Annotated in this window: 58 protein-coding genes and 1 tRNA gene (2 of these 59 cut by a window edge); 25 read left to right on the top strand and 34 right to left on the bottom strand. The window is 64.7% G+C overall.

Translation table 11 applies throughout. From position 1 onward, the window contains the following. The 7 genes in view from ACRARG_RS16510 to ACRARG_RS16480 are tightly spaced (at most 49 nt apart) and all read right to left on the bottom strand, a layout consistent with a single transcriptional unit that may run on beyond the window. Window positions 1–618 carry the start of a motility associated factor glycosyltransferase family protein gene (locus ACRARG_RS16510; protein WP_432691144.1) on the bottom strand. The gene continues 1,347 nt to the left of window position 1, outside the view, so only the first 618 of its 1,965 coding nucleotides appear in the window; its start codon is at window positions 616–618; its stop codon lies off the left edge, out of view. A gap of 31 nt (window positions 619–649) precedes the next feature. Continuing rightward, on the bottom strand, window positions 650–1,570 hold the full coding sequence (locus tag ACRARG_RS16505) for a phosphoglycerate dehydrogenase (protein ID WP_432691143.1): 921 nt from the start codon (window positions 1,568–1,570) through the stop codon (window positions 650–652). A gap of 6 nt (window positions 1,571–1,576) precedes the next feature. Beyond that, a complete protein-coding gene (locus tag ACRARG_RS16500; RefSeq protein ID WP_432691141.1) occupies window positions 1,577–2,242 on the bottom strand; it encodes an acylneuraminate cytidylyltransferase family protein in 666 nt (221 codons plus the stop codon). Continuing rightward, complete coding sequence (locus ACRARG_RS16495) at window positions 2,239–3,009, bottom strand: inositol monophosphatase family protein (RefSeq protein WP_432691140.1); 771 nt, start codon at window positions 3,007–3,009, stop codon at window positions 2,239–2,241. The genes ACRARG_RS16500 and ACRARG_RS16495 overlap by 4 nt, the downstream gene beginning before the upstream one ends. Before the next feature lie 49 nt (window positions 3,010–3,058). After that, window positions 3,059–3,685 carry a D-sedoheptulose-7-phosphate isomerase gene (locus ACRARG_RS16490; protein ID WP_432691138.1) on the bottom strand — a complete coding sequence of 209 codons (627 nt, stop codon included), beginning with the start codon at window positions 3,683–3,685 and terminating at the stop codon, window positions 3,059–3,061. 18 nt (window positions 3,686–3,703) lie between these two features. Beyond that, a complete protein-coding gene (locus ACRARG_RS16485; protein ID WP_432691136.1) occupies window positions 3,704–4,693 on the bottom strand; it encodes a class I SAM-dependent methyltransferase in 990 nt (329 codons plus the stop codon). 4 nt (window positions 4,694–4,697) lie between these two features. Beyond that, window positions 4,698–5,729 (bottom strand): Gfo/Idh/MocA family protein, encoded by a 1,032-nt coding sequence (locus ACRARG_RS16480; protein WP_432691134.1) that lies wholly within the window; start codon window positions 5,727–5,729, stop codon window positions 4,698–4,700. A 156-nt stretch (window positions 5,730–5,885) separates the two neighbouring features. Here ACRARG_RS16480 and ACRARG_RS16475 point away from each other — a divergent pair, with 156 nt between their 5' ends. Further along, window positions 5,886–6,611, top strand: coding sequence for a hypothetical protein (locus ACRARG_RS16475; RefSeq protein ID WP_432691132.1), 726 nt, complete (start codon window positions 5,886–5,888; stop codon window positions 6,609–6,611). Between the two features lie 31 nt (window positions 6,612–6,642). Here ACRARG_RS16475 and ACRARG_RS16470 read toward each other — a convergent pair whose 3' ends face one another. Then, a complete protein-coding gene (locus ACRARG_RS16470; protein WP_432691130.1) occupies window positions 6,643–7,212 on the bottom strand; it encodes a cytochrome b in 570 nt (189 codons plus the stop codon). Window positions 7,213–7,315: 103 nt separating this feature from the next. On the opposite strand from ACRARG_RS16470, the gene ACRARG_RS16465 reads away from it, so the two are divergent. The 9 genes from ACRARG_RS16465 (at window position 7,316) to ACRARG_RS16425 (ending at window position 18,222) form a co-directional block, all read left to right on the top strand. Continuing rightward, window positions 7,316–8,065: a CDP-alcohol phosphatidyltransferase family protein gene (locus tag ACRARG_RS16465; protein ID WP_432691128.1), complete on the top strand. Its 750-nt coding sequence runs from the start codon at window positions 7,316–7,318 to the stop codon at window positions 8,063–8,065. Beyond that, a complete protein-coding gene (locus ACRARG_RS16460) occupies window positions 8,062–9,711 on the top strand; it encodes an LTA synthase family protein (RefSeq protein WP_432691126.1) in 1,650 nt (549 codons plus the stop codon). Before ACRARG_RS16465 ends, ACRARG_RS16460 begins: the two co-directional genes overlap by 4 nt. After that, entirely contained in the window at window positions 9,708–10,811 is a 1,104-nt protein-coding gene (locus ACRARG_RS16455) for a lysylphosphatidylglycerol synthase transmembrane domain-containing protein (RefSeq protein WP_432691124.1), read from the top strand. Before ACRARG_RS16460 ends, ACRARG_RS16455 begins: the two co-directional genes overlap by 4 nt. Further along, window positions 10,808–11,803, top strand: a complete 996-nt coding sequence (locus ACRARG_RS16450; protein ID WP_432691122.1) for an ABC transporter substrate-binding protein — start codon at window positions 10,808–10,810, stop codon at window positions 11,801–11,803. Before ACRARG_RS16455 ends, ACRARG_RS16450 begins: the two co-directional genes overlap by 4 nt. After that, entirely contained in the window at window positions 11,793–12,614 is an 822-nt protein-coding gene (locus ACRARG_RS16445; protein ID WP_432691120.1) for an ABC transporter ATP-binding protein, read from the top strand. The genes ACRARG_RS16450 and ACRARG_RS16445 overlap by 11 nt, the downstream gene beginning before the upstream one ends. Next, window positions 12,611–14,179, top strand: a complete 1,569-nt coding sequence (locus tag ACRARG_RS16440; RefSeq protein ID WP_432691119.1) for an ABC transporter permease — start codon at window positions 12,611–12,613, stop codon at window positions 14,177–14,179. Before ACRARG_RS16445 ends, ACRARG_RS16440 begins: the two co-directional genes overlap by 4 nt. Next, entirely contained in the window at window positions 14,176–15,219 is a 1,044-nt protein-coding gene (locus ACRARG_RS16435; protein WP_432691117.1) for a glycosyltransferase family 4 protein, read from the top strand. The genes ACRARG_RS16440 and ACRARG_RS16435 overlap by 4 nt, the downstream gene beginning before the upstream one ends. 314 nt (window positions 15,220–15,533) lie before the next feature. Continuing rightward, the gene (locus ACRARG_RS16430) at window positions 15,534–16,511 is read left to right on the top strand and encodes an ABC transporter substrate-binding protein (RefSeq protein ID WP_432691115.1); all 978 of its coding nucleotides are present in this window, start codon (window positions 15,534–15,536) and stop codon (window positions 16,509–16,511) included. After that, complete coding sequence (locus ACRARG_RS16425) at window positions 16,504–18,222, top strand: ABC transporter permease (protein ID WP_432691113.1); 1,719 nt, start codon at window positions 16,504–16,506, stop codon at window positions 18,220–18,222. Before ACRARG_RS16430 ends, ACRARG_RS16425 begins: the two co-directional genes overlap by 8 nt. Here the strand turns inward: ACRARG_RS16425 and ACRARG_RS16420 are convergent. Beyond that, window positions 18,203–19,240, bottom strand: coding sequence for an ABC transporter ATP-binding protein (locus tag ACRARG_RS16420; protein ID WP_432691111.1), 1,038 nt, complete (start codon window positions 19,238–19,240; stop codon window positions 18,203–18,205). The two genes, ACRARG_RS16425 and ACRARG_RS16420, sit on opposite strands and share 20 nt — an antisense overlap. A 211-nt stretch (window positions 19,241–19,451) precedes the next feature. Next, window positions 19,452–19,541 (bottom strand) — tRNA-Ser (locus ACRARG_RS16415). A 227-nt stretch (window positions 19,542–19,768) separates the two neighbouring features. On the opposite strand from ACRARG_RS16415, the gene ACRARG_RS16410 reads away from it, so the two are divergent. The 8 genes from ACRARG_RS16410 to ACRARG_RS16375 all read left to right on the top strand — a co-directional run bounded on the left by ACRARG_RS16410 (window position 19,769) and on the right by ACRARG_RS16375 (window position 27,338). After that, complete coding sequence (locus ACRARG_RS16410; RefSeq protein WP_432691110.1) at window positions 19,769–20,875, top strand: SPOR domain-containing protein; 1,107 nt, start codon at window positions 19,769–19,771, stop codon at window positions 20,873–20,875. Window positions 20,876–20,936: 61 nt separating this feature from the next. Further along, complete coding sequence (locus ACRARG_RS16405) at window positions 20,937–22,130, top strand: D-alanyl-D-alanine carboxypeptidase family protein (protein WP_432691385.1); 1,194 nt, start codon at window positions 20,937–20,939, stop codon at window positions 22,128–22,130. Further along, window positions 22,130–22,780: a dTMP kinase gene (tmk, locus tag ACRARG_RS16400; RefSeq protein WP_432691384.1), complete on the top strand. Its 651-nt coding sequence runs from the start codon at window positions 22,130–22,132 to the stop codon at window positions 22,778–22,780. Before ACRARG_RS16405 ends, tmk begins: the two co-directional genes overlap by 1 nt. Next, entirely contained in the window at window positions 22,777–23,925 is a 1,149-nt protein-coding gene (locus ACRARG_RS16395; RefSeq protein WP_432691108.1) for a DNA polymerase III subunit delta', read from the top strand. Before tmk ends, ACRARG_RS16395 begins: the two co-directional genes overlap by 4 nt. A 12-nt stretch (window positions 23,926–23,937) precedes the next feature. Further along, window positions 23,938–24,750 carry a TatD family hydrolase gene (locus tag ACRARG_RS16390; protein WP_432691106.1) on the top strand — a complete coding sequence of 271 codons (813 nt, stop codon included), beginning with the start codon at window positions 23,938–23,940 and terminating at the stop codon, window positions 24,748–24,750. Further along, window positions 24,750–25,550, top strand: a complete 801-nt coding sequence (locus ACRARG_RS16385) for an MBL fold metallo-hydrolase (protein ID WP_432691104.1) — start codon at window positions 24,750–24,752, stop codon at window positions 25,548–25,550. Before ACRARG_RS16390 ends, ACRARG_RS16385 begins: the two co-directional genes overlap by 1 nt. Continuing rightward, a complete protein-coding gene (locus tag ACRARG_RS16380) occupies window positions 25,547–26,482 on the top strand; it encodes an AEC family transporter (protein ID WP_432691102.1) in 936 nt (311 codons plus the stop codon). Before ACRARG_RS16385 ends, ACRARG_RS16380 begins: the two co-directional genes overlap by 4 nt. Window positions 26,483–26,546: 64 nt before the next feature. Then, on the top strand, window positions 26,547–27,338 hold the full coding sequence (locus tag ACRARG_RS16375) for an enoyl-CoA hydratase-related protein (protein WP_432691100.1): 792 nt from the start codon (window positions 26,547–26,549) through the stop codon (window positions 27,336–27,338). A gap of 107 nt (window positions 27,339–27,445) precedes the next feature. Here the strand turns inward: ACRARG_RS16375 and ACRARG_RS16370 are convergent, their stop codons facing one another. Together ACRARG_RS16370 and ACRARG_RS16365 are read right to left on the bottom strand one after the other, a co-directional pair. After that, window positions 27,446–27,673 (bottom strand): hypothetical protein, encoded by a 228-nt coding sequence (locus tag ACRARG_RS16370; RefSeq protein WP_432691099.1) that lies wholly within the window; start codon window positions 27,671–27,673, stop codon window positions 27,446–27,448. Window positions 27,674–27,798: 125 nt separating this feature from the next. Next, window positions 27,799–28,086, bottom strand: a complete 288-nt coding sequence (locus ACRARG_RS16365) for a phasin family protein (RefSeq protein ID WP_432691097.1) — start codon at window positions 28,084–28,086, stop codon at window positions 27,799–27,801. A gap of 134 nt (window positions 28,087–28,220) precedes the next feature. On the opposite strand from ACRARG_RS16365, the gene ACRARG_RS16360 reads away from it, so the two are divergent. From ACRARG_RS16360 to ACRARG_RS16350, 3 genes are all read left to right on the top strand, one after another. Next, the gene (locus tag ACRARG_RS16360) at window positions 28,221–28,589 is read left to right on the top strand and encodes an S-adenosylmethionine decarboxylase (protein ID WP_432691095.1); all 369 of its coding nucleotides are present in this window, start codon (window positions 28,221–28,223) and stop codon (window positions 28,587–28,589) included. Window positions 28,590–28,698: 109 nt separating this feature from the next. Further along, on the top strand, window positions 28,699–29,469 hold the full coding sequence (locus ACRARG_RS16355; RefSeq protein ID WP_432691094.1) for a hypothetical protein: 771 nt from the start codon (window positions 28,699–28,701) through the stop codon (window positions 29,467–29,469). Beyond that, on the top strand, window positions 29,466–31,397 hold the full coding sequence (locus ACRARG_RS16350; RefSeq protein WP_432691092.1) for a sulfotransferase: 1,932 nt from the start codon (window positions 29,466–29,468) through the stop codon (window positions 31,395–31,397). The genes ACRARG_RS16355 and ACRARG_RS16350 overlap by 4 nt, the downstream gene beginning before the upstream one ends. 50 nt (window positions 31,398–31,447) lie before the next feature. Here ACRARG_RS16350 and ACRARG_RS16345 read toward each other — a convergent pair whose 3' ends face one another. Further along, on the bottom strand, window positions 31,448–34,396 hold the full coding sequence (locus ACRARG_RS16345) for a Hint domain-containing protein (RefSeq protein WP_432691091.1): 2,949 nt from the start codon (window positions 34,394–34,396) through the stop codon (window positions 31,448–31,450). A 325-nt stretch (window positions 34,397–34,721) separates the two neighbouring features. On the opposite strand from ACRARG_RS16345, the gene ACRARG_RS16340 reads away from it, so the two are divergent. The 3 genes from ACRARG_RS16340 (at window position 34,722) to ACRARG_RS16330 (ending at window position 37,690) form a co-directional block, all read left to right on the top strand. Beyond that, window positions 34,722–35,336: a TetR/AcrR family transcriptional regulator gene (locus ACRARG_RS16340; protein ID WP_432691089.1), complete on the top strand. Its 615-nt coding sequence runs from the start codon at window positions 34,722–34,724 to the stop codon at window positions 35,334–35,336. A gap of 100 nt (window positions 35,337–35,436) precedes the next feature. Further along, window positions 35,437–36,402, top strand: coding sequence for an NAD-dependent epimerase/dehydratase family protein (locus ACRARG_RS16335; RefSeq protein ID WP_432691088.1), 966 nt, complete (start codon window positions 35,437–35,439; stop codon window positions 36,400–36,402). Window position 36,403: 1 nt separating this feature from the next. Continuing rightward, window positions 36,404–37,690, top strand: a complete 1,287-nt coding sequence (locus ACRARG_RS16330) for a flavin-containing monooxygenase (protein ID WP_432691087.1) — start codon at window positions 36,404–36,406, stop codon at window positions 37,688–37,690. Window positions 37,691–37,805: 115 nt separating this feature from the next. On the opposite strand, the gene ACRARG_RS16325 is transcribed toward ACRARG_RS16330, so the two are convergent. From ACRARG_RS16325 to ACRARG_RS16265, 13 genes are all read right to left on the bottom strand, one after another. Further along, window positions 37,806–38,387, bottom strand: coding sequence for a GNAT family N-acetyltransferase (locus ACRARG_RS16325; RefSeq protein WP_432691085.1), 582 nt, complete (start codon window positions 38,385–38,387; stop codon window positions 37,806–37,808). Next, entirely contained in the window at window positions 38,384–38,776 is a 393-nt protein-coding gene (locus tag ACRARG_RS16320; RefSeq protein WP_432691083.1) for a ketosteroid isomerase-related protein, read from the bottom strand. Before ACRARG_RS16320 ends, ACRARG_RS16325 begins: the two co-directional genes overlap by 4 nt. Before the next feature lie 20 nt (window positions 38,777–38,796). Then, window positions 38,797–39,258, bottom strand: coding sequence for an arsenate-mycothiol transferase ArsC (locus tag ACRARG_RS16315; RefSeq protein ID WP_432691081.1), 462 nt, complete (start codon window positions 39,256–39,258; stop codon window positions 38,797–38,799). 4 nt (window positions 39,259–39,262) lie between these two features. Continuing rightward, window positions 39,263–39,742 (bottom strand): UPF0262 family protein, encoded by a 480-nt coding sequence (locus tag ACRARG_RS16310; protein WP_432691080.1) that lies wholly within the window; start codon window positions 39,740–39,742, stop codon window positions 39,263–39,265. A 123-nt stretch (window positions 39,743–39,865) separates the two neighbouring features. Beyond that, window positions 39,866–41,173 (bottom strand): histidinol dehydrogenase, encoded by a 1,308-nt coding sequence (hisD, locus tag ACRARG_RS16305; protein WP_432691078.1) that lies wholly within the window; start codon window positions 41,171–41,173, stop codon window positions 39,866–39,868. A 51-nt stretch (window positions 41,174–41,224) separates the two neighbouring features. Continuing rightward, window positions 41,225–41,431: a DNA gyrase inhibitor YacG gene (locus ACRARG_RS16300; protein ID WP_432691077.1), complete on the bottom strand. Its 207-nt coding sequence runs from the start codon at window positions 41,429–41,431 to the stop codon at window positions 41,225–41,227. Further along, a complete protein-coding gene (locus ACRARG_RS16295) occupies window positions 41,428–42,492 on the bottom strand; it encodes a ribonuclease E/G (protein ID WP_432691075.1) in 1,065 nt (354 codons plus the stop codon). The genes ACRARG_RS16300 and ACRARG_RS16295 overlap by 4 nt, the downstream gene beginning before the upstream one ends. Beyond that, window positions 42,489–43,064, bottom strand: coding sequence for a Maf family protein (locus tag ACRARG_RS16290; protein WP_432691074.1), 576 nt, complete (start codon window positions 43,062–43,064; stop codon window positions 42,489–42,491). Before ACRARG_RS16290 ends, ACRARG_RS16295 begins: the two co-directional genes overlap by 4 nt. Window positions 43,065–43,086: 22 nt before the next feature. After that, window positions 43,087–43,305, bottom strand: a complete 219-nt coding sequence (gene infA / locus ACRARG_RS16285; protein ID WP_005978431.1) for a translation initiation factor IF-1 — start codon at window positions 43,303–43,305, stop codon at window positions 43,087–43,089. 160 nt (window positions 43,306–43,465) lie between these two features. Further along, window positions 43,466–44,419 carry an aldo/keto reductase gene (locus tag ACRARG_RS16280; RefSeq protein ID WP_432691072.1) on the bottom strand — a complete coding sequence of 318 codons (954 nt, stop codon included), beginning with the start codon at window positions 44,417–44,419 and terminating at the stop codon, window positions 43,466–43,468. Window positions 44,420–44,459: 40 nt separating this feature from the next. Beyond that, entirely contained in the window at window positions 44,460–44,906 is a 447-nt protein-coding gene (locus ACRARG_RS16275; RefSeq protein WP_432691070.1) for a DoxX family protein, read from the bottom strand. A gap of 109 nt (window positions 44,907–45,015) precedes the next feature. Further along, entirely contained in the window at window positions 45,016–45,582 is a 567-nt protein-coding gene (locus ACRARG_RS16270) for a VOC family protein (RefSeq protein ID WP_432691069.1), read from the bottom strand. Beyond that, complete coding sequence (locus ACRARG_RS16265) at window positions 45,579–46,634, bottom strand: SDR family oxidoreductase (RefSeq protein WP_432691067.1); 1,056 nt, start codon at window positions 46,632–46,634, stop codon at window positions 45,579–45,581. The genes ACRARG_RS16270 and ACRARG_RS16265 overlap by 4 nt, the downstream gene beginning before the upstream one ends. A 102-nt stretch (window positions 46,635–46,736) precedes the next feature. Between ACRARG_RS16265 and ACRARG_RS16260 the strand changes: the two genes are divergently transcribed. Further along, on the top strand, window positions 46,737–47,636 hold the full coding sequence (locus ACRARG_RS16260; protein ID WP_432691066.1) for a LysR family transcriptional regulator: 900 nt from the start codon (window positions 46,737–46,739) through the stop codon (window positions 47,634–47,636). Between the two features lie 60 nt (window positions 47,637–47,696). On the opposite strand, the gene ACRARG_RS16255 is transcribed toward ACRARG_RS16260, so the two are convergent. The 8 genes from ACRARG_RS16255 to ACRARG_RS16220 form a co-directional block, all read right to left on the bottom strand. Beyond that, complete coding sequence (locus ACRARG_RS16255; RefSeq protein WP_432691064.1) at window positions 47,697–48,269, bottom strand: ferric reductase-like transmembrane domain-containing protein; 573 nt, start codon at window positions 48,267–48,269, stop codon at window positions 47,697–47,699. A gap of 85 nt (window positions 48,270–48,354) precedes the next feature. After that, the gene (locus ACRARG_RS16250) at window positions 48,355–48,849 is read right to left on the bottom strand and encodes a peptidase associated/transthyretin-like domain-containing protein (RefSeq protein ID WP_432691063.1); all 495 of its coding nucleotides are present in this window, start codon (window positions 48,847–48,849) and stop codon (window positions 48,355–48,357) included. A gap of 163 nt (window positions 48,850–49,012) precedes the next feature. Next, window positions 49,013–52,120: an efflux RND transporter permease subunit gene (locus ACRARG_RS16245; protein ID WP_432691061.1), complete on the bottom strand. Its 3,108-nt coding sequence runs from the start codon at window positions 52,118–52,120 to the stop codon at window positions 49,013–49,015. A gap of 3 nt (window positions 52,121–52,123) precedes the next feature. Beyond that, window positions 52,124–53,368, bottom strand: a complete 1,245-nt coding sequence (locus tag ACRARG_RS16240) for an efflux RND transporter periplasmic adaptor subunit (RefSeq protein WP_432691059.1) — start codon at window positions 53,366–53,368, stop codon at window positions 52,124–52,126. A 1-nt stretch (window position 53,369) separates the two neighbouring features. Next, window positions 53,370–53,867 carry a GbsR/MarR family transcriptional regulator gene (locus ACRARG_RS16235; RefSeq protein WP_432691058.1) on the bottom strand — a complete coding sequence of 166 codons (498 nt, stop codon included), beginning with the start codon at window positions 53,865–53,867 and terminating at the stop codon, window positions 53,370–53,372. A 90-nt stretch (window positions 53,868–53,957) separates the two neighbouring features. Beyond that, window positions 53,958–54,827 carry a carbon-nitrogen hydrolase family protein gene (locus ACRARG_RS16230; RefSeq protein ID WP_432691056.1) on the bottom strand — a complete coding sequence of 290 codons (870 nt, stop codon included), beginning with the start codon at window positions 54,825–54,827 and terminating at the stop codon, window positions 53,958–53,960. Continuing rightward, window positions 54,827–55,435, bottom strand: coding sequence for an inner membrane-spanning protein YciB (locus tag ACRARG_RS16225; RefSeq protein ID WP_432691055.1), 609 nt, complete (start codon window positions 55,433–55,435; stop codon window positions 54,827–54,829). Before ACRARG_RS16225 ends, ACRARG_RS16230 begins: the two co-directional genes overlap by 1 nt. Window positions 55,436–55,450: 15 nt before the next feature. After that, window positions 55,451–55,553 carry the 3' portion of an EamA family transporter gene (locus ACRARG_RS16220; protein ID WP_432691053.1) on the bottom strand. The gene runs 803 nt beyond the window's last position, so 103 of the gene's 906 nt are visible here — the last part of the coding sequence; its start codon lies beyond the right edge, outside the window — the gene reads right to left on this strand; the stop codon is at window positions 55,451–55,453.

Here is a 55,553-nt window from a genome sequence, read left to right as displayed (position 1 = left end):
GCACTGCGCCCCCCGGCCCGGGTCCAGCACCGCGACATGGGTCAGGCCGCGCCCGCGGCACTGGCCGTAGAGCGCGTGATAGATGGCCAGGCCGGTGCCAGACAGGCCGGGGGTTTCGGGCCGGACGAGACGGGTCAGGCCATCGGGGAGGTCGGGTTCGGCCTCGGCGGGGCGGTCCGTCAGCAGCACCAGTTCCAGCGCATTCGTGATGGCGAATTCGCGGTACAGCTCGGCTCTTGCGTCAGTTAGGGCCGCGGCAAGTTGCGGGTCTTGTCTTGCATCCACTGCGACGGCCAGCCTGGCGATCGGATCTTCGGGGCGCTGGTTCGTCCCGATATAGAGATCGAAGCGGCTGTCGGGCGCGGCGGTGATCTCAACCTCCACCCGTCCGTCCAGATCGGCACAGTGCAGCGGCGGCGTATATGCGGAGCCTTCGGCATCGCGGTGCAGCGTGCAGATATCGGTCGCCTTGCCGTCCGTCGCTATGTGGACAAACCGGGCGGAAGCTTCGCCCGAGGTCAAAAACAATTCCGCGCCAAAGGAGTCGAGCGTTGTGGCGGCCCGCCATGCGCTGACATCAAAGATTGCGGACCCGGACGGCGTGCGGAGGTCCTGCAATCTGTATCGGATGCCGCGCCCTAACATCGGTTCAGCCTGTCATGTGGCGGAACAGGTTATCCAGCGTGTTCGCATGCACATATTCAATCGCTTCGACCGTGCTGTTGGCATTGTGGCTGGACAGCGCGACATTTTCAAAACTGCGCAGCGGGCTTTCTGCCGGCAGCGGTTCGACCTCGAAGACATCAAGCGCGGCGGCGGCCACCTTGCCGGAGTGCAGCGCCTCGATCAGGGCAGACTCGTCGATCAGCCCGCCGCGGGCGACATTGCACAGGATGACTCCGTCTTTCATCCCGGCAAGGCTTTGTGCGTTGATCAGATGGTAATTCTCTGCGGTCTGGTTGCAGCACAGGGTGATGACATCCGCCGTCTTCATCAGGCTGTCGAGCGGCACCATGGCGGTCCCGTCGGGGGCGTCAGACATATGCGGGTCATGGGCGATGACCGTCATGCCCAAGCCGCGGGCCCGCTGGCCGACGCCCTGACCGATCGCGCCATAGCCGATCACGCCCATGGTCCGGCCTGCCATGCCCGGGAAACGCCCCTTGGGCCAGCCGCCTTCCCGGATCGTGCGATCGGTCCGCGCCAGGCGCCGGGTGGCAACCAGCAGCAGTCCAACGGCGTATTCGCTGACTGCGTCGCGGAACGCGCCGGGGCTGTTGCAGACGGGAACGCCCAGGTCTTTCGCGGCCGCCAGATCAATGGAGTCGATGCCGGTGCCCCATTTGGAAATGACCTTCAGACGCGGCAGACTCGCTTCGATGACCTGTCGCGTGATCCGGTCATCGCCCGCCAGCCAGCCGTCGATCTCTCCGGCAAAGGAGAGGCACTGCGCCTCGTCCATGAACTGGTTCACCTCGGGCCAGATCGGGTCGACGCCACGCGCCTTGAGAAGCGCGTCGAACCGGTCGCGTTCGTTGATCATCATGATATTGGAAACGAGAACTTTCATCGCGGATTACTTTCGCAGAACCGTCAGCAGGGCTTCGGCAATATCGAGATCGGTCTGGGTCTTGATCACATGACCCGAGATCGCGCTGACCGGATAGAATTCGATCCGACCGTTGTAGGTTCCGATGCGTCCGGCCTCGACCGCATCGATATAGGGCTTGGCCCGCCATCCGGTGATCGACCAGGTGACCCGCTGCACCGGCTTCAGATCCTGTGAATTGGTCTTTTCCGCGAAGGTAAAGTTGACCGGCTGGTTCTGATAGGCGACCTCGATCTGATCCTCGATACAGGACAGCATCACCTCTGCGTCGGAGGCGACAAAGGCTGTGGTGAAGTCGCGGACCTCTTCCATAGTGAGCAGTGGCGCAATGGAATGCACCTGTACCATGGCATCACAGTCGACCTGTTTCAGGAAATCATAGACGAATTGTTCCGAGGTCGAGACCGAGTCGCCCAGTTGTTCCGGCCGCTGGTAAAACTTCGCGCCATAAGCTTCCGCGTACTGAGCAAATTCGGCGTTTTCGGAATTGACGTAGACCTCGTCGAAACAGCCCGATTGAACGCATTTTTCGATGGCATGCGTGATCAGTGGCTGCCCGGCCAGAGGCGCCAGGTTCTTTTTCTTGAGCCGCTGGCTGCCCATTCGCGCGGGGATCATTGCAACTGTTTTCACGGGTGGTCCTCGTTCTGATGGCTGACGGATCCGGCCAGGCGGCCGGCCAGGTCGGAAAATTGTCCGGCGGGCGCGCAGAGGCTGTATTGATCCGCAGCAGGCGGCGGGGCGGCGGCCCCTGTGTAATGGCCATACTGAAGTCCGGCCTCGCGTGCAATCAGCGCCCCGGCCAGATCATCCCAGGCCTTGGCTTCGCGGCTGGCGACAAAGGACAGGTGACCGGCGGCGGCATAACACAGGTGCAGGCTCTGACAGCCGAGGTTGCGCAGCTTGGCCGATTGCAGGATTTCGGAAAGCGACGCGGGATCGCGCTCTGCCAAGTCGCGCAGCAGGCCGGAGCTCATGACCGCAAGCGAGGCCTGATGATCCCGCCGCACAACCGGCGCACCGTTCAGAAAGGCACCGGCGCCTTTATGTGCGGAAAACGTCTGCCCCCGGACGACGTCATGCACGGCCGCCAGCACGGGAACGCCATCGCGGAGAAGCGCAACAGCAATGGCGTAGTTCGGGAACCCGGCGACAAAATTGACGGTGCCGTCCAGCGGGTCGACCAGCCAATGGTCCCCCGCACCGCCCAGCGCGGCGCCCGTGAACCCTTCTTCGCCGGTCACGGCAGAGCCCGGGCACATCGCCGCCAGATCTGCAGACAGCCTGGCCTGCAGGGACAGGTCGAGGCTGGTCACGAAATCAAGCCCACTGTCGCCTTTCGACTGAACCTCTGCCGAGGTGGCGAACATCTCCGCCGCGAGGTCGGGGAGATAGCGCAAAAGTTTTGTGTGCAGCGCGGAAAGGTCTGGCCGGCCTGTGTCCGTCATTTCAGAATTTCACGTTGCCGATCAGCGAAGTGTCCATGTTCGTCATGCGCAGGTACTGCGTCAGAATATGGATGAAGCTCATATGAATGTCCTCGATGACCCCGTAATTCTGCGCATCCACATGAGCATTGAGATCGGCCAGGGTACGGGAGCGACCGCCGGAAAACCCGGTGAAGGAAATCGACGTCATGCCCTGCGCGCGCGCCGTCTCGATCGCCCGGACGACGTTCTGGCTGTCGCCGGAGGAGCTGACGGTCCAGAGCAGGTCGCCCGGCCGGCCCATCGATTCCAGCTGATAGGCAAACACTTCGTCATAGGAGATGTCATTGGCGAGCGCCGAATTCATTTCCGTATGCGCGGCCAGCGACATCACCCGCGGCTTCAACCCGGTATCGGTGCGGACGCATTTCAGAAAGTCACACAGCGAATGGTTGGCGATGCCTGCCGAGCCGCCGTTGCCGCAGATAAAAATGAAACGATCCCCGTCGATTGCGGTTTTCACGGCGGCCGCGATCCGGTCAAGAGCAGAGAGATCGCAATGCTGAGCCGCCTCAGCAAGGCGCGTGAAATACGCGCCGGCAAATGCGTCGCAGGTGTCGAATGGGGTCGCGGGAAAAAGATCGGTCATTGGTATACGCCAGGGCTTTCAGGTTTGGATGACAAAGCGCAGAAGACTGGACCGCAGGCTGCGCTGGAGAAGGATCTGCAGGTCTGTCAGGCGATCCTTGTCGGCATCGCGGAAAAAGCCCGACCAGAACGGCACATTGTCGTTGTTGGCTTGCAGAAAATACTGCCGGAGAATGATCGCGTCACGGCGCCCGGGGGTCGATTTCTCCAGAACCTCATAGCCGAGGCGTCGTGCCAGAGTTTCAAGACCCGCGATCGAGAAGACGGTCAGCCGGTCCAGCGGTATGAAACTGGGCGAGGCAGAGCCCAGAAGCTCATATTCAAGCCCGTCAGCGCAGGAGCTGGCGATGAAAACCAGCGTGCCCGGCCGCGCGGCCTGCCTGATCCGGTCCAGAAGCCGGTCCGGGCTGGCGACGCGGTCCATCTCGGCCTGGATCAGGATCGCGTCGGGCCGGAACGTGTCGACGGCCTCGGCCAGATCGTCGAACCCCTCGCCCGTCTCTGCGGCCAGAGGAAGGTGCTGCCAGCGGCGATTGTGGCTCAGCTTGGCTACGACATCTTCCCATCGCGGCGCGTGTGTTGTGAACCGGTAATCGAGGACCCTGTCGATTCCGCGCCCGAGATGACCGGCTGTCAGGCTCACCCAGTTCAGCGTCGATATGAATTCGAAACTATGGTCCTCGGCCTCGTCCCCGGCGGGCGTCGTGCCAGGCTGCGCCTGCGGCAGCTGGAGGCGCAGCGCATCCAGCCGTTGCTGTGCCGGCACCCGCGCCGCGTAGATCGTGTTGCAGGCGGCACAGCGCTGGAACGGTATAAAGGCCTGTCCGAACGTCTGGCTCTGGGCAACGGGCGACCCGCATGCGGGGCAGTCGCGGTCGTGCCACTGCGTGCTGCTGTCCAGCAGCAGCTCCAGCAAGGCATTGTTGCGCAGATGGCGGTAGCGTTCTGTCTTGCCGCCGGACACGTCGGACACATCCGGCAGATGATCGAGAAAGACGGGTGTCTGCATCGGACTATGCCTCGACAGCCGGGCGCATGTCGGCCCAGTCGGGGTCGGCGGCGTAAATCGCTTCGACCAGCTGCATCACCTCAAGCGCCTGTTGCGAGGTTCCGGCGTTGATCGCGGCCCCCTTGGTGACCGCCGCGTGGAATTCGGCGACCTCCTTGTCCCAGGACTGGTCGCTGGTGAAACGGATTTCCTGAAGCTCCGGGTTGGGGACCGGCGTGCCGCTTTCATCCAGACGGTTGAGCGCGACAGAGAGCACCTCTGTTCCATAGCTGCCGGAATTCGACAGGATTCCGTCAACCGAAAGGAACCCGTTGCGGGCGTATAGCTCCAGCCGAAACGTATGGCGCCACTGGGTCGCCGAGGAATGGATGGAGGCGATGACGCCGCCACTGCTTTTCATCAGCGCAAAGGCATTGTCTTCGACCGGGACCTTGGTCCAGAATTTGCGTTCGACAAAGGACTGGACCTTGGGAAAGTCGCCGGCGAACATCAGGAACAGATCCAGCATGTGGATGCCCTGGTCGATCAGAATGCCGCCGCCCGACTGGCTTGGATCGTTGCGCCAGTTCTCGGCGTAATTCGCGCCCCCCGCCTTACCGTAGACGCCCCGCATGAAATACAGATCGCCCAGCGTTCCCGCGTCGATCAGGCGCTTCGCATGTTCGATCGCATCATGCACACGGTGATTGAAGCCAAATTTCAGAACCTTGCCGCCGGAGGCGGCCTCGGCTTCACGCATCCGGATCACGTCCTGAGAATTGCGCCCGGGCGGTTTTTCCGAAAACACATGGAGCCCGCGGTCCAGCGCGGTACAGACCGTATCCGGGATCAGCATATTCGGCGTCGCGACGACCACGGCATCCAGTTCGTAATCGTAAATGCCCATCGGATCGATGATGACCGGCACGGGGCCACTGCTGTCAGGCTGCGTGTCACAGGCCACCACAATCTCGAACCCGCCATGTCGCATCATCGCGTCATGCCGGATACGACCCATTTTTCCATAGCCGACAATTGCCGTCCGTAACCTTGTCACGCTTCCTCCCGGGAGATGGCAGCAACTCCGGCCGCCAGATTTCGGCGCACATTAGGGAGCCGACAAGAGGGGTTCAAGGCCCAGATGCCCGCCAATTTGAGAGTGACAATCGCCCGCCGGCCTGTCACCCATCACGGCGCAGCAAGGAGAGACCTCGTGACCGACGCCCCCATCCAAGACATCGCCCGCGCCCGTGCCGAGGGCCGCGAAGCGCGCATCGACGGCGCGTTGCCGGCCTCCCCGGAGATGGCCTATTCGCTCGCCATGCAATCCGTCGGTACGCCCGCGGCCTGGAAGGTTGGCGGCGCAAACCCCTGGTCGCGCAAGGTCTTTGGCAATACTGAGGTCTTTTTCGGCGCGCTTGCCCCTGCCGAAGTCAGGTTTCTGACGGCAGAGGTCCCGCTGGACGGTCTGGTTGCGCCGCTGGCCGAGCCCGAGCTGGCGCTGCGCATCGCCGACCCCGAGGCCAGCGACGCGAAAACCGCGTTTGATGCCGCAGCACTCAGCGTAGAGATTCCGGCCTCCGTCCTGCCGCCTGAAGCCAAGTCGATCCTGATGGGCCAGATCCTCGACCGGGCCGGGGCTGGCGCTTTGTGGATCGGGCCGGTGCTCGATCAGGCGCCACATGAAATTCCCGACGATTTCACCTGTGACTTCATCAAGAACCAGGAGACGGCGATTGCCGGTGCCGCGGCCAATATCCTGCCGTCGCCGCTGGGCGCTGCCATGGAAATGCTGGCCCTCTGCCGCCGGTATGGAATTCGCGTGACACCGGGTCAGTGGATCGCCTCGGGCGGGCTCTGCCCTGCCGTGCCGGTCCAGCCGGGCGATCGCATCGCGCTGTCGATGTTGGGCAGCACCGTATCTTTCGATTTTGTCTGACTTTGCGCCGCCCTGGCGGGGGCGCGTTCTTTCAGGCTGCTGGCGGTCCTGACCGAGGCGACCTGAACGGCGGCCACATCCTTGAAAAGACCCCGTCGCGGCGCACCAGCCCATGATAGGCCGCCGCCGCGATATGCACCGCGATCACGCCCGCAATCGCATAGCCGGCCAGGAAATGAATGGTCTTGGCAGCGGTTGCGAGCCATTCGGCGCGCGGCACAAGTGCGGGCACGCCAAGCGCATCCAGCGATTCGATCGGAAAACCGCCCGCCTTGACCCGAATGTACCCCGCCACCGGCAACAGGAAGAGCAGCCCGTAAAGCGCCAGATGGGACAGGGCGGCCATACGCTGCTGGATCATGGGAATATCGGCGGGCAGCGGCGCGGGCGGGCGAAATCGCCGGTAGAGCGCCCGGATCACAACAAGGATCAGCAGCAGGACGCCGATATTCTTGTGAAACAGGAACAGGGCGTTTTGCAGGCCCCGGGGGATGCCCTCCTGTATCATCAGGAACCCGGCGGGGATCATGCACAGGACCAGAAGCGCCATGATCCAATGCAGACTGCGGGCAAACAAGCTGAACTGGTCGGTCGTTTGCATGAAGCTATTCCTCCTGATGTCCGCCGGTGGCGGGTGCGGCCACCGAGGCAGGTGGATCGCATGGTCACTTGACGGATGTATACTGCACGGCAACATCACACGAATGCTGGATACGCGTCTACCTTCACGACGCCGCGGACTGCGGCTTACCGGCGCCGGGACCGGACCGGCGGTCCGCGGGGCCGTCCTGGCCTGTGCAATCGCCGGGCTTGTGCTGGTCTGCCTGCTGCGGTTTATGCCCGGGACAGGCGTTCCGTCCGGCATGGCCGCCCTTCTGGGGTTCGCCTGTGCCATAGCTGTCGCCGGGGTCGGGTTCCTGCGTAGTTATCCGCATGACCGGCTGGGGTGGTGCAATGCTGTGACGGTGCTCCGGCTGGCACTAGTGATGTCGCTGGTGTCTCCTTTGCTGTCCGGTCATGGCGCCACCTGGGCCACGCTTGGCGTTGCGGTCCTTGCGCTGGCGCTGGACGGGGTCGACGGATGGCTCGCCCGACGGGAGGGGCTGGTGTCCGGTTTTGGCGCCCGGTTCGACATGGAGGTCGATTCCGCGCTGGCGCTGGTGCTTTCGATTGGGGCCGCGATCGAACATCAGACCCTCGCCATCCTTATTCTGCTGGGCCTGCCGCGCTACCTTTTCCTTGCCGCATCCTGGCTTGTTCCCTGGCTGCGGCGCGGCCTGCCCGAACGGTTCAGCCGCAAAACGGTCTGCGTGCTGCAGATCGCGGTGCTGATTGCGCTGCAGATCCCTGTGCTGCCGGATGCCGCGGCTCTGGCGATGGCCGGGCTGGCCGCTCTGGCCGTCGCGTGGTCCTTTGCCGTGGACGTGGTCTGGCTGGGGCGGAGACGGCGATGACCGGCCCCGTTCCGCGACGTGTCCCGGCGCGTGTTCTGGCACTTGTCCTGGCGGCGCTGGTCTTTCATCTGCTGCTGATCCAGCCCAACCATCCCGATGCGCTGACCTGGCGGGCGCTGGTTCTGTTTCCGCTGGAACTGCCGTGTATCCTGCTGGGGCTGATGGCGCTACCCCGGGGGCGCGGGTCCCGGGCGGTCCGCGTCGTGCTGGTGGCGGGCCTGCTGCTGTCCTCGGTTCTGAAACTGGCGGATTTCGCGCTGTATTCCGCATATGGGCGCGGGTTCAATCCCGTGGCGGACCTTATGCTGATCGGTGCCGGCATACGGCTGTCACTGGGGGCCACGGGGCCGGCGCTGACCGCCCTGGCGCTCCTCGGTGGAGCGATAGTCTTCGGAGCAGTGACCGCCGCCCTCTGGTGGGCCAGCGGTGTCTGGGCCGGGCTGGTCCTGCCGCAGAAATGGCGGCGCGGTGCCGTGGCCGCGGCCTGCCTTTCTGCCGTGGTCATTGTGGCCGACGCGGGGCATGTGATGGGCCAGTGGCACCTGCCCCGGGCCATGCCCGGATCGGCCTTCACGACCCGCCTCGCGGCTGAACGCATCGTCAAAGCGCGCGACACCCTCGCAGATCTGCGCAGCTTCCGCAAAGCCGCCGCAGATGATCCCTTTTCGCGTGGGCATGGCCTGCTTGGCGATCTGGACCGTGACGTGATGGTGATCTTCGTCGAAAGCTACGGGCGGGCAAGTTTCGATACGTCCCAATACGGCCCGACGCATAGGGCGACGCTCTCAGCCGCCGAGGAACGGCTGCACGATCTGGGCCTCTCCATGCGATCGGGGTTTCTCAAGTCGCCTACGCGCGGCGGACAGAGCTGGCTGAGCCATGCGACACTTGCCAACGGGCTCTGGATCGACAACCAGACCAGTTACCGCGCGATGCTGTCCAGCGGGCGGCGGACCCTGTTCCACATCGCGTCGGAGGCCGGGTTCCGGACGGCCGCCGTGATGCCGCAGATCACCCTGGACTGGCCGGAGGCCGAGCTGATGGGATTTGACAGGGTGCTGGCCGCGCGCGATCTGGGATATGCGGGCCTGCCGTTCAACTGGGTGACGATGCCGGATCAGTACACCTATGCCGCGCTGGACCGGCAGCTGCGGTCGGGCGGGGACACGCGCCGGCTCTTTGTGCAGGTCGCAACCGGCTCGTCGCATGCGCCATGGACGCCGGTGCCCGATCTTGTGCCCTGGGATGCCATCGGCGATGGCCGGGTCTTTAACGAGATGGCCCGGTCCGGAGCGACCCCGCAGGAGGTCTGGAGCGACCGGGACCGCGTGCGGGATCACTACCGGCGGTCGATCGACTACGCCTTGCGGGCCGCCTTTGACTATATCGCGCGACAGGCTGATAGCCCGCCGCTGGTGCTTCTTCTCGGGGATCATCAGGCGGCCGGATTTGTGGCACTGGATGAGAGGCCGGATGTGCCCGTGCACCTTATCGGGCCGGCGGCGCTGGTGGCAGCCGCCGCTGAATGGGGCTGGCAGGAGGGGCTGGTGCCCGATGCCAACGCGCCTGTGCTGCCGATGGACCGGATGCGTGACCTCTTTATCCGGGCTTATTCCTCTGCCCCGGTGGCGGAGGCCGGCGGATGAGGCGCCAGTTTCTCCGCGGGCCCGGCCTGATCCGGCTTGTCCTGCAGTTTGCGGTGTCGCTTGCCCTTCTGACGCTGCTCTGGCGACTGGTGGGCGGGGCAGAGGCGGCACGGCGCTTGAGCACGGCCAGTCCGGGCTGGCTGCTCTGTGCGGTTGCCGCCCTGACCCTACAGACGTACCTGTCCGCCCTGCGCTGGCAATTGACGGCCCGGCAGGTCGGCATCCGCATCGGGACGGGCCCTGCGATCCGCGAATATTATCTGGCGCAGGTTGTGAACCAATGCCTTCCCGGTGGCGTCGTGGGGGATGCAGGCCGCGCCCTGCGGTCCCGCGCGCAGGCCGGGCTGGTGCGGGCAGGTCAGGCTGTCGTCTTTGAACGGGCGGCAGGTCAGCTGGCGATGATCGCGCTGCTTGGTCTGGCCTTTGTCGTCACAGACGCCCTGCCCGGCGGGCTGGACTGGCCGCCTGCTCTGGCCGTGCCGCTCAGGCTGCTTATGGGGGCCGGCCTCGGGTTTTTGATCCTGTGCGCCATGCTGCTGCGCCTGCCGGGACCGGCGGGGCGCATCCTCAGCCGGGCGCTCGGGCCGTTCCGCAGATCGCTGGGCACCGGGTGGGTGCTGCTGACCCAGCTGGTGCTGAGCGCCGGCACGGTCATCTGTAACCTTGCCGCGTTCTGGGTCTGCCTGCGCGCGGTCGGCGCCGAGATGTCCTTCGCGGCTGTCTGTGCGCTCGTGCCGCTGGTGCTGATGACGATGGTCATCCCGCTGACGATTTCCGGCTGGGGGATGCGGGAGGGGGCGGCGGTGGCGCTGCTGCCGCTGGCCGGTGTTGCGCCGAGCGATGCGCTGGCCGGAAGCGTGGCTTTCGGCCTGATGATCCTTGCTTCGGTTCTGCCGGGCGCGATCCTGCCCCTGCTGTCCGGCCAGACCTCGCGGCCGGCTATGTCCGCCCGGCACGAGCGGCCACGCCGGGATCGAAAGCCGGAACCGCCCGTTTGCGCGGCACCGGGCCGCGATACAGGGTATGTCACGGCACCCGGGCTTGAAACTCCGCCAGGGGCCTCTAGCCTTGAGACATCCACCGGGAGGACGAGACGATGAGACTGAAGCTGAACCGGCGCCATATGCTTCGCCTCGGCGCCGGATTTGCAGGTGCCGGCGCCTTCGGACTGGCCGGGCGCCCTGCCATCGCGCAAACGGCAGTCAGGCTGCAATTGTCATGGCTGCATTCCGCGCAGTTCGCCGGCAGTTACATTGCACAGTCGCGGGGGTTCTGGTCGGAAGCGGGCCTTGATGTCTCGCTTCTGCAGGGGGGCCCGAATGCCCCGGTTGAGCCGCCTGTCGTGTCGGGTACGGCGCTGATTGGCATTTCGGCGGCCGATTACACCGCCGCCGCGGTCGAACAGGGCGCACCGTTCCGGATCCTCGGCGTTGCCATGCAGAAGAACCCGTTTGTCATCGCCTCCCTGCCGGACAACCCGGTGAACGCGCCGGGCGATCTGGAGGGCAAGCGGATCGGCATGGCGCTGGCCAATTCGCCGGTTCTGCAGGCGCTCTGCAGTCTGAACGATGTCGATTTTGACGCGATCGAGATTGTCCCGACGCAATATTCCGCGCAGCCCCTGCTGGCGGGCGAGGTCGACTGCCTGCTGTGCTGGGAGACCGATCTGCCGGTGGCCATGGCTATGCAGGGCGTGGACAGTGTGACGATGCTGATGGCCGATCACGGCTATGCCGTCCATTCCCAGACCTATATCGCCACCGAAGACAGCCTGGCCAATCGCCGCGATGCGCTGGTGGCGCTGATGAAGGGCGAAGTGCGGGGCTGGGAAGCGTATCGGCAGGATACCGACGCAGCCGCGGCCCTGACGGTCGAGATGTTCCCCGATGCGGGGCTGGACCTCGACACGCAGAAGTTGCAGGCCGAACGTCAGGTGCCGCTGATGTTTTCGGATTTGACCGATGCCAATGGGTTCGGCTGGTGGACCGAGGACACCGTCGCGGCCAATATCGAAACCCTTGCCCTGCTGGGTCGAACGGTGACGCCTGAGCTCTGGGATCGTTCGATCCTCGAAGAGGTCCATGCCGGCTGACGTCTCCGCCCCGCCCGAGGTGATCTGTTCCGGTCTTGGCAAAACCTTTGCGGACGGGACAGAGGCGGTGCGGGACATCGACCTGAGATTTTCCGCAGGACAGACGACCGCGCTTGTCGGGCCGTCAGGCTGCGGAAAATCGACGCTTCTGCGCATGATCGCCGGGCTGGAGGCGCCAAACGCGGGCCGGATCGAGATCGGCGGCGCACCGCCACGGGCGACGCTGGACCGTGCGGGGCTTGCCGTTGCCTTCCAGGACCCGTCGCTGCTGCCCTGGCGCAGCGTGCGGGGCAATATCGCGCTCGCGCTCGGGCTGGCACGCCGTCGGGCCGATCCGGCAGAGATCGACCGGCTGATCTCTCTCGTGGGGCTGGAGGGGTTTGGAGACACCCGGCCAGCGGCGCTTTCGGGGGGGATGCGGCAGCGTGCGGCCATGGCGCGGGCCTTGGTCACAAAACCGGGGCTGCTGCTGCTGGACGAACCCTTTGGCGCGGTGGATGAGCTGACCCGCCGCCAGCTGGCACAGGATCTGCCCAAGCTCTGGGAGGCACGCGGCACGACCACAATCCTCGTCACACATTCGGTCAGCGAGGCGGTCATGCTGTCGGACCGGGTCGTTGTGCTGTCGCCGCGACCGGCCCGGATCGTAGAGGAGATCGCCATCCCCCTGCCCCGTCCCCGGTCCGAAGATGTCGTCCGGACGGCGGCCGGAGCCGGGCTGGTCGATCGGGTTTTCGGGGCGCTGGCACGCGGAGTGGCCGAGGGTATGCGCCCGGTGTCGGACCGACCGACAGAAGGACAGCCGCGATGACGGTGACCGCCGTGCCGCCCGTCCGCCGCCGGACCGGCGCGCCCCTGCCCGGCCTGCTGGTCCTGATCCTGCTGTGGGAACTGGCCGCGCGCCTGACAAGCGGGACCTTTGTGCTGGCCGCGCCAAGCGAGGTGGTCCTGTATCTGGCCGCCAACTGGCGGCTGGTGGGGCGCGCGCTTCTGGCCACGCTGGGCAATGCCGCCGCCGGATTTCTGGCCGGCAATCTCGCGGCTGTTGCGCTGGCCGGGATCGCGCTGGTCTGGCCGCGCAGCGAACGGGTGGTGACCGGGGTGGCGCTGATCATATTCTGCCTGCCATTGGTGGCGACCGGCCCCATCCTGCGGGTGATCTTTGGCCCCGGGTCCGGCCCGCAGATCATGCTCGCCGCTCTGGCGGTGTACTATACCACGCTGATCCCATTGCTCGTCGGGCTGCGCGCTGCGCCGCAAAGCTGGTTCGATCTGTTGCACAGCTATGGGCGGGGGCGTCTGGCCGCGCTTGTCCATGTGCGCAGCATGGCCGCCCTGCCCTATTTTCTGGCCGGGTTGCAGATCGCAGCACCTGCGGCGTTTCTGGGCGCGATGGTTGGAGAGTTCACCGGGGCAGAGCGCGGATTGGGTGTGCTGACCGTCCGGGCGATCGGCGCGCTTGACCTAGGTATGACCTGGGGCATCGCCACCGTCGCCACGACCATCAGTATCGCAGCCTATCTGATGATCGGCGCGGCGGCGCGATATCTGCTGAAGGCACCGCCTCCGGTGATCCTGACCTCGTCCGCCCCGCCCCGCGCCCGGACGGGTGGCTGGAGAGAAGGCATCATCACTTGCGCGGTCCTGTTCGGCCTCTGGATCGGGGCGCTGTGGGTTTTCGATCTTAACCCCTTTTTCGCCAAAGGCCCCGGCGATGTGCTGCAGGCGCTGGTTCTGGCCCCGGATGCCGCGCAGACACGCGGGCAGATCGGCACAGCCCTGTCGGAGACCGCGATGTTTCTGCTGCCGGGCTATCTGGCGGGGCTTCTCGCAGGCGCCGGTCTGGGCGTGGTGCTGATCATGGCGCCGGCACTTGCCGGAACGGCGCTGCCGCTGGCCATTGCCCTGCGGTCCGTTCCGATCGTCACCACCGCGCCGCTGGTTGTGCTTGTGCTGGGGCGCGGGGCCGCCGGCACGATCACGCTTGTTGCCATCATGGTGTTCTTTCCGACATTTGTCGCCTGCCTCCATGGGCTGCGGCAGGTGCCGGGGCAGATCATGGATGTCTTCGCCTCTTATGCGGCAGGCCGGTGGGCGCGGCTGATCCGCGTCCGGATCCCCGCGATGCTGCCGGCCTTCTTTGCGGCCGCGCGCATGGCCGTTCCGGCCTCGGTTCTGGCTGTCACCGTCGTTGAATGGCTGGCAACGGGACAGGGGATTGGCAGCCTGATGGCGCTGTCGGCCTCGCTCTCGGATTATGACATGCTGTGGTCCTGCGTCTTGGTCGTCACCGCCCTGTCGGTGCTGATGTACGGGCTGGTTGGCTGGGTGGAGCGGCGCGTTCTGCAGGTTTACGCGCCGGAGCAGCTGGCATGACATTGCGCCGGGCTGCCTTTGCCGTTCCGGGCGATATCACCACGCCGACCGGCGGATACATCTACGAACGCCGCCTGCTGGACGGGTTGCGCGCGCAGGGGCGCGACCTGCGCCATCTGGAACTGGGCGGGTCCTTTCCGGACCCGACGGAACAGGACATGGGCGATGCCATTGCCCAGTTGCAGGCACTGGAGCCTGACCGGGCGGTGATCCTCGACGGGTTTGTGTCCGCCACGCTGGATACGGGCGCCCTTGCCGGACTTCATGTGCCTGCGGTGGCCATGGTCCACCATCCGCTGGCCTTCGAGACCGGATTGCCGGCGGCCCGACGGGACCACCTGTTCGAGATCGAGCGCCGCAATCTGGCGCATATCGCCCATGTTCTGGTGCCAAGCCCGAGCACCGCCGCTTTGCTGGTCAGGGCATATGATGTCCGGCCCGATCGTATAACGATTGCACGGCCCGGGACGATCCAGCCGTCGCGTCCCCCGGCCCCCACCGATCCGCCGCTCATTCTGTCGGTGGGCATCCAGCACCCCCGGAAAGGGCATGATATTCTGCTGCAGGCCCTCGGCCGCATAACGGATCTCGACTGGTCTGCGGTGATCGCCGGCAAGGCCTATGACGCGGCACATGCGGCAGAGCTTGGAGAGCTACTGGACCGGCTTGACCTGCACGGGCGGGTTGCGCTGCGCGGATTTGTCCCCGACCGCGACCTCGCCGGGCACTATGGCGCCGCGTCGATCTTTGCGCTGGCCACCCGCTTTGAGGGCTATGGGCTGGTCTTTGACGAAGCGCTGGCCCATGGGCTTCCGATCGTCAGCTGCCGCACCGGTGCCGTGCCGGATACCGTGCCGCCGGAGGCCGGTCTGCTTGTTGCACCGGATGATCCCGGCGCTTTGGCCGACGCGCTGTCGTATCTGTTGACGCATCCTGACCAACGCGCCCGACTGGCCGAGGCGGCAGGAGCCTGGGGCCGCCGCCTACCGGGATGGTCGGAAACAGCACAGATCGCCGGGCAGGTGCTGGACCGCATCTGAGGCAATACGACCCCGGCGGGCAGCAATTGTCGCCGGTCATTGCGACATGACAGGCTCCGCTTAAGGGGCCTTCCCGATACCCAGAATATCTGACTGAAAGAGCATCCATGTGCCACGCGCCTGTCCGGGACGCTGGGGCCTGCGTGGCGGAACCTTACCACGATTTGCGCCCCCCAAGGCGCTGAACGATCAATTTCACCTCAGACGGGCCCAGACCTTCAAACGAGACGGGATGCCGGCGGAGGCTGTCAAAGAACTGTTGTAACTTGGTGCTACCGGTCGGCGGGATTGCTCAAACCAAGGACGACGCTCCCATGAAATCCATCCTCCTCACCGCTGCTGTCTCTGCCCTGATGGCCACCGGCGCCCTTGCCGATGTCTCCGGCAAGCTGGTTCTTTACACCTCGCAGCCGAATGCCGATGCCCAGCAGACCGTGGACGCCTTCAAAGCCGAATATCCGGAGGTCGAGGTTGAATGGTTCCGTGACGGCACCACCAAGGTCATGGCCAAGCTGATGGCCGAATTCGAAGCCGGGGCGCCGCAGCCCGATGTGCTGCTGATCGCGGATATGGTCACGATGGAAGGTCTGGAGGCCGAAGGTCGTCTGATGCCCTACGCGGAGGCCGACGTGTCGGCCTATGAACCGGCGCTGATGGACCCCGAACATCACTATTTCTCGACCAAGCTGATCACGACCGGCATCATCTACAACACCGCGGCCACGATGGTTCCGACCTCCTACAAGGACCTGCTGAAGCCGGAGGCCCGCGGCAATATCGCCATGCCGTCGCCGCTGACCTCGGGGGCCGCGACGATCCACATGGTCTCCATCACCTCCAACCCCGATCTGGGCTGGGAGATGTACGAGGGTCTGGCCGATCAGGGGGCGAACCCGCAGGGCGGCAATGGCGGTGTCTACAAGGCCGTTGCGGGGGGTGAAAAGCTCTATGGTTTTGTCGTCGACTTCCTGCCGATCCGGGAAAAGGTCAATGGCGCGCCGGTGGAATTCGTCTTCCCCGAGGAGGGCGTGTCGGCTGTGACCGAACCCGCCGCGATCCTGTCGACCGCGCAGAACCCGGATGCGGCCAAGGCCTTTATCGATTTCCTGATCTCGGAAAAGGGTCAGACGCTGGCGGCTGACATGGGCTATCTGCCGGCACATCCCGGCGTCACCCCGCCCGCAGGTTTCCCGGCGCTGACCGATATCAAGCTGCTGCCCTTCGATCCGGCCAAGGCGCTGGCGGAAGATACCAAAAACAAGATGAAGTTCACCGAGACTTTTGGTGGCTGATACCCGCTTAAACAAAATCGGGCGCGGCGAAGGGATCACCCTCGCCGCGCTTTGCAGTCTCGGGGTGGTGCTTTTTGCCGTGCCGCTCGGGTTGCTGGCCAAGGTGGGGCTGAGTGATGGCGGGTTGCCTTCCCTTGCCCCGCTGCTTGACGCCATCGGCAGCAGATCGGTGCAGCGCGCGACCTGGAACAGCCTGGAGAGCTCTGCAATCTCGGGGCTCGCCGCGCTTGTGCTGGGTACGGGTCTCGCGCTGATCATCGGGCTGACGGATGTGCGGGCCAAGGGGGCGGCGGTCTTTGCGCTCCTGTTGCCCATGATGATCCCGCCGCAGGTGACGGCCATCGCCTGGGTGCAGGCGCTTGGCCCGAGCAGCGTGGTGCTGAACACGCTGGGTCTGGCGCCGCCGCCCGGATCGCCGCATCCGCTGTACACCTCCTTTGGGGTCATGCTGCTTCTGACGGTCCAGCATGCGCCGCTTGTCCTGCTTGTCGTGCTGGCCGCCTTGCGGCGCCTGCCGCGCGAGATGACCGAAGCCGCCCGCATCTACGGGGCCCGGCCATTGCGGCTGCTGCGCCGGGTGATCCTGCCGCTTCTGGCACCGACGCTGGCGGCGGGTTTCATGCTGGCCTTTGTCTCGGCCCTGGGCAATTTCGGCATCCTTGCGATCCTTGGCATTCCTGCCCGGTACACGACGCTGCCGGTGCTGATCTGGAACCGGCTGTCGAGCTTTGGCCCCGGTGCGCTGGCCGATGTCGCTGTGATCTCGATCCTACTGGCCGTGATCAGCCTGGCGGCGATCGCGGCCCAGTTTGCCCTGCAGCGTCGCAGCCGCGCTGCCGTGATTGGCCCGCCGCAGCCGCCGCTGCGGATCGCCTTGGGGCGGTTGCGTCCGCTGGCCGAAGGCTGTCTTGCGCTCTACATCGCCGCCACGCTTTTGCTGCCGCTGACGGCGCTTGCCGCGACAGCGCTGGTGGCGACCTACGGGCTGCCGCTGACACCGGAGACCGTCACGACCGAAAACTTCCGGGAGGTGCTGATCCGTCAGGCCTCCACCCTGCGGGCCTTTGGCAATTCGACCCTTGCCGCCGGAGGCGCCGCCGCGATCATCGCCGCGTTGGCCATTCTGATCGGGTATTTTGTGACCCGCCGTGGCGGCGGGCTGCCGCGTCGGTTGGGCGGGACCTTTGCGGCTGTGGCCGATGTCAGCTATGCGATCCCGGGGCTTGTGATCTCCATCGCGTTCATCCTGACCTTCATCCGCCCGCTGCCGGGTCTGAACCTGTCGCTTTACAACACGCTCTGGATCATTTTCCTGGCCTATCTGACGGCGTTCCTGTCCATTGGCCTGAAGCCTGCCGTCGCGGCCTACGGACAGCTGGATCCCGCGCTGGATGACGCGGCCCGGGTCTCGGGGGCCAGCTATGCCCGCCGGATGCGCCGGATATTTGCGCCGCTGGTCGCCCCCGCCGCCGCATCCGGCGCGATCCTTGTCTTCCTGACCGCCTATAACGAGGTCACCGTGTCTGCCCTGCTCTGGTCGGCCGGGAACGAGACCATCGGGACGACGATCTTCAACTACGAGGACGGCGGGTACACAACCCTTGCGGCGGCCATGTCCTGTGTGACGGTTGTTGCGACACTTGTCCTGATGGCGGTGCTGGACCGGCTGGGGCGCTGGCTGCCGCCCGGGGTCATCCCCTGGCGCGGCTGAGGTCCTGGCCCGGAAGCGCCCATCCGTGGGTGGCGGTCAGCTGGATCACCTGTCCGTCCTGCAAGGGCGTGGGGGAGGCTATGGGCAAGGCCTCTTCAACACCGGCGACATGGGCCGATGCCTCCCACAGGCCGCCGCGATAGCAGACGGAGGTCAGCTGAGCGGAAACGCCGTCGCCCAGACGGATATTGCCGGGCCGCAGAACGACGCGCGCGGGGCCATCCGGCGCGTCGGGGACGGGGACGCGCATAGGGCCAATCGTGGCGACACCTGCGGTGACCTGCCCGGTCACAACCGCCGCCCGGCCGATAAAGCGGGCGACCTGTTCGCTGGCTGGCCGGTCGTGAATCTCCCGTGGGGTCGCGACCTGCAGGAAGGCGCCGTCCCACATCACGGCAATCCGGTCGGCCAGCGACATGGCCTCGCGCTGATCATGGGTGATATAGAGCGTCGTCGTGCCGCTCTTGCGGTGGAAGCTGCGGATCTCGCCCTCCATCCGGTCGCGCAGATGCGGGTCGAGATTGGCCAGGGGCTCATCCATCAGCACCGTTCCGGCGCCGCCTGCGAGGCAACGCGCCAGCGCGACACGCTGCCGTTGACCGCCCGACAGGTCGGCCGGGGCGCGGTCGGCCAGCGGCAGGAGATCGACGACTGCAAGGCTATCGTCTGCGATCTGCCGCGCGCGCGCACGGGTCGCCCCGGCGGATTCCGCCGGGAAGGCCACATTCTCCCGCACGGTCATATGTGGCCACAATGCATAGGACTGGAAGATCAGCCCGACAGAGCGCTTTTCGGGCGCCACGTGACGCTCGGGTGACGACAGCACGGCCCCGCCGATGCCGATCTGGCCGCCGTCCAGATGGTCCAGCCCCGCAATCAGCCGGAGCAGCGTGGATTTGCCGCAACCCGAGGGGCCGAGGATGACAAAGAACTCTCCGTCCCCGATCTCTGCTGTGATGTCATGTACAACGGCATTACCGGCAAAATGCTTGGTAACGCCTTCAAGGGAAACCGACATTCACCACTCCGAAAGCCCGGCTGTGGAGTATCGGCAATGGCTGGAGGGCACAATAAGCGCAACGCGCTGTCACTTAAGTTTCACAAACCTCGGGACGGGCGGCTCAGCGCCCTTTCGATCGGATATTCCGGCGGTGTCGCAGGCCAAGCTGTCCCGGGCGGGACACTCCCAACACTTTGTAAAGCTTTGTTTTACCCGGCGGGCAAGGCCATGGCGGAGGAGGTGGGATTCGAACCCACGGTACGCTTTCACGCACGCCGGTTTTCAAGACCGGTGCAATCGACCACTCTGCCACTCCTCCGGGTCTGTCTCCTGTAAGACCCTGTTTCCGATTCTGGAAGACCGATGAGATCAGGTGAGATCCGGCCTCGCGATCGCAGCCCGCGCTCTGAAATGTGATCGGCAGAAAATGCAAGGCGTCTGACCTGCACGCTTTTCAGCGGGGGACACAGCCGTTAGACTGCGTGCAAAATCGGGCAAGCCGGTCAACGGCAGCACGGGTGATCCGTGCAGATATAGGGGCGAAAGATGGCACGCAGACTTGGCTCAGCGATCACAGGCGCGGGACCCCGCGGCGGAATGCGGCTCGCATTGGCCGTGGGCGCGACACTGGCACTGTCCGGTTGCATGGAAAACGGCGCCACGCTGTTCAAAAAGACACCGGGGACCGAGGGTAGTGTTCAGGGCGGATCGACCCGGATTGTCGAACGCGATGTCGAAGCTCCAGAAGTTTTTCAGGCGTCCGAAGCCGGGCTCTGGGACGGGCGTCCCTCGCTGGGCGGGGTCTGGGTCGCGCATCCCGATGTTCAGGATCCCGAACGCGCGCTGATCCGGAATTCGTCGAATTCGAAATTTGTGATCGGTGCCCTGTTCCGGCCCTCTGTCGAACGGCCGGGCCCGCGGTTCCAGGTCTCCTCCGATGCGGCTGAAGCACTGGGGATGCTGGCCGGACAGCCGGTCAATCTGAACGTGACGGCGCTGCGCCGGGAAGAGACGGCGCAGCCGGATGCGGATATCGCGCCCGAAACGGCGGCCGAGGAGACCCAGGTCGCCGCCGCGCCGGTTGCGACGGGTGCCAGCCCGACCAACGCAGCCACGCAGGCCGAGGCGGCGATCGCCCGGGCAGAGGCGGACGCCGCCGCGCCCGCCGGCGTCGCAGATGCGGCAGACGGAGTTGCCGCGGTTGAGGCCGCAGACGCGCCTGACGCACCGCAGAAAAAGAAATTCCGCTGGCCCTGGCAGAAAAAAGAAGCCGACGCGCCGGAAGCCATGGCCGAGAGCGTGGCCGACGACCCGCAGCTGACCGCGGCCCCGGCGGTAGAGACGCAGGCCCTTGCGCCTGTCGCCGCGCCGCAGGTCAGCGCTCCGGCGCCGAAACCCGCGCGACCGGCCGCGTCGAAGCTGGATAAGCCCTTTATTCAGATCGGCATCTTCAGTATCGAAGAGAACGCCAATAATACCGCCGTTGCGATGCGGCAGCAGGGCATCGTGCCCACGGTCCGCAAGCAGTCGTCGCAGGGCAAAACATTCTGGCGGGTCATTGTCGGCCCGGCCACGTCGACAGAGGAACGCGCCCAGCTGCTGACCAAGGTCAAGGCGGCTGGCTTTACCGATGCCTATGCGGTGACCAACTGACCGCCGGCAGAGAGGAGCACGCATGATCGATATTCCCGGCACCCTGCGGCGCCCCAAACGAATGCTGCTTGGCCTGGCCCGCGCCACTGCGGTGTCTGCGCTGATCCTCGCCGCCGGCACGGCGCAGGCGTTCGATACAAAGGCGCGCGCGGCTTATATCGTCGACATCACGACCAAAACCGTGCTTCTGAACAAGAATGCCGATCAGCCGCTGCCACCGGCGTCGATGTCCAAACTGATGACGCTTTATATCGCGTTCGAGGCGATCCGCGACGGCCGGCTGCTGCTGGATGAGAAACTGCCCGTGTCGAGCCATGCGATGAGCTATGGCGGGTCGACCATGTTCCTTGATACCACCGACCGGGTGTCGGTGGAGGATCTGCTGCGCGGCATCATCGTCCTGTCCGGCAACGATGCCTGCGCCGTTATCGCGGAGGCGCTGTCGCCCGACGGGACGGAGGCCGGCTTTGCGCGCTATATGACGCAGCGGGCGCAGACCATGGGCATGACAAACTCGACCTTTGCCAATTCCAACGGCTGGCCTGCCGCCGGGCATCGGATGTCCATGCGCGATCTGGCCCTGCTGGCCACGCGTATCATCGAGGATTTCCCGAATTTCTATCCCCTCTTCAAGGAGCGGGAGTTCAAGTTCGATGGCCGGGCGCCGACCAATGTGCACAACCGCAACCCGTTGCTGGGGCTGGGGATCGGCGCGGACGGCCTGAAAACCGGCCATACCGAAGAGGCGGGCTACGGGCTTGTCGGGTCGGCGGTTCAGGGCGACCGCCGGGTGGTCTTTGTGTTGTCGGGGCTGGCAAATTCGGCCGAACGCGCGCAGGAATCCGAGGCGGTCGTAAACTGGGCGTTCCGGCAGTTCACGCAAAAATCGCTGCTGACGGCTGGCGAAACCGTCACCAAGGCGGCCGTCCATATGGGTGCCCGCCCCTCCGTCGCGCTGACCACGGCCGAGGATCTGACGGCACTGGTGCCTTCGCTGGCTGGCAGCGAACTGAATGCCGAGGTGGTCTATAACGGGCCGATCTCTGCCCCCGTCAGGAAAGGCGATGAGCTGGCGGAGCTGGTTCTGCAACTGGACGGGCTGCCCGAAACGCGCATTCCGCTGGTCGCGGCAGAAGATGTGAGCAAAGGCGGCTTCATGGTGCGCATGGCGACCGCGGTCGATCACCTTCTGACCCGGATCGGCCGGGCCGCCACCGAAGAGGATGCGCCCTCTGCGGAGGAGGCAGCCTCTTGATCCCGGCCGGGGCACGGCCCGGCGGCCTGTTCCTGAGCTTTGAGGGGATCGACGGGTCCGGCAAATCCACGCAGGCCCGGCTGCTGGCCGACGCGCTGCGCGAGGCCGGGATGGATGTGGTGCTGACGCGGGAACCGGGCGGCTCTCCCGGAGCGGAAGAGATACGGGCGCTGGTGTTGCAGGGCGATCCCGACCGCTGGTCGGCCGAGACGGAGATCCTGCTGTTCACCGCGGCCCGGCGCGATCACCTGGAACGCACGATCCGGCCCGCCCTGACACGCGGTGCGGTGGTCATCTGCGACCGGTTTGCCGACAGCACGCGGATGTATCAGGGCCTGTCGCGCGGCGATCTGCGTGGTGCGGTCGACAGGCTGCACGCGCTGATGATCGGGGTAGAGCCGGATTTGACCGTGCTGATCGATATGGATCCGGAGGTGGGCCTGGCCCGCGCCAAAGGCCGGCAGGGCGTGGAAGAACGGTTCGAGGATTTCGGCGCGGATCTGCAGCGCAAGATGCGGGCGGGCTTTCTGGCGCTGGCCGAAGAGTTTTCGGGCCGGTTCCGCGTGATCGACGGGGCGGCTGCGCCCGAAACCGTGGCCGCGCAGGTGCGGGAGGCTGTTGCGCCCCTGCTGGACGGTGTCGCGCCATGAGCAAAACAAAAGACGACGACGACGAATTCTTGCCGCAACCTGACCGCGTCGAAGGTGCGCCGCATCCGCGCGACACTGCGCGGCTGATCGGGCAGGAACAGGCGGAGGCGCAGTTCCTTGACGCTTTCACCTCGGGCCGGCTGCATCACGGCTGGCTGGTGACCGGCCCGCGCGGCGTCGGCAAGGCGACGCTGGCCTGGCGGATTGCGCGGTTCCTGCTGGCCACGCCGGATCTGGAAGACGACGGGCTTTTTGGGGCCCCGCCCCCGCCGGAAACGCTTGATATTCCCGTGGATCATCCGGTGTCGCGCCGCATGGCCTCCGGCGCGGAGCCGGGGCTTTTTGTCCTGCGCCGCCCCTATGACGAAAAGGCCAAGCGGCTGAAGCGGGAGATCACGGTGGATGAGGCGCGCAAGCTCAAGTCCTTCTTTTCGCTGTCCTCTGCCGATGGCGGTCGGCGTGTGGTCATCGTGGATGCCGCCGATGAGCTGAACGTCAGCGCCGCCAATGCCATCCTGAAACTGCTGGAAGAGCCACCCGCGCGCACGGTGCTGCTGCTGGTCGCGCATCAGCCCTCGGGCCTGTTGCCGACGATCCGGTCGCGCTGCCGGGAGCTGCGGCTGTCCCCCCTCGGTCCGGAGGCGATCGCGGAGGCGTTGCATCGGGCGGAAATCGAGACAACCGGCGATCCGGCGGCCCTTGCGGAACTGGCGGGCGGCTCCGTCGGGGAAGCCGTGCGCATGTCGACCCTGGGCGGGCTGGCGATCTATGCCGAGCTGATCGCGCTGATGGGCACCATGCCGCGCTTTGACCGGGGCCGGGCGCAGGCGCTGGCCGATGCCGCCGCGCAACGGGGCGCGGAGGAAAAGCGCGCCCTGCTCTATCACCTCATTGACCTGATGCTGGCGCGACTGGCGCGGACCGGGGCGACGGGCCTGCTGCCCCGCGCCGATGCGGCCCCCGGAGAGGCGGAGGTGCTGCGCCGCCTTGCCCCGCATGCGCCTGCCGGACAGGCATGGGCGCAGGGCGCGGAGGAGATCGGCGCAAGGCTGCGCCATGGCGAGGCGGTCAACCTTGACCCTGCCGCGCTGATCCTTGATACCGTGTTCAAACTTCAGAGCATTGCGGGCGGTCGGGCCGCCTGATTTCAGGGCCATATGACCTCCGACATCCAGATCACCGACAGCCACTGCCACCTCGACTTCCCGGATTTCGACGAAGAGCGCGACGCGGTTATCGCCCGCGCCATCGAAGCCGGGGTGACGCGCATGGTGACCATCTGCACCAAGCTGCCGGGCCTGCCCAAGGTGCAGGCGATCTCGGAGGCGCATGACGAGATCTTCCATACTTTCGGCGTGCATCCGATGTCGGCGGCAGAGCATCCTCCGGTGACGGTCGATCAGCTGGTGGCGCTTTCGAAACATCCGAAATTCGTGGGCATCGGCGAGACGGGGCTCGACTACCACTACACGGCGGAAACGGCGGAGGTTCAGAAGACCTCCCTCCGCATCCACTGTGCGGCGGCGGCGGAGGCGGGACTGCCGCTGATCATCCATGCGCGCGCGGCAGATGAGGACATGGCGCGGATCCTCGCCGAAGAGCATGCCAATGCGGCCTTCGACTGCGTGATGCACTGTTTCTCCTCCTCGGCAGAGCTGGGGCGGGCGGCACTGGATCTGGGGTTTTACCTTTCGATGTCGGGCATCGCGGCCTTCCCCAAAAGCCAAGAGCTGCGGGATATCTTCGCCACCGCGCCGCTTGACCGGATTCTGGTGGAGACGGACAGCCCCTACCTCGCCCCCCCGCCCTATCGCGGCAAGCGGAACGAGCCGGGCTATACCGTGCATACGGCCAAGGTGGGGGCGGAGGTCTTCGGGATCGATTACGCCGAGTTCGCCCGCGCAACGCAGGCCAATTTCGACCGGCTTTTCGCCAAGGCCGCAGCCTGGCCCAAGAGGAACGCCGCCTGATGGGAGAGCTGCGCTTCACCATCCTCGGCTGCGGATCGTCGGGCGGCGTGCCGCGGCTGGGCGGCCATTGGGGCGCCTGCGACCCGGCCAACCCCAAGAACACAAGACGCCGCTGTTCTATGCTGATCGAGCAGGAACGCGACGGCGGCACCACCCGTATCCTCGTGGATACGGGGCCGGACCTGAGGTCGCAGCTTCTGGATGCCGGGATCGGTCAGCTTGATGCGGTGGCCTATACCCATTCCCATGCCGACCATGTGCATGGGCTCGACGATCTGCGAATGATCGTCTTCAATACACGCAAGCGCCTTGCGGTCTGGGCGGATGGCGACACGCAGGAGGCGCTGGTGTCGCGCTTTGCCTATGCCTTCGTTCAGCCCGAAGGCTCGCCCTACCCGCCGATCCTGAACATGAAGACCATCGAAGGTCCGTTCACGGTGGATGGCGCGGGCGGCGCGGTCACCCTGACGCCCTTTCGGGTCAATCACGGGTCGATCGATGCGCTTGGGTTCCGCATCCGGGATTTCGCCTATCTCCCGGACGTGGCGCAGATGACGGAGGAGGCCTGGGAAGCGGTTCAGGATCTCGACTGCTGGGTGCTGGACGCCCTCAGGCGCGATCCCCATCCGACGCATTCCCATCTGGAACAATCTCTGGCCTGGATGGACCGGGCCGGACCGAAACGGGGCATCCTCACGAATATGCATATCGACCTCGACTATACCGCCGTCGCGGCAGAGACGCCGGACCATATCCAGCCCGCCTATGACGGGATGCAGATCACCTATCCGATCTCATGAGCGCGCTCATCATCGTCATCCTGCCCGTCTTCCTTCTGATCGGGGCCGGATATATTGCGACGCGTTTTGCTGGTTTCCCGCAATCCGGGGTGGACGGGTTGATGAAATTCACCCAGTCCTATGCCTTTCCCTGCCTGCTGTTCCGCGCCGTCAGCACCTTTGACATCGGCGAACAGTTTCATGCGCCGCTGCTGCTGACCTATTACACCGCCGCGACCATCTGCTTTGTCGCGGGGTTCCTTGCGGCCCGGCTGATCTTCAAGCGCGACCTTGAGGATTGCGTGGTCATCGGCTTCTGCTGCCTGTTCTCCAACACGCTGATGCTGGGCATTCCCATTACCGAACGCGCCTTCGGCAGCGATGCGCTTGAGGCGAATTTTGCCATTATCGCGATGCATGCGCCCTTCTGCTATTCGCTGGGGATTGCGGCGATGGAATCCGTGCGGGCGCGTGGCCAGGGGCTGCGGCCGCTGGGGATTGCAGCGCAGATCGGACGGCAGATGGTGCGCAATCCGCTGGTGATCGCGCTGGTGCTGGGGTTCATCGTGAACCTCGGCAATATCTCCATCCCGGCCCCTGTGACCGATGCGCTGAAGATGATGGTCTCGGCCTCCGTTCCCGCCGCCCTTTTTGCCGTGGGGGGCGTGCTGGTGCAGTACAAGATCGAAGGCGACCTGCGCGTCGTGCTGGTGATCTGTGTCATCTCGCTGATGCTGCATCCGGCGCTGGTCTGGGCCTTCGGGTCGCTGGCGCATCTGTCGGAGGGGCAGTTCCGCTCCGCGCTGATCACCGCCGCAGTGGCGCCGGGGATCAACACCTATGTCTTTGCCAATATCTACGACCGGGCGAAACGGGTTGCGGCCTCGGCCGTTCTGGTGACGACCTCGGCCTCTCTGGTCAGCGTATGGTTCTGGCTCTCGCTTCTGCACTGACGGGATCGCTCTGGACACCGGTTCCGAACTGCGGAAGATTGTTCCGCAATGAGGAGGAGAGACAATGAGCCAGGTTCTAACAGAGACCAGAGGCGGCATCCGCATCGTCACGCTGAACCGTCCGGAACGGAAAAACGCGTTTACGCCACAGATGATCGTCGATCTTGAGGCGGCGCTGACAGAGGCGGCGGGCGATGCGGCGGTCCGCGCGGTCATCCTGACCGGGGCGGATGGCACCTTTTGTGTCGGCGGCGATGTCAAGGCGATGAACGAAGGCGCGGGGCGCGACAAATCCTTCTTCGAGCGGCGCAAATCGCTGCGCGACCGGATGCAGGTGTCTGATCTGCTGCACAATATGCCCAAGCCGACGATCGCAGCCATTGAAGGCGCTGCCGCAGGCGCCGGCCTGTCGATCGCGCTCGCCTGCGATTTCCGGATCTCTTCGGCCACGGCCAAGATCACCACCGCCTTTGCCAAGGTGGGGCTGTCGGGCGATTTCGGCGGGACCTTCTTTCTGACGCAGATCCTGGGCGCGGCCAAGGCACGGGAGCTGTACCTGTTCTCTCCCATCATTTCCGGCAAAGAGGCTGAGACGATTGGCATGGTGTCCCGGTCGGTCGATCCCGGCAGCGCCTTGGATGAAGCGCTGGCCTTTGCCCAGACGCTTGCCAGCGGTGCGACGGTCGCGCTCGGGCGGATGAAAGCCAACCTCAATCTTGCGGCGGCTGGCGGCAGCCTGAACGAGGTGATGGATCTGGAGGCGGAGAATTTCACACATTCGGCCCAGACAGCCGACCATAAAGAGGCGGCAGCGGCCTTTGTCGAAAAGCGTCCACCCGATTTCCGGGGGGCATGATCCGGCAGAACCTGCCCCGCGGGGTCTGGCTGTGACGGACAAATCCGGTCACGCTCCGGCGCGCCAGTGGCCTTGAGCCCGGCGCGCCTGCCCGCAGCGCCTGTCAGTCACGCAAGATAGGATTTTGCCTTTTCAAGCAGGTCTTCGACGGACAGACCCAGACCTTCGAGCATCGACAGGTCAATCCCGTGCTCTTCCAGTTTGGCGGTGATGCCATCGGCATCGAGATCCGCCAAGGCGGAAAGATCGATCCCGCTCTCGCCGATTTTGTCCATGATTGCATCCATGCCGCCAGCTGCACCGGCCACCTTGGAGAACATATCGCCCAGTCCCATATCTAACCTCCTGTAACACCACGCCGCACGGCAGACAGCGCCGGCGGTCATGGCCATCAAACAGGATCAGCCCGGCCCGGCGCAAGTCGGGCCGATCATTAAAGGACCGGAAAAGGCCGGCGGAGTTAGTCCTTGGTCGTCTTGCCGATATGGGCCATGTTCAACAGCTTTTGCGATTCAGCCTGGTAATCCTCGACCACCTGCTGCCAGAAGGCAGCCTGAATATGGAACATGTCCTGAGGCGTCGCCGACAACATATCCTTTTGAAAGGACACATCCTTTTCCATACGTCGCGCACCGAACGCCATGATCTCGGCGCCCATTTCCATGCAGGTGGTCATCATTTTGGCGGCGGGATTATTCGCCATCATGCTGGCGGTGTCGGCGGCGGCTTGGTCTTTCTTTTCGGCCATGATTCTTCCTCCTCAAGATGTCATGCGCGATGCCATTGATTGTGGGGCAAACCGAATTTCAATCAATCCCGCCTGTGCACAGCCGCCGCAGAAGACATATTTCCCTGCAAGGAACCGCGGTGTATCGGTCCGATATGAGCGATCTTTCTGTTCCGGCATATCTGTTCGTCATTGATCACCGCGGCGGCCGTGGACTCGCCGATCCGGAGGTGCTGGAGACGGCGGTACGGGAGGCGGCCGCGGCCGCCGGTGCGGACATCCTGACGGCGGAATTCGCGCTGCGACCGGATGCAAGCGGCCCGGCCGGGGTGGCCTGGCTCCGGAACGGACGGATCACCGCGCAATGCTGGGCGGAGCTTGAATATGCTCAGTTCGACCTGATTATCCCGGGCGAAGGCGCCGCACAGCGCGCCGCAGATCAGCTGGCGCGCAGCCTGCTGCCGGACTGGGCCAAGGTCACCGCCGTGCCCCTGAACCATTTGTCGCACCTGCCCCCCGACTGACGCGAAAGACGCGGCTCAACACGTTCGGATCCTTGCCAGAAAGCCGGAAGGGATTTACGCTTTTGCGTCATGAGCGGCATCCGACCGCTGACTTGCAGGCAGGGCTCCGATGGACATCAGCATCAATTATACCAGGGGTCAGGACGACCCCAAAAGCGGGCCGGTCAAGGTCGGCTGGGTTGTGTCGGATGTGGAGGCGCCGGTGATCTACGATCCGCCGCGGCGGGTCAATTCGCGCGACGCACGACGGGAACATGGCAAAAGCGCCTCGCGGTGTCCTGCCGTTCTGGGCCTGGAATCCCGCTATTTCGAGATTGCCTGCCCGTTCGACATCAACATCGGGTTCGACCGCGACAAGGACGGCCGGCCGCATCTGCGCAACCTGGCCGGGACCTCCGGGCCGATCCGCGCCTCCACGCTTGGAAAACGCCTGTCGATCACGAACGAGGCCGAATGGCGCTATCCCGACCGGCCGATCATCCAGCTGAAACTGCCCTATATCTTTCTGGCTGACGAGCCGACCTATATCACGCAGCTGGATGCCTATCTGCATTATCGCAAGACGCCCCTGCCCGGCACGATCTTTGGCGGGCGCTTCCCGATCAACCTGTGGCCGCGTCCGCTGATGTGGGCCTTTGAATGGCACGATGTCAGCAAGCCGATCACTCTGCGCCGGGGAGACCCGCTGTTTTACTGCCAGTTCGAATTCGACAATCCCGAACGCAGCGTGCAGTTGATCGAAGCCAGCATGACGCCCGAGCTGAAGAGCTATCTTGAGCATATCAGCAGTGCCGTGAACTATGTTAACCAGACCTTTTCGCTGTTCGACGCGGCCAAACGTGTGCGGCCCCAAACCCTGATTACTCCCGCCAGATCGTGACCCCGGCCAAGAAAGACATCTCGGCGCTGCTCGACAAGGCGACCGAGGAATTCAACGCCGGTCGCATATCCGGTTGCCATGGCATGATCGCGGATCTGATCGACCGGCCGCCCAAAGATCCGTCGCTGCGCAGCCGGGTGATCTATCTGCAGCTTGGATGCGCGCTTTACTACACCGGCGATCTGGACGCGGCCCGCGCGGTCAATGCCTCGCTTGCGACCCGGCACTGGCGGCCGATGCGGTATCGGCTGTCGCTCAGGCTGCGCGACTACACAACCGCCCGCCGGTTGCGCAAGGACCCGCAGGTCACGGACCGGGAGCGCGCCGATTTCCGGACCACGGCCGGGCTGCATCTGCTCTGGGCGAACCGGTATCGCCGGGCCTTTCCGCTATTTGCCCACCGGCATGAGGCCATCCTGTTTCCCAAAGTCATGCCGACGCGGGCGCGCCACGTGTTTCTTACGGCCAATATGTCCGAAGATGTGGACACAATCGTTCTGGAACAGGGCCTTGGCGATGTGCTGTTTCACCTGGCCCATATCAAGGCCGAAGGGCGGCACGAAACCTCCTGCTTCATCGGATTGCGCCGCTATGGGTCTCTGATCAAACGGTATTTCCCCCAGGCCCGGTTTCTGGCGCATGAGGATATGACCGAAAAGGACGGCGTGCCCGACGTCCATCTGGCCGCTGATTTTGTCGGCCGGCGCTATTGCGCGACCGGAGATCTGCGTCCGGGTCTGTGTCTGGACACGCCGACCCGCAAGGCCGCATCGTTGCCGGTCTGGGGCATATGCTGGCGCGGTGGTTCGGGTCAGAACCGGCGGGAGGAACGCCATATCCCTCTGCGGATATTCCTCGATTCCCTGCCCCGCACGGCCCGGTTCATGGCGCTGCAATTCGATATCACGGACGAGGAGCGCGCGATGCTGCAGGCCGATGGCCGGTGCTTCGTGCCGCTGTCCGATGTCACCGGGGATCCGCTGAATACGATCGACATGATCCGGGATCTGGCCGGGGTCATTTCGGTCGACAGTGCCAACTGGCACATGGCCGGGCTCTCCGGCGTGCCGCTTCTGGCGATCATGAACCAGACGGCGCATTGGTTCTGGGGGCCGGAAGCCCGCGCCGAGAGCGCCTTTGACACGGCGCAGACCATCCGCAAGGAGCATTTTTCGGCAGACGCCGTGCTGCCGTTTGTCGCCCGGACAGAGGCCGAATGGCAGGCCCGGCCACAACAGATGCGCATGCCGGCGCTGGCTATCGACCGGGTTCCGGTGCCGGAGCGTCCGGTTTTCATGGTCGGCCTGCCACGCTCTGCCACCTCCATGACGATGGGTCTGCTGCATGCGCATGGGCTGTGGCTGGGGCAGACCGTGGCCGGCAATGCCGAAAATCCAAAAGGCTATTTCGAAAGCCGGGTGCTGCGCGATGAACTGGTCAAACCGGTGCTGACCGCACTGGGCGTGGATCCGCTCGGCGTGCGGTCGCTGCCCGACTGGGAGGTGCTGCCGCCCTTCCCGACCCTGCGCATATTGATCGGTAAGGCGCTGCGGCGGGAGAAATACGATTTCAAAATGCCCTGGGGGTTCAAGGACCCGAAGCTGACGCTTCTCTGGCCGCTGTTTGACGCGGCGTTTCCGCAGGCCCGCTGGGTGATCGTCCGGCGCGACCGCGAGAAGGTGCTGGACAGCCTGTGCCGGACATCGTTCATGGCGCGGCATTCGACCAGTCCGGAATTCTGGAAACCGTTCTGCGCCGCTTACGACTATCGCCTCGACAGGCTGCGGCGGAGCGGTGCCCAGGTCTTTGACGTGGACAGCGACCGCCTGGCCGCAGGAGATACAGAGCAGATCGAGACCGTCATAGAGGCCAGCGGTCTGACCTTCGATCCGCAGATCGCCGCGGCGGCGATCCGGCGCGACGTCTAGGCACCACGATCCCCGGTCCGGTTCCGGACCCAGACCGGCCTGCGTCAGGCTCAGTGGGCGCTGGTGTCGAAGGTCGTGTGATCCATCACCGGGTGAATATCCGACGGGACCCACATTCCACTGACCACCCTGGCCTCCCGCCGGGTGAGGATGCGCCGCGCCGGAACAACCGGGGCCTGCCCGTCGCACAGTTGCGGCATGGCTTTGAAGAGAGACATCCGGTCCTCCTCTGTCAGCGTCGCCAGACCTTCAGGACCGGGCAGGAAGCTCTCTGTCTCCGCGCCCTCGGCATAGAGGATTTCATGCCGATCCAGACAGATGTGATGGTAGGTGATCTCCGGCCGGGGCTCGAACCGGATGGTGACGCCATCGACGAGGAATTTCGCGGCCACCAGCACCTCGGGCGTATCGAACATCATATCTGCCTGCCAGCTGGACAACAGCATGCGATGCTGGGGCGAGACCACAAGCGGCTGGTCGTTGCCAAAGATGCCGGCGTCGATCACGACCGGCATTGACGCCCCCCGGCCCGTCACAGTGCGGCGCCCGGTCCAGCGCAGCGGTTGCGGCCCGTGATCGCGGGTCAAAACATAGTCGCCGGGGGTCAGGTCTTCGACCGCGCGGGCTCCTCCCGGTACGGCGATCTGCGTCCCGCTGGCAAAACATATGATGTGCTCGATGCCCGAGAATGTCGCCACATCGCCATTGGAGAACTGGATCGTGCCGCTTTCGTTGTTGCCGCCTCCGTAGGTGATCTGCGAGACCTCTCCGGCGGCGCCGAGCGCGCTGATGTCCAGCACGTCGTAATCCGTGTCGCCCGCGTCTTCACCGCCCGAGATGTCGTAGTTATTGGCGCCGGTCAGGACGAAGGTGTCGCTGCCCGCATCGCCCGACAGGGTGTCGTCGCCGGAGGCCCCTGTGACCAGATCGTCGCCCGAGCCGGCATAGATTTCGTCTGCGCCCTGCCCGCCTTCCAGCGTGTCGGCGCCGGTGCCGCCATAGAGGCTGTCCTCGCCGGACCCGCCATAGAGCTCATCCGGGCCGCCAAGGCCGGACATGCTGTCGTTCCCGGCCCGGCCGTAGAATATATTGGTATAGGCATCGCCCGACACGGCATAGACGTCAAAGCCGATGATCGTGTCATCGAAGTTGGAGCCATAAACGCCGTCGATGCCGGAATAAATCTGGTCACCCGTGGCCGCGCCGCCGATCGAGAAGGTGTCCAGATCGACGTAGACGCCACCGGTCTCGGCCCCGAAGTCGATGTAATCCTGACCGGTCCCGCCGTGATAGGCATCATTGCCGAGGCCGGAATACAGTGTGTCCGAGCCATCGCCGCCGTAGAGCGTGTCATCGCCGGACCCGCCCCAGACGTGGTCATCGCCGGAGTCGCCATGCATTGAGTCATTGCCCACGCCACCGTAGACGCTGTCGTTGCCTGCACCGCCGCCGATCCAGTCAGCGCCGAGGTCTCCCTCCACGACATCGACACCGGCACCGCCGAGGATCGTGTCATCGCCCGACCCGCCATAGATCACGTCGTCGCCCGACCCGCCGGTCAGTGAATCATTGCCGCCGCCGCCGTAGATCGTGTCGTCGCCGATCCCGCCGTGCATCGTATCGGCGCTGTTGCCTTCGGCCACGCTATAGCTGTTGACCGCCCCGCCGGTGCCGGCATCGTAGATGACCTGCGCGCCGGTGCTGTAGAAAATGACGCTCCCGTCATCGGCAATCACAATCGCGCCGGCGTCGGGATGGCTGGTCGCGGTCTGGGCGACGATATTGTTGTCGGCATCATAGGCGATCAGATTGCCGTCCGTGCCCACGTGCAACCGGTCCACACCCAGAACCGGATAACCAAAGAAATCGTAGGTTTCGAGAACGCCATCCCCGTTGTCATCCATCTCGATGACAACCGATCCGTCCATGCGCACAACCAGACGGGTGTTGCCGGAGGGCGAATAGACCGCCTCGCCGATCATCAGATCGGTGCCGCGGACGATCCATTCCGGGTTATATCCGGAATAGTTGATCTCGTAGCCGCCGCGCATCACGTCGTCGCCCGAGCCGCCGTAGAGCACGTCGCTGCCCCGGTCGGCGATCAGCGTATCGTTGCCCTGTCCGCCATACAGCGTGTCGTTGCCCCAGCCGCCGCCCAGATTGTCATTGCCGATGCCGCCGTAGACACTGTCATCACCGGAGTTACCGTCGAGAGAGTCGTCGCCCGATCCGCCCTGAACGATATCCGCCCCGGCGCCGCCAGAAATCGCATCGTCCCCGGTGCCGGTCAGGATGACATCGTCCCCGCTGTGGCCCATGGCGCGGTCGTCGTCGCTGCCGTCGCTGTCGCCGATGGCATCGCCCTGGCTGTCGGTATAGCCGTCGCTCATGGTTTCGCCGGCTGCCGTGCCATCGGCCATGCCATTGAAGTCGCCGATCACGGATTCGATGCCGTGAAATTCGATCTGTTCGCCGTTGAAAAACGTTATGAAGCCCGAACCGCCGCCGGAATAGGTAATGTCCGCGACGGCGGAGTCCTGCAGCTGCGACAGATCGATGGTGTCTGTTCCGCCCTCCCCGTCGATGTAATCGCTGTCGGGGCGCAGAATGACGATCGTGTCGTTGCCGGTCCCGCCGTAAAGGTCGTCATCGCCGGAACTGGAATACAGCAGGTCGTCGCCGGAATCGCCTTCCAACGTGTCGATACCCGCACCGCCGTAGAGAGTGTCACGACCGGCCGAGCCCCAGAAGCTGTCGTCGCCACTGCCACCGTAAAGCAGGTCCTGCCCGCCGCCGCTGCCGCCGTAGATCGTATCGTTGCCGGCACCGCCGTAAACGGTGTCATCGCCCCAGCCGGCGTTGATCGTGTCCGCACCGCCGTAGCCGTAGATTGTGTCACGATTGCCGTCGGGGCCGTCGACGGAATCTCCGTCGCCGTCAACAAAGTTGGACGGGATCGAATCGTCGCCCGAACTGCCGTCGACCTTTCCGTCGGCCATCGCTCTCCGTTGCCTCTGCGCCTTGCCCGGCTATACCCGGTTTTTTTCTGAGAAACCTGTGGCGAACCTCCAGTTTCGCCGTCTCCACCTACCCAGGGTTCTCTTTAATTTCATCCGCGTTTTTTCTCGGGCAAAATTATGGCGAAAGTAAGACCTCCGCCTCAAATGCCTGTATTCACCTTTGTCCGACCTCCAGCATTTTGGCCCGGTTTCCGCATGAGTTGTGAGTCAGACTGATTAGCAAGTATAAGGTGAGAAGGTTAATAAAAATTAATCTGGTCGGAGGGGTATAAGATAATTTAGACCATCAGGAAGAGAGGTCAGGATGGCACCGCCGCGCAAACCGAACTGGCGCAAAGCCGAAATTATCGCAGCGGCGGCTGAGTGCTTTATGGAGCGCGGCTATCAGGCGACTACCGTGGATCACGTCGCCGCCCGCCTCAATGCCACCAAGGGCCGGATTTATCACCATTACGACAGCAAAACCGACCTCTTCTTCGACGTTCACAGAGAGGGGATGAACCGGCTGTTTGCCGGGCTCCAACCGGCGCTTGAGAAGGGTGACGGCACCGCGCGCGACCGGTTGCATGGAATGATGCTGGCGCACGCGCGGTCCATGCTGGAGCATCACACGTTCGAAAACGTCGTCGCTCAGGGCGTGCAGGTCCACAGGTTTCAGCAAGTCAGCCCGGAGCAGCGCGCGACCATGGCAGATCTTATCGCGTCCCGTGACGCGTTCGAGGCGCTGTTCAGATCGGCCCTGCAAGACGCCATCGACGAAGGATCGGTTCCGTCCATGGATGTCTCTATCGGGGTCAAAACCCTGCTTGGCGCCCTGCAATGGTCGATTTTCTGGTACCGGCCCAAGGCGGATGAAACCGAACTGGACCGGACACGGCTGGCCGAAAAGATTGTCGCCCCCCTGATCAGCGGGTTCTGACCCCCTCGCTTTTTTCTTTGCGGACAGAGGCACAGGCCCGTCAGCGGAGAGTTGACGCCAGAAACATACTTGCTAGTATGTTTTTTGAGGGGAGAACAGCATGAGAGTGATGATCACCGGCGCGGCCGGATTTCTGGGGCGCAGACTGACGCACGAGCTGATCGCGCGTGGCCATCTGGCGGGCGCGGACGGTACGCCTCGGGCTATCTCCCGACTTGTGCTGACGGATCTGGGAGAGGTTCCGCCCCTGCCGGGAGGTGCGACGGCACTGGACGTTCGCAGGATCCAGGGTGACCTGGCTGACCCGGGCATCCTGCAGGAACTTTGCGCCGAACCTTATGACGCGCTGTTTCATCTCGCCTCCCAACTGACCTTTCATGCAGAAGCGGACCCCGATCTTGCCTGGAAGATCAATGTTGCGCCGTTCCAGGCCCTGATCGGGGGGGCGGTGTCTGGCGCGCGCGTGATCTTTGCCTCTTCCATCGCGGTCTTTGGCGGGGCGCTTCCCGATGTGGTCGACGACAGTCTCGCGCCGCTGCCGCAGACCACCTATGGCATGCACAAGGCCGTCAACGAGCTGATCCTCGCGGATGCCTCGCGTCATGGGCGGATCGACGGGCGGGCGCTTCGCCTGCCCATCGTGCTGATCCGGCCGGGGATGACGCAGCCCGTGGTGTCGGATCAGGTGGCGGCTATCGTCCGGGAACCGCTGGAGGGCCGTGCCTTTGCCGCCCCCCTGCCCGGCGATCTGGGCGTACCGGTCGCGTCTGCCGGGGCGGTGGTGCGGGGGCTGATCGCCCTTCATGACGTACCGCGCGCCGCGCTGCCGCCCAAGGGCGCGCTGAACCTGCCCGCGCTGACCGTGACCGTGTCCGAGATGCAGGCCGCCGCGCAGCGCGCGGGCGCCACTGGCGCGATGAGCTGCGCGCCGGTGCCTGCGACGGTCGAGGTGGTGCGCGGCTGGCCGGGGCGGTTCGTGTCGCGATACGCCGAGGGGCTGGGGATCGGCCCGGATGCGGATTTCGACGCGGTGATCGCGGATTATCTGGCACATCGGGAGGGCTGAGATGGAGAAGGTCTGTATCATTGGCGCCGGGTCCTCCGGCGTGACCGTGGCGAAATCGCTGAAAGAGGCGGGCGTGCCTTTCGACATCTTCGAAAAGGGCAGCGCCATCGGGGGGATGTGGCGGTACGAGAACGATAATGGCCAGTCCTCCTGCTATGCCTCACTGCATATCGACACGAGCCGGCCGAACCTCGGCTATTCCGATTTTCCCATTGACCCGTCCCTGCCGGATTTCCTGAGCCATGCGCAGTTCCTGGCCCATCTGGAGCGCTATGCCGATCATTTCGGGATCACACCGTTGGTCACGTTCCGGACCGCCGTGAGCTCGGTTGAGCCTGAGGGCGGGCGGTATCGCGTGACATTGGACAGTGGCGAGGTGCGGGATTATGCGCGCGTTGTGATCGCCAACGGGCATCTGTCGGATGCGCGCATGCCGGAATTTCCGGGGGTGTTCGACGGCGAGGCGATCCATTCGCATTATTACAGGACCGCTGATCCCTATATCGGCAAGCGGGTTCTGGTGGTGGGGATCGGCAATTCCGCGGTGGATATCGCGGTCGACCTCTGCCGCAGGGCGGCGCATGTGACGCTGTCGACGCGGCGGTCGGCCTGGGTGATGCCGAAGTACCTGATGGGCGTGCCGATCGACCAGTGGTCAGGCTTCCTGGGGCGGAAGCTGCGGCTGCCGACACCCGCAGTGCGGCGCATCATGGCGCAGCTGATCAAGCTGGGGGTGGGCGATCAGCGGCGGTTTGGCCTGCCCCGGCCAGACCATCCGATGTGGCGCGAACATGCGACGCTGAGCCAGGACCTGCTGCCCAATATCGGCCATGGTTATATTGATGTGAAACCCAATCTGTCTGAGCTGAAGGGCGACCGGGTGGCGTTCGTCGACGGGACGGAGGCGGGCTATGACGCGATCATCTATGCCACGGGTTACGGCGTCTCCTTCCCCTTCCTGTCGGAGGCGGTGTTCGATCCTTCCCAATCAGGGGAGCTCTACCGGCGGATGGTGGTGCCCGCGCATCCCGGGCTGATCCATGCCGGGCTGTTGCAGCCGGTAGGGCCGACGATCCCGTTGGTCGAGGTGCAGGGCAAGTGGATCGCGGCGCTCTCGTCCGGGCGGATGGAGATGCCGGATCATGCGGGCATGGTGGCGGAGATCGCCGCGCATCGCGATTACCAGCGGCGGGTCTATCTGGATGCGCCGCGCTATATGCTGGAGGTCGATTACAAGACCTATGTCGGGCAGATGCAGAGCGATATGACGGCCGGTCGCGCGGGCTGAGATTTGGCGGAATTGTGCGGCTGCGCCGCGTGTGATGTTTTGCGCCCGCATCCGCGGGCGCGGGCGGAGGCGGCCTGCCTCCGCACCTCCGGGGATATTTCCGGCAAGAAAAAGGTCAGAGGGAGCGCATCCAGACCTGGAGGGGGTGGTCGGTTTCCTCCGGCTGGCCGATATCACGCCAGTGGAAATGGGCGATGGCGCCCGGCAACGGGGTGTAGCCGCGTTTGCGCCAGAATATGTCGTGGCTGCGGGCCTCTGCGGGTCTGGCCGGGTGGGTCTCGGGGCGGATGACCGAGCAGAAGGCGGACTGGGTGCGCCCGAGGCTGCGGCCATGGGCTTCGCGGGCGTCGAAGAAGGCATGGCCCAGTCCATGGCCGCGATAGTCCGGCAGGAGCACCGACTCGGCGCAGTAGAATATCGTGTCGAGCGGGTCGGGGTGGTTGGCGAAGGGGGCAGCGAAGTCATCGGTATGGGTTTCGAGCCCCATGCCGGTGGCGGCACCGATGATTTTCGCGCCGTCGAAAGCGGCCACCACGATGGCGGTGGGATCTGTATAGCTCGCGAGGTAGCGGCGTTCGTAATCGAGATCGCCGTCGTAGAGATAGGGCCAGTCGCGGAAGACGCGGATACGCAGGCGGGCGAGATCGTCGAGCGCGGTATGCAGCGCCTCTCCGGTGAGGATGCGGGTCTCTGTCACGAGACCTGCGCTGTCCAGTCGGCGAGGTTGTAATAGGTGGTGACGCGGGCGATCTTACCGTTCTTCAGGGTGAAGAAGGACCCGGCGGGGAGGCGGTAGGTCTGGCCGCGCGCCTCTGGCAGGCCAGCGTCGGTGGCGAGATAGGTGCCGTTGACGATGAATTCGGCGGCGGCGCGGGTGCCCGAGGCGTCATGGAAGATCACCATATCGGTGAGAGTCTCTTTGTAGCAGCGTTCCATATGGGCGCAGAACTCAGTGAAGAGCGCCTTACCGGTGCGGATTTTACCCTCGTTCACATGGTGGGCGATGTCGTCGGTCAGGCAGTCCAGCATGGCGGGGATGTCGCCCGCGTTGAAGGCGTCGAAATAGGTTTTGATGATATCGGTCATGGGAGATCGGAATTTGGCGGTCAGGGATTGGCCTTGGGCGGCCCGAACCGGCGTTGCAGGTTGTCGATGATCTGGTCGCGGCACTGGCGGTAGGCGTTGAGCTTCTGCTCCCGCGTTTCGCCAATGCCGGTGGGGTCCATGATCGGCCAGTAATCGACCGTCAGGTGGTAGAATTTTGTCAGGTCCAGCGCGCGTTTCTGCGAGGCGGAGGAGAGCGCCACGATCAGGTCAAAGCTGGAGAGGTCGTCGCCGAAGCGCGCCATTTCGTCGAAGGAGCGGGAGCGGTGGCGGGAGAGCTCCACCCCGATCTCCTCGCAGACGGCGATGGAGAAGCCGTCGATTTCGAGGTCATTGTAGCAGCCGGCAGACTGGACATAGGTGCCGGTGCCGTAGAATTTCTTCATGATGCCTTCGGCCATCGGAGAGCGGACGGCATTGTGGTCGCAGCAGAACAGGATCGATTGTGGCAGTTCTGCTGGCAAACCGTCAGGCTCCGAAGTGCAGGACGCAGATCAGGGTAAAGAGGCGTCTCGCCGTATCGTGGTCTACCACGGCCTTGCCTTCAAGCCGTTCCGTGAGGACACGTGCACCTTCGTCGTGAATTCCGCGCCGGGCCATGTCGATCGTCTCGATCTGCGCGGGGGGCAGGTTCTTGACCGCGTCGAAATAGCTTTTGCAGATGGCGAAGTAGTCCTTCACCACCTGGCGGAAGGGGCCCAGCGACATCAGGAACTGGGCGGCGGGGCTGGCGTCTTCGGTCTGGACGTCGAAGACGAGGCGCTTGTCCTGAATGGCAAGGCCCACGCGATAGGGGCCGTCGGGCACAAGCCGGTCGTCCCGCTTGGGCAGGGTGAAGCTGTTTTCTTCGAGAAGATCGAACATGGCGACGCGGCGCTCCTGTTCGATCTCGGGCGTGGGCGGCGGCAGATTGCGGTCGTCCAACTCGATATGGGCAATGTAGGACATCGGTCCGGTTCCCTTTGATCGGTTGCAAGGTCTCCCCTAGCTGACCAATCTATGCTGCAATGCAGCAATATTCCACTTGTTCGTTAACTTATGGTGAATTTGTCGCGACTGCCAACCGGGAATTTACCGGTCCCGGTTCAGCGCGTCGAGCCGGGCGCGGACGGAAAGGCCATGCGCTTCAAGGCTTTCCGAGGTTGCGAGGATTTCCGCCGAGGGGCCGATGGCCTTGAGCGCGCCGGGGGTCATTTTCGCCATGGTGGTCCGCTTGAGGAAGTCCATGACCGACAGGCCGGAGCTGAATCGGGCCGAACGCGCCGTGGGCAGGACGTGATTGGGGCCGCCGACATAGTCGCCAATGGCCTCCGGCGTCCAGCCACCAAGGAAGATGGCCCCGGCATGGATGCAGTGTTCGGCCAGCGCGTCGGGGTCGGCGACGCAAAGTTCGAGGTGTTCGGGGGCGATGCGGTTCGACAGCTCTGCCGCCTCGTTAAGATCGCGCACCGTGATGACAGCGCCGAAGTCGCGCCAGCTGGCGCCCGCGATCTTGCGCCGTTCGAGCGTTTCGAGGCGTTTGTCGACGGCCTGCATGACGGCCTGACCGAAATCGGCATCGGGGGTGATCAGCAGCGACTGGGCGCTTTCGTCATGTTCGGCCTGTGACAGCAGGTCGAGGGCGATCCAGTCGGGGTCATTCTCGGCATCGGCAATCACGAGGATTTCCGAGGGGCCCGCGATCATGTCGATGCCGACCTTGCCGAAGACGCGGCGTTTGGCGGCGGCGACATAGGCATTGCCGGGGCCGGTGATTTTATCAACCGGGGCAATGGTTTCCGTGCCATAGGCCAGCGCAGCAATCGCCTGTGCCCCGCCGATGCGGTAGACCTCGTCCACGCCCGCGATCCGGGCGGCGAGCAGGACCAGCGGGTTTACCGCGCCCTCGGGCGTGGGCACGCAGATCGCCAGACGCGGCACGCCCGCGACCTTGGCGGGGATCGCATTCATCAGGACGGAAGAGGGATAGGAGGCGAGGCCGCCCGGCACGTAGAGGCCCGCGGCGGAGACAGGCGTCCAGCGCCAGCCCAAGGTCGCACCCTCCGGATCGGTCCAGGAGGCGTCGGCGGGCATCTGGCGGACGTGATAGGCGCGGATGCGTTCGGCGGCGAGCTCCAGCGCCTGCCGCTGATCCTGCGGCACTGTCGCGCAGTAGCTGTCGATCTCCTCGGCCGAGAAGGCAAGGGTCCCGGGGGTGAGGGAGAGCCGGTCGAACCGGTTGGTCAGCGCGATCACCGCCGCGTCGCCGGTCTGGCGTACATCGGCAATGATCCCGGCGACGACCTCATCCACGTCGGGGCTGTCCTCCCGCTTCGCGGCGAGCAGGGCGCGAAACTGGTCCTCGAAATCGGGGTCCGTGGTGGACAGGATCTGTGGCATGGGCATCTCCCTCTGGCGTGGCTCTTAGCCGGGGTGCGCGGGGGTCACAAGTCAGTGACGGGTGGGTTCGTCATCCTGTGGCTTTGCGGCTGCGCCCCGTTCCAGCGCGTCCAGCGCCTCCTCGATATCCTGCGGATCGTTGGAGGGGATGGCGTAGCTGCCTCGCATCCAGCGACCAAGATCGATATCGGCGCATTTCTTGGAACAGAAGGGGCGGTAGTCCTGCTGGGTCGGCTTGTTGCAGATCGGGCAGCTCATTCCAGCATCTCCTTCGTCAGAAGGGCCGCGAGGGGCAGGCGCGACCGCTTGCGCTGAAGCTCATAGAGGCCCAGCGGCGTCCATCCGGCCATGACGGTTTCGGTGTCGTCCGTCTTGAGCGCGGCGCGCAGGGCGCCCTCGAAAGAGCGGCGGTCCTTTTTGGGCATCGGCGCCACGTCCAGCGTGATGATCCCGCCCAGCCCCCGCAGGCGGAGCTGGCGCGGCAGGTCGCGCGCCATGGCGAGGTTGGCCTTGAGCCCTGCGGCCAGAGAGGTATCGCCGCCGGTGTTCACATCCACCGCCACCAGCGCGCGGGTCGCTTCGATCGCCATATGGCCGGGGGAGATCGCGACGATGGGGGAGCGCAGGGCCTCGATCAGCTCCAGCGCGCCGTGATGTTCAAGGCAGCCGGGGGCGGTGTCGATCTGCGCCTCGACGGTCCATTCGCGCCAGGCGGTGGCATGGGGGCCGTCGCCTTCGGTCAGCTTCTCGGGCGGGCCCTCGGCATCGGCCAGCACCTGGGCGGCGAGGTCGGCGGTTTCACGGATATCCTGCGCGACCTCATGCGGATCGGCCCCGGCGCAGGAGGAGCGCAGGATCAGGCCCGCCGGGTCTTCCCCGGCGAGGATCGGATGGCCGTCGAGCGCGTCATGGGCGAGCTCCAGCAGCGCATCGCGGTCCTCCTCGTCGATCTGGCGGGAGACGTTGAGGCCCGGCGCGCCGGGGGTGACGATGGCATAGCGGCTTTTGAACAGCAGCCTTGTAGTGACCGGGATCGCCTTGCCGTCAGAGGCATAGCCGGTGACCTGCACCAGCAGCGGCTCGCCCGGGCTGAGGCCCTTGACCTGCCGCAGAAAGGCGGAGCCGTCGGGGGTTTCGAGGAACATGCCCCCCTGCCCCTTGACCGGCCGGTCGGCGCGGGCGCGGTAGATCGTGCCGGGACGCGGCGCGTCGCTGTCGATCAGCAGGTCTTCAAGGTGGCCGTCGCGCAGAAGGGCGGCGGTTTCCACCGGGCCGTCCTTGCCGGGCAGATGGTCGAGCAGGATCAGGTGGCCCTTCATGCGGTCCTCCAGACCGGGTAGCCGGCGGCGGTCAGCAGCGCGGCGGTTTCGGCGACGGGCAGGCCCATCACGGCGGTGTAGCTGCCCTGGATCCAGGGCAGGAAGGCGCCCGCGGGCCCCTGGATGCCATAGGCCCCGGCCTTGCCCTGCCAGTCATTGGTGGCGAGGTAGGCATTGAGTTCGGTATCCGACAGCCGCTTCATCTTCACCGTGGTGACGACGTCACGTTCCCAGATTTGGTCGCCCCTGCGGACGGCCACGGCAGTGATGACCTTATGCCGGCGGCCGGACATGGACAGCAGGAATTCCGCCGCCTCCCCCGCGTCGCGCGGTTTGCCCATGATACGACGGCCAAGCGCAACGGTGGTGTCGGCGCAGAGCACGACATCCTCGGGACCCGCCGCCACCGCCTGCACCTTTTCGCGTGTCACGCGGATGCAATAGGGGCGCGGCTGTTCGCCCTTCAGCGGGTCTTCGTCGATATCGGGGGGGCTGACGGCGTCGGGTTTGATCCCGAGCGTCGCCAGAAGTTCCAGACGGCGGGGACTGCCGGATCCGAGGATCAGCTTCATATCAGCCCGCGCCGCCCGGCGCTTACTTGAATCGGTAGTTGATCCGACCCTTGGTCAGATCATAGGGGGTCATTTCGACCTGGACCTTGTCGCCAGCCAGAACACGGATGCGGTTCTTGCGCATCTTGCCTGCCGTATGTGCGATGATTTCATGGCCGTTCTCGAGCTCGACCCGGAATGTCGCATTAGGCAGGAGTTCCTTCACGACGCCGGGGAATTCGAGAGTGTCTTCCTTGGCCATGATGTCTCCGTTGTTGCGTTGCCCGCAAGGACGCGCGGGTGCGCGAGTACATGGGGGGAAACGGGGGGATTTTCAAGTCAAATATGCTCTGCGACCGCCGGTCGGGCCTCCTGCGCGGTTCAGACGGCCCCGGGCCGCGGCCGGCCCGGGGTGCCTGACATCAGGCGCCGGCGGTGGTCAGGCTCTCGATATCGGCGGGCGACAGCGCAAGCGATGCCGCCCGGGCAAAGCTTTCGACCTGTGCGACGGTTGTGGCGCTGGCAATCGGCGCCGTGACACCCGGCTGCGCCATGATCCAGGCCAGGGCGACCTCGGCCGGAGCGGCGGAATTGTTGGACGCGATCTCCTCCAGCCGGTCCAGCAGACGCATGCCACGCTCGGTCAGATATTTCTCGACCATCCGGGCGCGCTGCCGGCCCTGCAGATCCTCCGGCCTGCGATATTTGCCGGACAGAAATCCGGCAGCGAGAGAGAAATAGGTCACCACGCCGATCTCCTCCTGCCTGCAGAGCTCCTGCAGCGGGCCCTCGAACGTGTCACGATCGTAGAGGTTATATTCGGGCTGGATCACCTGATAGGCCGGCAGGTCATTGTCCCGCGCCGCCGTCAGAGCGGCCTGCAGACGTGCGGCATCGTAGTTCGACGCCCCGATGGCCCCGATCTTGCCTGCGGCCAGCAGATCGGAATAGGCGCCCAGCGTTTCCTCATGCGTGACCGTCTCGTCGGGCCAGTGCGAGAAATAGAGATCGATCCTGTCGGTCTGCAGACGCTTCAACGACCGGTCAACCGCCGTGGCGATCCAAGCCGCCGACAGGCCCTTTTCGCCCGGGCCGCCCATGTCGGAGCCCACTTTGGTGAACAGTTTCACCCGGTCGCGCATGCCGGGCCGCGCGGCGAACCACCGGCCCAGAACGGTTTCGGATTCGCCACCGCTATGCCCGTCGGCCCATGCCGAATAGACATCGGCCGTGTCGATGGCATCAAAGCCGTGATCGATAAAGGCATCCAGCACACGGAAGCTTTCGGCCTCATCGGCGGTCCAGCCCAGAACATTGCCGCCAAAAACGATCGGCGCGATATCGAGCCCGGTGGTGCCCAGTTTATTGCGTTTCATAGTCTTCTCCTTTGTCGTTTGGTGGGAAACCGGCCCCGGATCAGCTGCGGGCGCTCACCGCGGGATCGCCGTGATGCAATGGCAGGGTCCGCAGGGCCCAGGCCCCGGGTCCGAGAAGCGCCAGCACAATCTGCATCAGGATCCACAGGACCGGGAATTCATATCCGCCCGCATTGGCCCAGAGCCCGTTCGGGATCCAGACTTCCAGCGCCGGGACGAGGATCACCAACAACGCCAGCGACATCGTCCGCACATACAGCCCCAGAACAAGACAGACCACGGCAACCACTTCCAGCGTGACATCGCCCCAGGCGAACCAGGCCGGATATCCGAGGCCCACAAACATCTGTTCGGTCGCCGCCATGCCCTGGTGGATCACCTTGTAGCCCCAGTGCACACCCCAGTAGAGGGCAAGCACCATCCGCAACATAAAGATCCCGTAAGGCGTCCAGCCTTCTGCGGTTTCCAGCGCATTCAGATATTTCATAGCTCTGATCCTTCTTATTATTCGGTGTAAAATCTCCCGCCGGGCCGCGCCGATGTGGCTGGCCCGCCGGTCTATGTTCGTTGTCAGGCCGCCGAGCCTGAGACAGAATTCAGCCGCCGTCGGGCTGCCACCGGGTTGAGCGGGCGCCGGAGGCATAGTCCATCGGCCCCGGTAACTGCTCCATCTCGATCAGCAATCCCCAGGGCGCGCGACCAAAGACACCCCGGTTGCCTTCGGCGCGTTCAGGCGGGCCAAGGTCATAGGGGGAGGAGAGCATGGTTCCGCCGGCAGCCCGGAACGCCTCTGCCGCGCGCCCGATGTCGGAGACATTGACGCTGAAATGACTGATCCCAAGGAAAACGATATCGGTGCCGGGCTGTCCTTCGGGCCGGTCGATCTCGAAAATCTCGATATTGGGACCGTTTTTCAACCTCAGCATCGAAACCTTGGCCATGGCGCGGTCGGCCGGCAGCCCGTTCTTCGCGCCAACGTCCCGCCCGTGGATCGGTCCGCCGGCTGTATCGGTATGGGAAAACAGGATCTCTGCCCCAAAGGCATCCTGGAAAAATGCCAGCGCGGCGTCGTGGTCGGGCACGGTGATGCCGATATGTTCGACACCCCGAACATGGCTGTGCGCCTTCTGTTCATCTGGGGTTGGGTCCGGATCAGCTGTCATGGGATGACCTTTCTTTCGCGAAATTCGTCGATGAGGTTAATGAACATCTCTTCGCTGTCGACCACATCGCCAAACCCGGCCTGCCGGATGCGGGTGGTGGCGCTGATGACGTCCCAGTCGCAGTTGAAGATGAAATCGCCAAAGCCCCAGGAGGCGATCTTGTCGAAAGGCACGTCCACCAGCCCGTGACGCGCCTTGATCGCGTCCCAGAGCGGCGCCTTGTCGGCCATCATCTGTTGCAGCGAAATCGTCATCGGCTCTGCCGGGTCCATGTCCAGATGGCGCGCGATCCGTTTCCACAGATGAGACCAGCGAAAGACATCCCCATTGGTCAGGTTGTAGGCCGACCCGGCCTGCGCGTCGGTGGCGGCCCAGACCGATCCGCGGGCAAGCTGGCCGGCATCGGTGACCTGCGCCAGCCTGCCATAACATCCGACACTGCCGGGAAAGCGCAGAGGAAGCCCGAGCTCCTTGCAGATCGCGGCATAGACGGCAATCACCATGGCGAGGTTCATCGGGTTGCCAATGGCAAATCCGCAGACCACATCGGGCCGCAGGATCACCGGCGACCAGCTGGCGGCCTCGGATCGAGCCATCAGCCAGTCTTCTTGATCGTAATAGAACATCGGGGGCAGAACCCGGGGGTCGTCTTCCCGCGCGGGGGTCGGAAACGCGCCCAGATGCGCCCCGTAATATTTAGCGCCTTCGTACAGGATGATCCGCCCGAGATCAGGCGAGGCCTGCTCGGCCCCGGTCACGCAGTTGCGCAACATGGCCAGATTCGTATCGACCTGCGCCGCAGGGTCTTCATGTTCCTGATAAGCCGCGTAAAAAACGTGGGTGAACGGCCCTGCTTCGCTGAGCGCCTGTTCCGTCGCAGCCGCATCCAGCAGATCGACCGACAGGTACTTTGCGCGCGTGTCAAAATCGGGACGGCGTCGCGACAGAGCCGTCACCTGCCAGCCCGGCTGCTGTTCTAGGTGGCGCACAAGATTTCTGCCAATCACGCCCAGCCCACCGGCCACGAGAGCATGTTTCTGACGCTCTGACATCGGGTATCCTTTCCTGAAATCAACGTCTGAGCAGAGATCTAGCTTTCGCCCAGGGATTTGAATGCGTAAGGTTTGCGAAAGACTTTACGACTGGATCGAATAATGGACGCCTTCCGGGCCATGCGGCTGTTCGTGGCGATCGCCGAGGGCGGGTCGCTGTCGGCGGTTGCGCGGGACTGGGCCGTGGCACCTTCGACCGTCAGCTACGGTTTGCAGGCGCTCGAAGACAGGCTCGGCGTGCAGCTGGTTGTGCGCACCACGCGCAAGCTGTCGCTGACCGAGGAAGGACAGCGTTTTCTTGACGAAAGCCGCCGTATCCTCGCCGATGTCGATGAAGTGATGTCGGCCATGCCCGGAGAGGGGGCCCCGGCCGGCAATCTCCGCATCACCAGCACCAATGATCTGGGACGGCACCAGATTGCGCCGCTTGCTGATGCCTTCATGCGGGATCATCCCGGGGTCACCGTCGAACTGTATCTCAGCGACAGGCTGGTCGATCTGGTCGAGGGGGGCTTTGACCTAGCCATCCGCACCGGACCGCTGCGGGATTCAGACCTGAAAGCCCGGCTGCTTTTGCGCGGACAGAAGAATATCTGCGCCGCCCCGTCCTATTGGCGTCAACATGGCAAGCCCGAGCGACCGGCGGATCTGATGCAGCACAATTGCCTTTTGCTGGGGGACCCGGGGGTCCGGCATACCTCCTGGATGTTTCGCGACGGGCGGGAAAAGATCCGTATCCGCGTGTCCGGTGACAGGCAGGTGAACGATGGCGAAGCCCTGCGGCAATGGGCGATTGCCGGGGCTGGCGTCGTTCAGAAATCCAGTTTCGACATTGCGGAAGATATCCGCATGGGCCGGCTTGAAACGGCGCTGGACCGGTACACTGCCGAGCCCACGAACCTCTATGCCGTGACACCGCCCCGGCAATATGTTTCGCGCCGGGCCTCGGTCTTTTCCGATTATCTGGCCCGGCATCTCGCAACCGGGGGCACGCCCGCCTGATGACCGCCCGGTAACGGCTGTCTGACGGCTTTTTTGATGACTGAGCTTAAGGGGCAGCTGTCAGGACGCGCGCCGGCCAAAGCGCCTGACCACCGGCATGGACAGTACGGCGGCAAGGGTTGCGACCGCCACGATCCCGCAGAGCACCGCTTTGCTGAGGTCGCCCATCGTGCCGTCGATCAGCCATGCATGCAGGATGGTGGACCCGACGACACTCAGGGCAAGGCCGGCATGCAGCAGCTGCCAGATTGCCGGCCGGATGGCCCGCCAGCGCCGCATCAGGGACAGAATGCTGGTGGCGATCAGCGCCCAGGTCGCGATCACACCCCAGGCCGAAAACGGCGTCGGAGACCGGAACAGAAGGGCGTCGACGACATCCGGAGGGCTGGTCAACCAGAGCCCCGCAATATGCAGCGCGACCGAGACGACCAGCAGCGCGCCGCCCCAACGGTGCAGCTGACGTCCGTCCCGCCGCGTTTCGGTCAGCAGACCCAGAGCAAGCAGCGGCTGCAGCAGCAGCAATCCCAGACCGGCGACGCCGGCCAGCCCGGCGCCGATATAGACCGGCGTGCGCCATTGCAGCAGCGGGCTGGCCGCCGCCACCGCGATCGGCACGATCAGGGCCAGAGCCACGACACCTCTGATCAGAAAAAGGCGCGACCGGCGCGCAGGGGCGCGGCGCGGCGGTTCGTGCGGGCTGTGCTGCGGCGGCAAGATGTCAGGCCGGCTGGAGCACAAAATCCGCCGTCAGGCTGGTATCTGCGGTGCGTCCCAGCACCGGGCGCAGGAATACGGTCTCATAGGCGCCGCTGTCATAGGCCAGATGGCCATGAGCCTGACCAAAGGCGGGGATGATCTGCGGCATTTCCAGCCGGAACTGCCCGTCTGCGCCGGTCAGTGTGGCGCCATGGCTGCGAGCGTCGCGTTCGTGGCCTTCGGTGGTATGGGCCCAGATCTGGATGCGGATGCCCTCCAGCGGGGCGCCGTCACCGGCGCGGCGGACCGTGCCGCTCATCCAGAAGCCGCCATTGCCGATCCGCTCCACCACCGGCGCGCCGGGGCGGTAATTGTTGGCCCCGCCCCGCATCGTCGTGGTTGGGGCGAGACCCGCGGCACGAGCGGGGGTAATCAGGGCCGGGGCGGCGAGGGGCAGGATGAGACCGGCAGCGGCGCCGCCGGTCAGGAAGCGGCGGCGGGCGGGCTTGTGGGGCATTGGCACTCTGCGTTCCTTTCGTGGTCCGGCGCGACTTGGGCCGGGCTGTTGTTGACCTTAGGATAGGACAAAACAACGCCCTATGCGCGGCATTGCACGGCAACGTGATCGCAGGTGTCCGGTCTTGTACGCCGCTGCCCGGTTGGCGGGCAAGGACGCGGGGTCAGGCGTGGCTGTCCTCGGGCGCGCGGGGCAGGAGCGGCCGGATCAGGCGCAGGAAGCTGTCGATATAGGTCAGAAGCACCGGCACCACGACGAGCGTCAGGAGCGAGGAGGAGATCAACCCGCCGATCACCGCATGCGCCATGGGCGCGTTCTGACCCGATCCGCCGTGGATGTTGAGCGCCAGCGGCAGCATGCCGAAGATCATCGCCAGCGTGGTCATGACAATGGGGCGGAAACGGGTCGTGCCGGCCTCTACCAGCGCGTCGAAGAGGTTCATGCCCTCCGCGCGGTGCTGGTTGGCATTGTCGACCAACAGGATGGCGTTTTTGACCACGAGGCCCATCAACATGATGAAGCCGATGATGGAGAACATATTGAGGGTCGAGCCGCCCACCAGCAGGCCCAGCATCACGCCGATCAGCGCCAGCGGCAGCGACGACATGATGGCCAGCGGTTGCAGGAAAGAGCCAAATTGCGAGGCCAGCACAAGGTAGATGAAGACCACGGCCAGCGTCAGGGCGGCAACGGCAGAGGCACCTGATTCCGCGATCTGTTCGGCATCGCCGCCGAAGCCCGTCCGATAGCCCGGGGGCAGGTCGAGTTCCGCGATAGCCTGCTGGATCAACGGCTGAGCCTGCCGGATGTCGATCCCGTCGAGCCCTGCGGTGATCTGGACGGAGCGTTCGCGGTCCTCCCGCGTGATCTCTCCGGGGCCGCGGGTCTGCTGGACGGTGGCAATCTGGTCGAGCCGGATCACGCCGGTGCCATCGGCATTGGAGGCGACGGGGAGCGAGCCGAGGAGGGCCGCATTGTTGCGGACCTCTTCCGGCAGGCGGATCAGCACGTCGTAGCTGTCGCCATTGGGCGCGGTCCAGTCGGAGACCGTCTGGCCCGCGATCATGGGCGAGAGCGCCTGCCCCACCTGGGCGATGGAGACGCCCAGGTCAGAGGCTGCGTCGCGGTCGATCCGGATGCCAATGGTCGGTTGCGGATCATCGAGCGAGGTGCGGACGTCGGCCATGCCGGGGATCGCCTCAAGCTTTTGCGCGAGGGTATGGGAAAGACGGGTGAGGACATTGAGATCCTCGCCGAAAATCTTGACCTCCACCGGCGTGGCCACGCCGCCGCCGAAAGAGCCCGGAGGGCCGACGCGGAAGCGGGCGCCGGGGACGGATTGCAATGCCTCCCGGATCGGCGGCGTCAGGGTGACAGGCGTGCGGGTGCGTTCGGTCTGGCCAGTCAGGCGGACGATGATGGAGGCGTTGTTCTCACCTGAATTGGTGCCGGAATTGACGGTGGCATAGGTGCCGATGACCTCCGGAAAGGTGCGCAGGATGGCGTCGACCTGGGCGATCTTTTCCGCCGTGCGGTCGAGCGGCGTGCCCACGGGCATCTCCATATCGACCTGCATTTCGGCGTTGTCTTCTGGCGGGACGAATTCCGCCCCGACGAAGGGGAAGAGGGCGAGGCCGCCGATGAAGAAGGCGAGTGCGGCCATAAGCGTCGTCTTGCGCCAGCGCAGGGCGGCCTTCAGGAGCCCGCGGTAGCGGCGGCCCAGCCAGTCGAAAAACCGTTCAAACTGATGCACGGCGCGGCCTATGGGCCCGCGTTTCACGTTGGGATCGGCGGAGGGGTCGTACCAGACGGAGGACATCATCGGGTCAAGCGTGAAGGACACGAAGAGGGAGATGATGACGGCGACCGACACGGTGACGCCGAATTGCAGGAAGAACCGCCCGATGATGCCTTCCATGAAGGCGACGGGCAGGAAGACGGCAACGATGGAGAGGGTGGTGGCCAAAACGGCGATGCCGATCTCGTTCGTGCCGTCGAGCGCGGCCTGATGGTGGTCCTTGCCCATGTGCAGGTGGCGCATGATGTTCTCGCGCACCACGATGGCGTCGTCGATCAGGATGCCGACGGCGAGCGACAGCGCCATCATCGTCATCATATTGAGCGTGAAGCCCAGGAAATAGATCGCTGCCATGGTGCCGATGATAGAGATCGGCAGGGTCAGGCCGGTGATGACGGTCGAGCGCCAGGAATTGAGGAAGAGGAAGACGATGACGGTGGCGAGCAGCGCGCCCTCGACCAGCATCGACTGGACCGATTCAAAGCTGTGTTCGACGGGCACGGCATTGTCGCGAATGATCTCGAGCGAGATGCCGTCGTAGAGCGGGTCCTCCGCCAGCTCCGCGATCTCTTCCCGCACGGCTTCGGCCACGGCGACGGTATTGGCGCCCTGGGTTTTCACGATATCGACGGCGAGCGCCTGCTGGCCGTCCAGCATGGCGAGGCTCTCCTGTTCCGCCAGATCGGTGCCGGTCTGCGCCACGTCGCCCAGGCGGACGGGATAGCCGCCGCGCCGGGCGATGATGACCTCGTCAAAGCCCGAAAGGTCGGTGATCCGCCCCTCCACCTGAACCGATTGCTTGGCGAGGCCGTCGCTGACCGACCCTGCCGGAAGGTCGGTGTTTTCGTTCTGCAGCGCATTCACGATCTCCGTCGCGCCGATGCCGAGAGCTGACTGCCGGTCAGGGTCGATCAGCACATGGACCTCGCGCGGGAGGCCGCCCACGACTGACGCACGACCGACGCCGGTGATGTTCGACAGGCGGGTGGCCAGCTGATCTTCGGCCAGCGCGGTCAGCGTGCCGGTGTCGTAGCGGTCGGACGAGATACCGACGGAGATGATGGGCAATTCCGACGGATCAAACCTCAGGATCTGGGGATCCTCGGCATTGTCGGGCAGCGATCCGGCGATCTGGGCGATCCGGTCGCGCACATCCTGCGCGGCGACGGAGCTGTCGACCTCCAGATCGAACTGGATCAGCACGAGCGAGGACCCGGTCTGAGCCGTGGAGGTGATCGTGTCGATGCCCGAGAGGGTGGAGACGGAATCCTCGATCGGTTCGATGATGTCCGATTCCACCGCCTCTGGCGTGGCACCGGGATAGGAGGTCACGACGGCGACTACCGGGAAATCGACCTCCGGCAGCTGTTCCACCGGCAGGCGCTGGTAGGAGAAGAGGCCGATCACGAAGATCGCCACCATTATCATCGTGGCAAAGACCGGCTGGTTGACGGAAATGCGCGTCAGGAACATGGATCAGCCCTCAACCACGGAGATTTTCATGTCGGGCTGAAGCCGTTCGAGCGGCGTGGCGACGATGGTGTCGCCTTCGGTCAGGCCCTCTGAGATCTCCGCAGTGCGGCCCCGGTCCCACATGCGGGCCACGGTCACGGGCTGCCGGATCACGCGGTCGCCGTCGCGTTTGAGGACGTATTCGCCCTCGTCATCCTTGCGCAGGGCATCGACGGGAACGCCGATCACGTCATCCTTGCTGTCGAGGATCAGCTGGCCGGAGGCGAACATGCCGCCGCGCAGGATGCCATCGGGATTGTCGATCGTGGCGTAGATCGGCAGCATGCGGGTGCCGGAGGCGGCGACGGGCGCGATGCGCTCGACCTCGCCGGTGAAACTGCGGTCGCCGAAGCCGTCGACGTTAATCTCCACCGTCTGGCCGGTGCGGATGCGGGGGGCGTAGACGACCGGCAGGGCGCCTTCGAGCTCCAGTTCCGTGATATCGACCAGCGTCATCAGCGGTGTGCCGGGGCTGACATAGGCGCCCGGATCGACCTCGCGTTCGGCAATCATGCCGGTGAAAGGCGCCGTGATCGTGGCCTTTTTCAGCGAAAGCTCTGCGGTGGCCACCTGTTTCTCCAGCGCCGCGAGGCTGGCGCGCAGTTGCTGGACATTGGCGGAACTGCTGTCGAGCGTGGCGGAGGTCGCGACGCCACGGTCAACAAGGCTCTGCGTCCGTGCCAGTTCGCTGCGGGCATATTCCAGCTGGGCGCGGGTGGCATCGGCCGTGGCGCGGCTTTGTTCCAGCTGATTGCGCAGGGTGTCGAGGTCGATCTGGACCAGCGTCTCCCCTTCCACAGCGGCGTCGCCCTCGCGTTTCTTGACCGTGTCGACACGGCCGCCGACCTCGGCCGGGATGCCCAGCTGGCGGACGGGGTCAAGCGATCCGGTCATGCGGATGGTTTCGCGCAGGGTGCTGCGTTCCACCGTCGTCAGCTCGCGCGGGAGGAGCTGCATGACGACCTCCCGGGCGGGCGCTTCGGTGGCCTCCGGAGCGGTCTCTGCCGCCGGTTCAGCCTCCGGCGCGGGCAGCAGGCCGGTGGACTTGGCATAGAAAAACCCGCCTGCGGCAAGGACGACCAGCAGGATCACCCAGGGCCAGCGGCGGCGGGGCGCGCGGCCGCCCGCAGCCTCGGCGCGCAGGGCCTTGCGCTCACGGCCCGTCAGGGCCCATTCGGGTTTGGGCGGTTTGGGGGTCTTGTCGGCCATGTCACTTGGTCCCGTGGCTGATGGTCGTGGATGGAACGGTCTCAGCTGCGCCCAGCTTCAGCTGTTCGGCCCAGGATTTGAGGAATGTCGCGGAGTCGCGGTAGAAATCGGCATGATCCCGCACACGGTCGCGCTTGACCGTTTGTGTCGCGGGGAAACTCTCGGCAATTTCTTCAATGGTTTCGGCATTGCGTTCGAAGCGGACCGACATGTCCAGCAGCATGCCCCGGTGCGGCTTGGCAGATACCGCCCAGAGGTCCTGACGCGACCCTTTGTTGGACACGCGGCGCGCCGTGCCGCGCAGTTCAAGATGCCGGACATTGGTGGAGACAGAGGCCTTGGACACATCGAGCGCCGTGGCAATCTCTGTCAGCGAGCGCGGCTCTCCCTCCAGCGTCAAGTAGGCGACGATCTGGCCCGCGATGCGGGTCACGCCTTCGGCCTGGGCCATGAGGCCCAGGGCAGCGACAAAGCGGTCTTCGGGGGAGGTCTGGGTCATGGCGGCTCCGCATGCGTTCGTAACGTTCAATATGTACTGAACGATAAAAACGCAATGTTGCACGGATCGCCAAAGCGATCTTGCGGAAATCTAGCGGAGGTCCTGGTTGGCGAAGGTGATCTTTGCCTGTGACGGCCAGTCTGCACGGGTGCGCACGCCGCCGGTTTCACGGACATGGGTCAGCTTGTCGAAATCGATATCGCCGATGGTCCAGCCGGGTACGTCCAGCGTGGCGCAGGCAATGACACCGGTTTCCGGCAGGCCCTTGTCGGGCGGACAGAAGATGCCGCCTGCCCCGTGGTTCGTCTCAACCGCATCAATGGGATAGGTCCCGGTGGTGGAGGACATGGCGGTAAAGCACTGCCCTTCCAGCGCGCGGGCCATGGCGCCGATGCGGACGCGGTTATAGCCCGCGACGGTTTCGGTGCAGGAGGGGATCAGGATCAGGTCCACCCCGGCCTCGACCAGCGGCCGGGCCAGCAGGGGGAATTCGCAATCGTAGCAGATGAGAATGGCAAGACGGCCAAGCGCCGTGTCGTAGACATGGACCGGACCATTGCCCTCGACCTGCCATGGCGTGACCTCCCAGGGGGTCATCATCTGCTTGTCTTGGGGGCCTATCGCGCCGCTAGGGGTCAGCAGATAGGCGCGGTTCAGCAGCCGGTCGCCATCGTAAAAGGGGCCGGAGGGGGCAACGATATGGACGTCATGTTCTGCCGCGAGCGCCGTCAGGATCTCCAGCGCGCGGGGTATGTTATGGGCCACGGCGCGTGTCGCGGCGGGCAGATCATCGGGGGAGATGTCCGAAAGCGAGGCCAGTTCCATCGCGCCATATTCGGGGAAGAGCAGCAGATCCGCCCCCTGCCCCGCCGCATCGGCCACCCAGCGGGCCATCTTGGCCTCGTACCCCTCCCAGCCATCGAACCAGTCGAGCGGATATGTGGCGGCTGCGATGCGCATCAGCTGTCCTTTTCTGTATCGGTCGAGTGATCGCGGAAGAGTTTGCCCTGGGACATGAAGAAAATGAAGAGCGCGGCGGTCAGGCCGAAGGTCTTGAAATAGACCCAGGTCTCCGTCGTCTGGGTGCGCCAGATGACCTCATTCGCGACCGCGAGGCCGAAAAAGAAGGCGCAGAGGCGGCGGGTCAGCTTCATCCAGCCCTCGTGATCGAGCGGCATGAGTTCTTCCATCACCAGACGGAGCCAGCTCTGGCCGCGCAGCAAGCCGATGCCCAGAAGGCCGCCGAAGATCAGGTAGATCAGCGTCGGCTTCATCTTGAAAAAGCTGTCGTCGTTGAACCAGACCGAGAGGCCGCCGAAGACGGTGACCAGCACCGCCGTCACGATCTGCATCTTGGACAGGTGTCCGGTCAGCCGCCAGAGGATCAGGGTCGAGAGCAGGATCACCGGGATGAAACCGGCGGTCACAAGGATGAACCCTTCGTAATCGCGCCCGCCAATGGTGAAGGTGCGATCCTTGAGCAGCAGGTAGGCCGCGAAGAAGAGCACGATCGGGCCAAGCTCCAGCCCGGTCTTCAGCATGGGGTTGATCTTGTTCGGTTCGGACATTCTGACTGCACTCTCCTATCGGCCGGCAAGTTCCACGATTATCGCCCCCAGGGCAATAAGCGTCATGAGCACGATCCGGCGAGGGCCGATCGTGTCTTTCAGGATGAAATAGCCGATG

Source organism: Pseudooceanicola profundi, from assembly GCF_050897955.1.
GTDB lineage: Bacteria > Pseudomonadota > Alphaproteobacteria > Rhodobacterales > Rhodobacteraceae > Pseudooceanicola.
The sequence above is the reverse complement of the archived record's forward strand: the minus strand, read 5'-3'. Positions and strand labels throughout refer to the sequence as shown.

Excerpts from the sequence above, each read along its gene's own strand:
- ACRARG_RS16505 (WP_432691143.1), bottom strand. The coding sequence starts at position 1,570 with ATGAAAGTTCTCGTTTCCAATATCATGATGATCAACGAACGCGACCGG.
- ACRARG_RS16490 (WP_432691138.1), bottom strand. The coding sequence starts at position 3,685 with ATGACCGATCTTTTTCCCGCGACCCCATTCGACACCTGCGACGCATTT.
- ACRARG_RS16485 (WP_432691136.1), bottom strand. The coding sequence starts at position 4,693 with ATGCAGACACCCGTCTTTCTCGATCATCTGCCGGATGTGTCCGACGTG.
- ACRARG_RS16470 (WP_432691130.1), bottom strand. The coding sequence starts at position 7,212 with ATGCAAACGACCGACCAGTTCAGCTTGTTTGCCCGCAGTCTGCATTGG.
- ACRARG_RS16465 (WP_432691128.1), top strand. The coding sequence starts at position 7,316 with ATGCTGGATACGCGTCTACCTTCACGACGCCGCGGACTGCGGCTTACC.
- ACRARG_RS16460 (WP_432691126.1), top strand. The coding sequence starts at position 8,062 with ATGACCGGCCCCGTTCCGCGACGTGTCCCGGCGCGTGTTCTGGCACTT.
- ACRARG_RS16455 (WP_432691124.1), top strand. The coding sequence starts at position 9,708 with ATGAGGCGCCAGTTTCTCCGCGGGCCCGGCCTGATCCGGCTTGTCCTG.
- ACRARG_RS16450 (WP_432691122.1), top strand. The coding sequence starts at position 10,808 with ATGAGACTGAAGCTGAACCGGCGCCATATGCTTCGCCTCGGCGCCGGA.
- ACRARG_RS16445 (WP_432691120.1), top strand. The coding sequence starts at position 11,793 with ATGCCGGCTGACGTCTCCGCCCCGCCCGAGGTGATCTGTTCCGGTCTT.
- ACRARG_RS16440 (WP_432691119.1), top strand. The coding sequence starts at position 12,611 with ATGACGGTGACCGCCGTGCCGCCCGTCCGCCGCCGGACCGGCGCGCCC.
- ACRARG_RS16435 (WP_432691117.1), top strand. The coding sequence starts at position 14,176 with ATGACATTGCGCCGGGCTGCCTTTGCCGTTCCGGGCGATATCACCACG.
- ACRARG_RS16430 (WP_432691115.1), top strand. The coding sequence starts at position 15,534 with ATGAAATCCATCCTCCTCACCGCTGCTGTCTCTGCCCTGATGGCCACC.
- ACRARG_RS16420 (WP_432691111.1), bottom strand. The coding sequence starts at position 19,240 with ATGTCGGTTTCCCTTGAAGGCGTTACCAAGCATTTTGCCGGTAATGCC.
- ACRARG_RS16410 (WP_432691110.1), top strand. The coding sequence starts at position 19,769 with ATGGCACGCAGACTTGGCTCAGCGATCACAGGCGCGGGACCCCGCGGC.
- ACRARG_RS16405 (WP_432691385.1), top strand. The coding sequence starts at position 20,937 with ATGCTGCTTGGCCTGGCCCGCGCCACTGCGGTGTCTGCGCTGATCCTC.
- ACRARG_RS16395 (WP_432691108.1), top strand. The coding sequence starts at position 22,777 with ATGAGCAAAACAAAAGACGACGACGACGAATTCTTGCCGCAACCTGAC.
- ACRARG_RS16390 (WP_432691106.1), top strand. The coding sequence starts at position 23,938 with ATGACCTCCGACATCCAGATCACCGACAGCCACTGCCACCTCGACTTC.
- ACRARG_RS16385 (WP_432691104.1), top strand. The coding sequence starts at position 24,750 with ATGGGAGAGCTGCGCTTCACCATCCTCGGCTGCGGATCGTCGGGCGGC.
- ACRARG_RS16380 (WP_432691102.1), top strand. The coding sequence starts at position 25,547 with ATGAGCGCGCTCATCATCGTCATCCTGCCCGTCTTCCTTCTGATCGGG.
- ACRARG_RS16375 (WP_432691100.1), top strand. The coding sequence starts at position 26,547 with ATGAGCCAGGTTCTAACAGAGACCAGAGGCGGCATCCGCATCGTCACG.
- ACRARG_RS16370 (WP_432691099.1), bottom strand. The coding sequence starts at position 27,673 with ATGGGACTGGGCGATATGTTCTCCAAGGTGGCCGGTGCAGCTGGCGGC.
- ACRARG_RS16365 (WP_432691097.1), bottom strand. The coding sequence starts at position 28,086 with ATGGCCGAAAAGAAAGACCAAGCCGCCGCCGACACCGCCAGCATGATG.
- ACRARG_RS16360 (WP_432691095.1), top strand. The coding sequence starts at position 28,221 with ATGAGCGATCTTTCTGTTCCGGCATATCTGTTCGTCATTGATCACCGC.
- ACRARG_RS16355 (WP_432691094.1), top strand. The coding sequence starts at position 28,699 with ATGGACATCAGCATCAATTATACCAGGGGTCAGGACGACCCCAAAAGC.
- ACRARG_RS16345 (WP_432691091.1), bottom strand. The coding sequence starts at position 34,396 with ATGGCCGACGGAAAGGTCGACGGCAGTTCGGGCGACGATTCGATCCCG.
- ACRARG_RS16340 (WP_432691089.1), top strand. The coding sequence starts at position 34,722 with ATGGCACCGCCGCGCAAACCGAACTGGCGCAAAGCCGAAATTATCGCA.
- ACRARG_RS16335 (WP_432691088.1), top strand. The coding sequence starts at position 35,437 with ATGAGAGTGATGATCACCGGCGCGGCCGGATTTCTGGGGCGCAGACTG.
- ACRARG_RS16330 (WP_432691087.1), top strand. The coding sequence starts at position 36,404 with ATGGAGAAGGTCTGTATCATTGGCGCCGGGTCCTCCGGCGTGACCGTG.
- ACRARG_RS16320 (WP_432691083.1), bottom strand. The coding sequence starts at position 38,776 with ATGACCGATATCATCAAAACCTATTTCGACGCCTTCAACGCGGGCGAC.
- ACRARG_RS16310 (WP_432691080.1), bottom strand. The coding sequence starts at position 39,742 with ATGTCCTACATTGCCCATATCGAGTTGGACGACCGCAATCTGCCGCCG.
- hisD (WP_432691078.1), bottom strand. The coding sequence starts at position 41,173 with ATGCCACAGATCCTGTCCACCACGGACCCCGATTTCGAGGACCAGTTT.
- ACRARG_RS16300 (WP_432691077.1), bottom strand. The coding sequence starts at position 41,431 with ATGAGCTGCCCGATCTGCAACAAGCCGACCCAGCAGGACTACCGCCCC.
- ACRARG_RS16295 (WP_432691075.1), bottom strand. The coding sequence starts at position 42,492 with ATGAAGGGCCACCTGATCCTGCTCGACCATCTGCCCGGCAAGGACGGC.
- ACRARG_RS16290 (WP_432691074.1), bottom strand. The coding sequence starts at position 43,064 with ATGAAGCTGATCCTCGGATCCGGCAGTCCCCGCCGTCTGGAACTTCTG.
- infA (WP_005978431.1), bottom strand. The coding sequence starts at position 43,305 with ATGGCCAAGGAAGACACTCTCGAATTCCCCGGCGTCGTGAAGGAACTC.
- ACRARG_RS16280 (WP_432691072.1), bottom strand. The coding sequence starts at position 44,419 with ATGAAACGCAATAAACTGGGCACCACCGGGCTCGATATCGCGCCGATC.
- ACRARG_RS16275 (WP_432691070.1), bottom strand. The coding sequence starts at position 44,906 with ATGAAATATCTGAATGCGCTGGAAACCGCAGAAGGCTGGACGCCTTAC.
- ACRARG_RS16270 (WP_432691069.1), bottom strand. The coding sequence starts at position 45,582 with ATGACAGCTGATCCGGACCCAACCCCAGATGAACAGAAGGCGCACAGC.
- ACRARG_RS16265 (WP_432691067.1), bottom strand. The coding sequence starts at position 46,634 with ATGTCAGAGCGTCAGAAACATGCTCTCGTGGCCGGTGGGCTGGGCGTG.
- ACRARG_RS16260 (WP_432691066.1), top strand. The coding sequence starts at position 46,737 with ATGGACGCCTTCCGGGCCATGCGGCTGTTCGTGGCGATCGCCGAGGGC.
- ACRARG_RS16250 (WP_432691063.1), bottom strand. The coding sequence starts at position 48,849 with ATGCCCCACAAGCCCGCCCGCCGCCGCTTCCTGACCGGCGGCGCCGCT.
- ACRARG_RS16245 (WP_432691061.1), bottom strand. The coding sequence starts at position 52,120 with ATGTTCCTGACGCGCATTTCCGTCAACCAGCCGGTCTTTGCCACGATG.
- ACRARG_RS16240 (WP_432691059.1), bottom strand. The coding sequence starts at position 53,368 with ATGGCCGACAAGACCCCCAAACCGCCCAAACCCGAATGGGCCCTGACG.
- ACRARG_RS16235 (WP_432691058.1), bottom strand. The coding sequence starts at position 53,867 with ATGACCCAGACCTCCCCCGAAGACCGCTTTGTCGCTGCCCTGGGCCTC.
- ACRARG_RS16230 (WP_432691056.1), bottom strand. The coding sequence starts at position 54,827 with ATGCGCATCGCAGCCGCCACATATCCGCTCGACTGGTTCGATGGCTGG.
- ACRARG_RS16225 (WP_432691055.1), bottom strand. The coding sequence starts at position 55,435 with ATGTCCGAACCGAACAAGATCAACCCCATGCTGAAGACCGGGCTGGAG.